The organism is Microcoleus sp. FACHB-68, assembly GCF_014695715.1.
In the GTDB taxonomy this organism is placed as follows: domain Bacteria; phylum Cyanobacteriota; class Cyanobacteriia; order Cyanobacteriales; family Oscillatoriaceae; genus FACHB-68.
The window spans coordinates 230,686-288,356 of the sequence record NZ_JACJOT010000003.1 but is presented as its reverse complement, the minus strand read 5'-3'; the positions used below and the strand labels follow the sequence as shown (position 1 = coordinate 288,356).

The window sequence follows — 57,671 nt, the reverse complement described above, 5'->3', positions numbered from 1 at the left end:
GTGAGTGGAATGATTGAGTGAGCGATAACCGGCTGGGGTGGCGTTGGAAGTTAAAGTGCTTTTGCCAGTCGGGCCGGCAGATCAGGTAGGCAGGGTCTTGATTCAACACCCTGCAAAACTTATCATCATGGCCGGTAAAGGCGCAGTCGCTTCTGTGGTTTAACCCTCAACGAAGAGGGTGAGCAACGCATCTCAATCTTGGTCAAAACAGACCCGCAGGATATCCGTCTTGAAACGTTAACCCTAATGACTGTTTGGTTCTGGCGCGGAGGTTTCTGCACAAGTCAAGGGTGGCAAGCCTTTACAATTGGAAGTTCCAAAGGCCATATTAAAAACAGTCTTAAAAGTAGTAAGAATCAATGTGAAGTGTTAGGGTGCAGGCAGGTTTTAGCAGAAATCTTTGATTGTTTTGTTGCCCCCCGCTTTCTCTGTTGCCCTCTTGAAAACGTGTGTGAGACTCCTGTTTGCATATTTGATTGGCCCCCTCTGTCTCTGCATGGTGCCTCAATTAGCCTAATTTTTTGGGCTAACGCTTCGGGTTTAACTCTGGCAGTTTCCCATTGTGACGATGATGACCTCTCCCGCTGATTTTCAGTCCCCGCTTGCGGACTCTCCAGCCCTTGCATCTGCGGCAGAAGAGAATTCTACCTGGTTGCAAGGGCTGGGTGCAGAGTTGGCATTCACTCAAGACGCAGCAGGCGTCTATCTTTCTTTCCACTGGCACAGTGCTGGGCGTTACGGTCTTTCACCGGCACAAGTTGCAGGGCAATTGATGAGCGATACATTTGGGCCAGTGGCACTCACGCCTTATCTAGAACGGGTGGGGCGGGTTTTGGAGAATTTGATTCCAGAACGCTTTAGCTATCCGTTTCGTTTCGGGGAGCAATATTTTCTCTTCGATTTGGTCGTTAGCCCCGTTATGGCGGTGGATTCTGAGGTCAAGACGGTTTTGGTGATGGGCCGGCTATTGCCCAATGAACGTAGCCAGAATTTGGAGAAACACGCGCCGGCGCAAGAGGATTCTACCGTTTTGGCGTCGAGTCTGGATCTACACCAAAAGTTGCTCAGCAAAATAGTGGGGATTATTCGCCGCACGCTGCCACCAAGCTCGGAATTGTACCAAAAGTTGCTGAGCAAAATCGCACGAAATATTCGCCGCACTTTAGATTTAACGACAATTTGCCAGCAAACGGTGAACGGTTTGGGACAGGCGCTGAATGTAAGTCGCTGTATTATCTGCCTGTATAAAAGTTCAACTTCTGCGCTGCCGGTGGTGGCTGAATTCTGCCAAGAACCTTTTTGTGAGATGCTGGGTCTGGAACTGTCTGTGGTGGACGACGCTCACCTGCAACAAGCGCTGACCACTTTAGAACCCGTTGCGGTTGAGAAGATGCCGGTGAATGCCTTTGGGCAACAGTCGGTGATTGTGGCGGCGACTTTCTACCAAGACCGGCCTAATGGCGTAATCTGCCTGCATCAGTGTGATCGAACTCGCCCCTGGAGTGCGGCAGAAATGGAGTTCGTGCAGGAGTTGGCGGATCAAGTTGGCACAGCCATCGCCCATGCGACACTCTATCAAGAATTGGGAGAAGCCCGCGAGCAAGCCGAGGAAGCTTCCCGCCTGAAAAGCGAGTTTTTAGCGAATACTTCCCATGAATTGCGGACTCCCCTGAATGGGATGATTGGGTTTCTGAAGCTGATCATGGATGGGATGGCAGACGATCCTGAAGAACAGGAAGAGTTTCTTAAGGAAGCCTATCGCTCGGCGATACACCTGCTGAATGTGATTAATGATGTTTTGGATATTGCCAAAATAGAAGCCGGCAAAATGCAGCTCGATCTTGGCCCGGTCAAGTTGGATGAGCTTCTAAGTGCGGTTGAGGACTTGACTGGGGCACAGGTGCAGGAAAAAAATTTATACTTCCAAGTTCAAAGACCGGCAACCTGCGATGAAATTCTTCTGTTTGGCAACTACCAACGGCTATTGCAGGTGCTGCTAAATCTGGTCGGCAATGCGATCAAATTTACCCATGAGGGTGGGGTCACGGTTAGCGCCGAAGTAATTGTGCAGAAGGCAATCATTCACGACCAAGAACTCCCCGGTATGGTACTTGTGCGCGTGGCAGACACCGGCATCGGAGTTTCTCTGGATAAACAAGACAGATTATTTCAATCGTTCTCTCAAGTAGACAGTTCTCGCACTCGCCAGTATGGGGGCACCGGCTTGGGATTGGCTATCTCTCAACGGCTGGTGGAAGCAATGGGAGGTGTGGTGAATTTTTACAGCATGGGGGAGGGACTTGGTTCAACGGTTACGTTTACAGTGCCGCTGTTTCAAGAGCCGGTGATGATTTCGACGCCATCACTAGAGGCTATTGACATTTTTGATGATATGTGAACTAAGAAATTTTGTTGGGGTGGCTATCAAGCAGTCGCCGGCAGTCTTTTGCTCAAGGTAGCAGTTTGGACGGGCCGGTTAAAACAGCTTGATCTCAGGGTATAGAGACTGGGGGTTAGCTGTGGCATTAAACTGAGGATCGTACTTCCACCTTTACCCAACTGGTAAATTTCACTCATTGCACTCAGGAGGAATAATTTTGCGAGCAATTCTTATTAGCTTGGGGGTGATGCTGGCTTGTTGTGTCGTGCTAGTTGTGGCTCAAATTACCGGCAGCCGGCCAGAAGCGATTGCAGCAGAACTGCCATCGAGCCAACCTCAAACGGTTGTGGCCGCTCAAATTAACAATCCATTCGCTCAAAAGACAACTCCCACCCTGAGCGATACCAATACTGAAAACAACGAGACGGAGACAAATAAAAAGATGATTACGACCCCTTCCGGACTGCAGTATGTTGATGTGCAGGAGGGAACCGGCGCGAGTCCCCAACGCGGTCAAACCGTTGTGGTTCATTACACCGGCACCTTGGAGGATGGCACCAAGTTTGACAGTTCCCGCGATCGCGGCCAGCCTTTCCAATTTAAAATTGGTGTTGGCCAAGTGATTAAAGGCTGGGATGAAGGCGTTGGCACGATGAAAGTTGGCGGACGCCGTGAGTTAATTATCCCTGCAGAATTGGGTTACGGTGCACGGGGTGCCGGCGGCGTGATTCCTCCCAATGCCACGTTGAAATTTGATGTGGAATTGCTAAAAATTGGCGCTTAAGAAGCTAAAATTTCGCCTTTCCCTGCCGGTTTACATTAAGGCCGGTTGGGAGAGGCTAGATTACGAAAGCGAGTGAACTGCGGATCAAACAGTAATTTAACAGTGCCGGTGGGTCCGTTGCGGTGTTTTGTAATAATAATTTCTGCAATTCCCCTATCGGGTGTATCCGGGTTATAGTATTCATCCCGGTAAAGCATGATCACAATATCCGCATCTTGTTCAATGCTATTGTGAACTACTAGATTATTGGCGATAAAATTGTGAAAATCCGGAACAGTCAAATCGTAAACTTCAGTTTCGCCATCAGCCTCGATTGAGACAATTTCATCCCAATAAACATCGCTATTCGCTAAACAATCAATCTGATCAGATTTGACGACTTGAGCTAATCTTGCCGCCCTCTCCCGACTCACGTTTTGTTTATAAAGAGTGGTTCCACAGTGAGCCATACCTAGCTCAGCCTGCATTTGACGAACAGTTAAACTTATTTGTTGCATCGCTGGCGTTGCATACATTCTCCAAATATCATGGGGTATGATATCTCTGTTGGTGTTGGCAGCACGTACTGAAATGTTGCTAGCTACATCCATCAGACTTTGCTGTTTATAGCTTCCCACTGCACCAATCAGCTCAATGAATTTTTCTAAATCGGGTTTGCCAGATACCCAAACCTGATATTGATCTCGTCCTTTAGACGGTTGTGGGATTAGAGATAATCGAGCGTTTATACCAACTCTTAGCAATAGTGACTGTACATCTCCAGCTAATTGCTTGCTACTCGAAGCATAGTAAACATTAGGGTAGTGTTGTTTTCCTTTGCTTAGATTGATGCAACCGTCGGTACTCCAGAGATGACGCAAGAAAAGGGCTATAGCCTTTTGAGGTTGCTCAAAAATTTTGCTTGGGACAAATTTTTTATAGGATCTCAGCCCAAAGACTCCCATAGAGTCTAGCCATTTAGCAACAGGAGTGCGGACGTTGTGCGTTAAAGGATCAGTTGTAGGGAGATAAACTTGATACCAGTTACGCTCTTTATTAATGCGAGGACTCACCCTATCCATAAAGGTTTCAACGACAAGAGATACAACCGTATTGGCTAAATCTTCCTCCCTCGTTGTGTACTGAATAGCGTGCCGAGGCAGAGTACATCCGTCGCCGATGAGATGACCAAGCAATGCAATTTCAGCATTACTCATAGACGAAACGGAGGAACTAGGTAAAGAACGGGGAATTGCAAGACGATCACCGGCTTTTAACTCATCCAGCCGCTTCCAGCCGTGAATTGTCAGGAATTTATGATTGCCGGTGGCTCTAATTGTACGGCCCAAGCGAGTTTTTAACTGAAAAACCGGCTTGACACCCGTTGCAAAGGCATTGCTAACAACCGCCTTTTCTAACTTCATCGTGGCTTCATTCAGTGCTAAGACTGCAAAACCAGATTTTCCGACTAATTCACGAATCGGCACCGAGACGCCACTATCGGCTAATGTCACTAAACTATCGCCGGCTAAGCAGCCAGATTCCCGTAAATCTGACATCATTGGACGCTTATTTGTGCGAGCTTCAACGCCCCGACTTAGCTGGGACAAAGCAATAATGGGTACATTTAATTCGCGGGCTAACCCTTTAAGAGAGCGCGTAATTTTTGACAGTTCTTGCACTCGGTTATCCGGGGTACTTCCTTCCATTAACTGCAAGTAATCTATCAAAATTAATCCCAGTGCGCCGCCACTTTCAGCTTGAAGACGACGCGCTTGGGAGCGCATTTCAGTCACCGTTACGTTAGCAGTATCGTCAATAAAAATAGGCAATTCAGAGAGGGTTCCAATGGCGTGACTGAGCGGTTCCCACTCATTTTGACTAATCCGCCCTGCCCGCAGCCGGTTGCTTTCAATTTGCGCTTCACTCGCCAGCAGCCGTTGCACGAGCTGTTCTTTCGACATTTCTAAGCTAAAAATGGCAACCGGCAACTTATGATAAGCCGCAATATTGCGAGCAATTGACACAGAGATTGCAGTTTTTCCCATTGACGGACGACCGGCAACGATCACTAAATCGGAACGCTGAAAACCGCCGGTCATTGCATCTAAATCATAAAACCCACAGGGTAACCCAGGCAGTGCAATTCCCTGATTGCGCGTTTCAATATCTTGGAAGGTATGAATGAGGGTGTCGGAGACGGGAATTAGACCTTGCTGGGGGCGAGATTGGGTGATATTGAAAACTTTTTGCTCTGCGCGATCAAGAATAATTGCCAGATCAGTTGCCGTATCAAATCCTAATTGAGCAACTTCATTGCCGGTTTTAATTAACTGCCGGCGCACATATTTATCGACCACCAATCCTGCTAAAGCGTCAATATTCACGGCTGACACCGTGCGCTCTACTAACTGCGCTAGCTTACTTTGTCCCCCAACTTTCTCTAGCAAATTGTGATCAGAAAGCCAAGCATGAACTGCGAGCAAATCCGTCGGCTTTCCCTTACTGTGGAGTGTAAGCGCTGCTTTATAAATTTCTTGGTGCGCTAAGAGTGAAAAGATATCTGGACGGAGAAGTTCAGCAACTCGATTAATTGCATCTGGATCGAGGAGAATGCCGCCTAGAATACTTTCTTCAGCCTCAATATTTTGAGGAGGGAGGCGTGAAGCGTAGCTATCGTTAAAGCTTTGAGGATTCACTTCATTAATCATAACAGCTAGCACCCGCCCTAGTATGCGTTTAGCTATCAACGTGTCAATTCTGAATTTTGAATTCTGAATTCCTTAAAAATTCAAAATCCAAAATTCAAAATTATTTATTAAAGAGGCAGGACTTGAATTTCAACAACTGCCGTTACATCTGGATGCAATTTGACTTCTGCTTTGTAGGAGCCAATTTTGCGAATGTCGGGAAGGGTAATTCCGCGCCGATCAACTTCTTGATTGGTGGTTGCTGTAATCACATCTGCCACTTCTTGCGCGGTGACGCTGCCGAAGATGGCATCGCCTTCACCGGCTTGCTTTTGAATGGTAAAGCGGCCCACCGATTCCACGGCGCTCTTGCGAACTTCGGCTTGTTGCTTCTCTTCCAGAAGCCGCTGCCGCTCTTGCTCTCTGCGTCTTTCGACTTGCTTGAGAATGCCTGGGGTCGTGCGAACGGCCATTTTTTGAGGAATCAAAAAGTTGCGGGCGTAACCGGGGGCGACTTCAACCAGATCGCCATTTCTCCCTAGCTTTTTCACATCTTGTGTCAAAACTAATTGAACACGTTTGCTCATAGTGTTTACCTGTTGTCAACTGCGCGGATTTTGTCAGGGATGAGGCGCTTAATTATAAGCCAGAACATCCTATGGTAGCGAAATCTGCTGATCGATTGCAACAGATTGAGCTTAGAATAGTTGGGAATTTAGGGGAGAGGGGAGTGCTGAGTGCTGAGTGCTGAGTGCTGAGTGGGAGAGGGGGAGAGTGGAAGAAGGGGAGAAGGGGAGAAGGGGAGAAGTTTTGCTGTCCGCTGAAATGGGACTGTTAAAGGCTGATTCGCTTAAAATCGATCCTTCATACCTCGCAGACGCCCAAAGGTTTCTTCAGGATGGGAGCTTTTCACTGCAGCTTGCAGAGCCGGCTCATCCCAGCGTAAAAAGGGATTGGTGCGCTTCTCAACACCCAGCACAGAGGGGATCGTCGCCTCTAACCGGCTTCTTGCTTCCTTGACTTCCTGAAAGCGATTTTGCAAGTCGTCATTGTCGCCATCCACCGTTAGGGCAAATTCCAGATTTTTCAGCGTGTACTCATGGGCACACCAAATCTTGGTACTGTCGGGTAACTTTCGCAACTTACTCAGGGAGGACAGCATTTGCGCCGACGTCCCTTCAAACAATCTGCCACAGCCGCCGGCAAATAAAGTATCGCCGCAGAATAAATCGCCCGTCTCTTCACCGGCAGCCGGGGGAAAATAGTAGGCAATATGGGCGTAAGTATGACCCGGTACAAAGAAAACTTCCCCAGTGCGATCTGCAAATTCCACCTGATCGCCTTCTCGCAAAAATACTTGCTGTCCCGGAATTCTCCCCTGATCCTCCGCACCGGCATAAACCGGGATATTCGGAAAGCGTTCTAGCAGTTGCCGGTTGCCACCCACATGATCTCTGTGATGATGGGTATTAAAAATAGTAACCAACTCCGCCCCCAATGCTTGCAGTTGTTGCAACACAGGTTCCGCATCAGCCGGATCTACCACAGCGGCAATATTTCGAGCGGGGTCATGCAATAAAAAAATGTAATTGTTCTCTAATACTGGAAGCCGGTAAACCTGCATAAAAAACTATCTCCCTAACGGCATAATTTATGTGTGATTTGGAAAAGTCAGACGACAGAAAAACAGCAGGATGTGATGAGTTCCTTACAATGTTGTTAGTGGCAACTATGCCAAAACCTCAATCCACTGCTTTAAGCGTGACTATTTACTTATGGTAAAGACAGGTCAGGGTAAATCAACCGTAACACTTCATCAACTAATCGAGCGCATTCTTGCTGCCGAGCAAATTACGCCGCAGGAGCATTTGCAATTAACCTCTGCAATGCTTGCCGATCAACAGTTGACGGATGAAGATCGCCGTCAGATTAATCGCATTTTTGACCAAATCCAAATCGGACGCCTGAAAATTGGTAATTAAGTTCTGAGTTTTGATGAGGCCGGTTTTAGAAGATTTCAGGGTGAGGAAGCTGACAATTAAATTTTATTGATCAATAGAAAAATGCGATTAATTCACACCCTTAGCTGGTATTTTCCCGATACTTCTGGCGGCTGTGAGGTTTATGTGGATGGACTGGTACAGGGGTTGGGCGCTTATGGCATCACCGGCACGGTTGCGGCTTCTCGCCACGGAACACAGGAAGCAGTTTACCGGCACAACGGGGTAGAAGTCTATCGCTATCCCCTCTATCCTCACCCAACGAAAGCCCAGCAGCGTCAGCAGTTACCCCCTGGCGGGTTTGAGTATTTTTCGCGGTGGCTAGAGGCGCACCCCGCAGATATTTATCACCAACATTCTTGGCGTTTTGGTTGCGGGTTACATCATCTGCGTTTAGCGCGGCAGTTGGGGATGCCGGCTATCGTGACGGTTCATCTGCCGGAGGCGGTGTGTCTACGCGGTACGATGATGTTGCACGGGCAAACGGCTTGCGATGGCTGGATCGATCCGGCACGCTGTGGGCATTGTATTGGGGTTCCAGAACGGGTGTCACCGGCACTGGCGCAGGCGTTGAGTTATGTTCCTCTCAGGGTGGGAACGGCGGCGGAAAGCGAACTATTAAATTCAGATTCAATTCGCCTGCGGCAGTTAGCAAGAACGCTTGGCATTCCGCCTTGGGTGCGCCGGCATCGGCATCTACTATTAGAAATGGCGAATTTGGCTGATCGAATTGTGGCAGTGTGCCAGTGGCTTTATGATGCGTTGTTAATTAATGGGGTGCCGCAAGAAAAATTAGTGCTGTGCCGGCAGGGCGTTGGGGGGGCCGGCAGCCGGACAATCGCGCAGCGCAATCGGCATCCCGATGATCCGCTCAGGATAGGCTTTTTAGGCCGTTGGCAAGACACAAAGGGTGCACAAGTGTTGGCGGGGGCGATTGAGCGGTTGCCGGCACATATCCCTGTGGAATTGGTGATTCATGGCATGGTGCATGGGGAGGCGGACAAAGTGAATCGGGATCTGGTGTTGGCGATGGCGCAAAAAGATCGTCGGATTCAAGTGGCCGAGAAGCTTTCACGAGAGGAAGTGCCGGCAGCCGTCGCCGGTTTCGATTTGCTAGCTGTCCCCTCCCAAGGCTTTGAAACCGGGCCATTAGTGGTTCTGGAAGCTCATGCGGTTGGGACGCCGGTGATTGGTTCGGATGTGGGAGGCGTGAATGAGTTAGTCCATCACGGTGTCGATGGTTGGCTAGTACCGGCGGCTGATGTGAATGCGTGGAGTGAAGCGATCGCTCAGTTGGCGACGGATGCCGATCTTTTGGCTAAACTGCGCCAGGGGATAAAGCCGGTGCGGACAATGGAGGATGCTGCGGCAGATATGGCAAAAGTTTATGAAGATGTGATTGGGCATGGGGCATAGGGGATTGGGCATGGGGCATAGGGCATTGGGCATGGGGCAAGGCTTCGCCAACCCAAAGGTAGGGGCATTTCTCTCCCACTCCCCCACTCAGGACTCAGCACTCAGCACTCAGGTAGGGGCATGGGAAGAGGGAAGAGGGAAGGGAGGTTTGGTTAGGCGGAGACGTTGGAAAGTTAAAGGGTCGTTAGCTTACCATGACTAAAAAGTTAAAGGTTTCCATTCTCTCGCCTACTTTATCTAAAGGCGGCGTTGACCGAGCTTATTTGCTGGGTCAAGTGTTGCGAGAATTAAATTATGAAGTGGCAATTCTGGGGTTTTTATTTGGAGAATGTATCTATCCGCTTCCCCCTGCCGAGTTGCCGGTTGACTCGGTTCCCGGCGGGATTTATCCGCAACTGTTCACTTCAGCCAAGCAACTTCTCAATAAAATTGATGGAGATATTATTTATGCGGTAAAACCCAAGCCGACAAGTTTTGGAATCGCTTTGCTCAAGAAGCTTAGCACTCGCCGGCCTGTCATTCTCGATATTGACGACTGGGAACTTAGTTGGTGTGGGGGAGATGAGTGGCGCTATCGCCCCTCCTTGAAACAGCTAGCGAGAGACATCCTGAAGCGAGACGGTGCCCTCAGAGACGCTTCTCATCCAGTTTATCTGCAGTGGATGGAGAAGTTGGTCAAGGGTGCCGATGCCGTAACGGTAGACACTCACTTCCTACAACAGCGCTTTGGTGGTATTTATCTACCCAATGGGAAAGACACTTCATTGTTTGACCCTGCTAAATTTAATTCAGAAGCAAGCCGAGTCCGCTATGGGTTGGCGGAGTATCGAGTGCTGATGTTTCCAGGTGCACCACGCCCTCATAAGGGGCTTGAGGATATTTTGATGGCACTCGACCGGCTGAATCAATCTGATTTAAGACTGGTGATTGTTGGCGGCAATCCCTATGATGACTACGATGATAAGCTGATTGCACGGTGGGGGCGCTGGATTGTTAAGCTGCCGCCTGCGCCGGTGGATCGGATGCCCGAAATCGTGGCAGCGGCACACGTTGTCGTTGTTCCCCAGCGGGATACGGTTACAGCTCGCGCTCAATTTCCGATTAAACTAACGGAGGGTATGGCAATGGCAAAGCCGGTTTTGGCAACACGTGTGGGTGATATTCCTGAAATTTTATCGGAAACCGGCTATCTCGCGGCTCCAAGCTGTCCAGAGGAACTAGCTGATCAAATTCAATTGATATTTCAGGATTATAAAACAGCAAATATTCAAGGCATGAAAGCTAGGAACCGCTGCCTAGAATGCTACAGTGTGCCGGCGATGGCCTCTATTTTATCTAAAGTTTTGGCATCTTTGTAATTAACTCTATACAGTTTTGGATGGGATAATGGGATAAATACACACAAATTGATTGAGGCAAGCCTCCTCTAAAACGGCACAGTTGTTGATCATGAAAACTCACCCGATAGGTCGGTTAAAACAAAGTTTTAACTTTTATAAAAACAATCATTTAGAACCTGAGCGGCTTAGGAATCACTTCATGGTAGCCAATAATTTAATCCTAAAATTTACCAGAAACTATCCTAAGGAAATAATCTTAACGATAATTCTTGGCTTCTCAGGGGCTTTTTTTAATGGGGTGAGTACAACCTTAATTGTGCCGGTTATATTTAGCCTTTTGAATCAGGCGATTGATTTAAAAGGAGCGCCGCCGATTATCCAAACTTTGATGTATCCCTTTGCCGGGGTTCCTGAAAGTTATCGTTTGATCGTGATGGCTAGCACAATTGTATTTGCCATTGCTTTAAAAAACGCGGCTTCCTATGCCAGTATTTTAGTCTCAACATCACTAACCCGGAGTCTGACGGCGGATTTGCGGGAAGCCGGTTTAAAGTTATTACTAGATGTAGATATAGATTTTTACTCCAAAATGAAAGTGGGGGATCTGATCAACCGTTTGGGGGCAGAAGTCAACCGAACGGCTAATGCGATCAGCATCACTATCCAAATTTTAATTACATCCATCACCGTTTTAGTTTTCGTTTTATTGCTACTAGCAATTTCCTGGGAACTAACCCTCGCTTCTACGGTGTTATTGTCTTTAGTTATTTTGGTAAATCAGTACGCAATTGCCCGTTCCCGATATTTTGGCCGGCTGCTGTCAGAAGCATCAAAATCTTATTCTGTGAGAGTGTTGGAAACTCTCAGTGGAATTCGGCTGGTGAAAGCAACGAGCAATGAAGAAACAGAATACGAACAAATTAAGCATTTAATTCGGGAACGGGAAAAAGCAGATTTTCAATCGGAAGCGAATTATGCAGCCATTGCCCCGCTGACTGAAGTTACCAGTATTATTGCCTTATTATTAATTGTCTTTTTAGGTCGGACTTTTTTTGCGGATGAGTTGAGGTCAATTTCTACCGTTCTCCTCACTTATTTATTAGTGCTGTTTCGACTACTGCCGCTGATTTCCCAACTCAATAGTTCTCGCAGTCAACTCGCTAATAATTCGGCGAGTGTCGATGTAGTGGATGACTTTCTGCGGCGTGATAATAAGCATTTTATGGTGAATGGCACGCTGCCCTACAAAAAGTTACGCGAAGGCATTCATTTCAAACAACTCTCGTTTGCTTACCCCGATCATCATGATTTGGTTCTCAAAGATGTCGATCTATTTCTTCGCCAGGGAACAACCTTAGCTTTAGTGGGCGGAACGGGTGCCGGTAAGTCAACTTTAGCAGAACTTTTACCCAGGTTTTACGATCCCACAGAAGGCCGCATTTTGATAGATGGCGTTGATTTGCGGCAGTTCGATCTCAAAGCATTAAGACCGGCAATGGGTATTGTTAGTCAAGATACATTTTTGTTTAATGACTCCGTTCGCAATAATATTGCCTATGCTAAGCCTAATGCTAGCGAAGAAGAAATTATTGAAGCGGCAAATCGAGCAAATGCTTATGAGTTTATTGTGGATCTGCCAGAAGGTTTCAATACCATTATTGGTGATCGCGGGGTACTCTTATCTGGAGGGCAGCGTCAGCGAATTGCGATCGCTCGCGCTTTACTGCAAAACCCGGAAATATTAATCTTAGATGAAGCGACAAGTGCTTTAGATACAGTGACTGAACGCCTTGTCCAATTAGCCCTTGAAGAACTGTCTCGAAATCGCACAACTCTGGTGATTGCCCACCGGCTTTCAACCGTGCAAAAAGCCGATCAAATTGCTGTTATCGATCAAGGGCGGGTTGTTGAGGTGGGTTCTCATGATGAACTGGTTCGCAAAGGTGGTTATTACACGCGTTTATATTCTCTGCAATTTCTGGAACAAGTAACGCGTGATGAAGCTTTAATTCGAGCTTCCTATGAAGTCCGGACTCGTCTTAATCCGATGATTGGTTTTCTGAAGTTGTTAGTTGATGATATGGTTGATTCTCAAGAAGAACGAGATGAGTTACTGAAAGAATCTTACCATTCTGCTACGTGCATTTTGAAAATTATTGAGTTAATAGAAGATCATGTGAGGATGCGGATTCGTTCGTAATTTTAGATTTGTTGCAAGTAGCGGTTTTTGATTTTTTAATTGCATATAAATGTAGGTTGGGTTTATCAACCAACATCTCAAATATTTTTCAACGTATCAAATGTTGATAGCTATTATTTAACTATTATGAAACTCTACCAACAAAATTTGACAGCCAATTGAGTAAATTTAATTCGTTTAAAATAACTTGTCGCGCTTCTGCAATGGCACCTCTCGCTGCATACCAGTAATCTGGGGTAGCGGTAATTTCTTTAATAAATTCCAATCCTTTTTCATCAAGGCTGGGTAGGCGGATAAAACTCCCTGGTGGTAGCAGTTTATCAGCAGCCGGCCCTCCATAATAAATCGGCAAGCACCAAGCTAGCAGCGCATCCCAAAGTTTTTCAGTGACATACCAATCGTTGTCAGCATAGTTTTCAATAGCTAAATTGTAGTAGTAGGGAGCCATCGCGTGCCATTTATTGCTCAATGCCCCATAATTCTTTGCCCAATCTGGCAAATTACGTCCGTAAAGATCGAAATCTAAACCTTGTTCTTGCAACATTTTTAAGAAATCCAGACGCCGCAGATGATTAGCGCTGCGATCAATTCCTGAAGTAACCCAAGAGCAAGGTTTTACTTTTTCTGGGGAACCCATTTCACTGAGTTCTCGAAAAGAGTTACCGATATACCAAATTGCCGGCATATAATCGGGTGTCGGCGCTAAATCATCCGGGGAAGAAACATAACCGCAATGTTTTTTTGATTCTTCGTAATTTTCTTGATAAACTGCTGCGTATTCTTCTAAAGGTGGTTCCCTCAGTAAAGAAATGATGCGGTGTTTGGGAACTCCTCGAAATTGAGCAATAACATCTTGTTCTGGATCGGAAGCCGGCTGCCACAAGCGCGTTACCTGAGACTTTAAATGTCCCTTCCAAGTTTTCTTTCTCGGACGCGGAAATTCAAACTGATAGAGCAGTAAAAAATCGGGTTCTGGGGCATTTGCTGACATTTGAATGTTGCCCCACTTGCCAAAGCTGTGGGGAGTTTGATGCCACAACCAATCACTCTGGCTAGCTGCTAGTGGCTTGTTGGTAAACATCGCTGGATAGCTTGTTACCATACCAACAACTTTTGGGTTCATATTGATTTTAAGTTTTAAATTTTACTGTAATAAAGTTAAAATACTATATCTTTTGCCAAAGTGGATATTTTTACTGCCCCTATAGAAAAATCAGTTTTATCTAAATTTCAGGCAGGCGAGTTGAGCGGTTTAAATAAGTGAGCTATTCTGAGCCAAATCTTGTATTTTTGAAATTATACTTGACAAGTTGGCTCAGAATCACATTAGCGCGGTCAATGAGCAGTGTTCAAAAACCAATAATATTAGGCACTGACTTCGTTTTTAGTTAATAGAATCTAAGTCCAACGCTTGTGAACCACCCCGATCAAGCTGAACCAAAAGTTTGCCAAGCTGATACCAAATTAGCCAGCTACTGAGGACGGTGAGGGGCAAAGAGATGACATAGGAGACGGGAAAGGGAAAGCCAAAAATTTCTAAGCCGGCAGCGAGGAAAACACAGACACCGGCACCAATTCCTAGAAAAGGAACCAAAAGTTGAGTTCCTTGCAAATTCATTAAAGTGCGGGTGGAGCGGTTCTTTGCCCACTCGCGCACCAATTGTTTGAGGGTTGTGTCAAATGCTGAGCCACAAGCTATGCCGACCAGTAAACCTGCCACAAGTAAAAAATATGGGGGTTCGGAATAGTAATACACAAAAAACTCCTTGGGTGGGGAATTAAAGATTGGGCTGGAATTGGGGGATTTGGGGTTTGTCCCGCTTCCCCGCTCCAACTGCCTTTAATTAGAATAGGGGCTTTTGGGATCGCCAGCTTTGAAATGCGGGAATCTTGGAAGCAGCACCCTCTGTAGAGAATTCTGCTAAAGCCCCCAGCGCTGCGTTTAAGAGGCGATTGGGTTGCAAATCCTCTTTAACAAGGTTCCAAATGCGTTGCACTTCTTCGGTGTGGAGGCGGTTATCTTCTGTGAGGGCAAGCAGCAGTTGCCGGCGCAAAAAATTACCTTCATCGGAGAGAAGATACTGCAATCCCAACTGAGCGGTGGGTAGCAGATCAAAGCTTTTATCTCCTCGTGCAATTTCAATTAAGTTTTCTAGCCGCTCCCACTGGAGTTTGCCATCTTTAAACAGCACTTCAATTAACCGGCGGCGAAGTTCAGGAGATTCGCCGGTAAGCAGACGCCGCGCCACGTAGGGATAGGCAACTTCTACAATTTTGAAATCGGGATTGAGGGTGAGTGCTAACCCTTCTTGTGTCACAAGGGAGCGAATAATTAGGGCAAATTTTGCCGGCACTCGGAAGGGATAATCAAACATCAACTCCGAGAAGCGATCAGTGATGGTTTTGAAGTTGAAATTCCCCACACTTTCGCCAATAATATCGCCCAAAACTGATTCTAAAGCCGGCACGATTGGCATAATATCAGTGTCGGGCGTTAAAAAGCCTAACTTGACAAAATCTTCAGCTAATGAAACGTAGTTTTGGTCAATAAGATGCACCACTGAATCCACAAGGGTTTCTTTGGTGCCTTCCTCTAGCTGATCCATCATGCCGAAGTCAATGTAAGCCATTCGGCCATCTGCCAAGGCAAACAAGTTACCTGGATGGGGGTCAGCGTGGAAAAATCCGTGTTCTAATAGCTGTTGCAAGCCGGCTTCCACACCTGTGCGAATTAAAGCATCGGTGTTAAGACCGGCTTCTTGAATTCGTTGAGTGTCCGTCAGTTTAAAGCCGTTAATCCACTCAAGTGTTAGGACGTGCTGGGTGCTGTAGCGCCAGTAAATCGCTGGAACTTTGACACTTGGGTTATTGTAAAAATTACTCGCAAATTGTTCGGCGTTGCGCCCTTCGTTAAGATAATCAATCTCTTCAAAAAGCTTGATGCCAAATTCGTCAACAATTAAGGTGAGGTCGTGCCCTAAGTTGAGAGGCAGCCAAGGAGCAAGCCAGCCGGCAGCCCAACGCATTAAATAAAGGTCAAGACTCAGTGTTGGTTTTAAATTTGGGCGCTGCACCTTCACCGCAACTTCTTCGCCGGTGTGGAGGCGTCCGCGATAAACTTGACCCAAGCTAGCCGCAGCGACTGGATTATCGGACAATTGGCTAAAGCATTCTGCGACTGAACGATCAAGTTCTGTCTCAAGAATGCGTAAAGCAATTTCATTAGGAAATGGCGGCAACTGATCCTGTAGCTTGATCAGTTCTTCTAAAAAGTCTTTGTGGATGAGGTCGGGTCGGGTAGAAAGGGCTTGACCGACCTTAATGAATGTAGGACCGAGATCAGTCAGTATATGTCGCAGCTGTTCTGCTCTTTGCGACTTGTTTTCTGCGCTTTGGTTCTGCCATCGATCCCACTGCAAACCTAGGACAAAGCCGGCAAAGAACCAGATGATTTTAATAGCACGCCAGATGACTAGCCAGGGACGGAAGCGATAATAGTTTTCAATCGCTTTCGGATCGTAGCGCCGCAGCGGCGCAAGACCTCGCGCCACCTCGATTTTGTGCTGACCCACGCTTTTATTTGCCTCTTCAACTCAGAAACTAACAATGTGAAAGTTGACGATATTAAACCCTATTTGGGTGATCGCCACTTAGGCTCGCTTCTTGGCCTTAGAGATTGACCGACGAGCCGACTCTAAGGGCTGTTTATAGATTGGTCATTTAGCTGACCGATCTAACGATTGAGCTAAATTTTTATCTTTTTCTTAACTATAGTATATAAAAGTACAAATAAGTCCTTTTAGGGGCTAGAAGCTAGAGAGGGTAGGGACGCACTGCATTGCGCCCGGAAAGAGATGCCCCAATCAGGAGAGGCATTCGTGCAAAGCTGACAGCATCAAGGGGTGTGGATGAGGGGAAAGACCTCATGCCGGCTGCGGATAGGAGTTGGCCTGGTTTGGATGAGCTTGGGTTTATTAGAGATTCAGCGCCGGCTAGCGGAATCGGTTGATCGCCTCAAAAGCGCTAGGTTGCGGTTCTCAATTGGATGAAAGACTGGGAAAGTCAGAAAGACCTTGTGAAGGCAAACTCTGATGCCGGTAAATACTGCCGGTGCCATCTAAAGGTAACTCATACCAGTATTATAAAGTTGCAGAAATAAAATTTAAAATATCAAAGCGTATCACGTAAATAGAGATGCTCTAATTGCAGAACTACAAGCAGCCGGTGTTAGGCACAATCCTGATGAGATCCTGCAAATTGCTAGAAAGCTGGATGGTGGTATCGTCTTTTTGGAAACGGGTAATAATAGATCGGGTTGGCAACACATTTTACGAGAACACACAGAAGATTTTGCCAACAGAGGAATTTATGAAGATCAAATTCAAGATGTGATTATGGAGGCTGTAACTAGAGGAAGAATCATAGGCACTCAAGGTGTTAGTCGAACCTTTTATGAAGTTAAATTTAATGGTTTGATTCAATACATTTCTGTGAGTGTGAGTAGCAATGGCTATATTGTTGGTGCGAATCCAACTCGCAGGCGATTAATCCGTCGTTTCACTCAGGAGATATAAAAATGTTTAAAAGGATTAAGCTAATGACTGATTATGATTGTTATCCACTCTGGGATATAGATGACCCTGGTGATATCGATCCATCAGAGTTACCACTGAGTGAAGAGACGGTTAAACGGTTACTGCAGTGGCAACAAACTTATGAGGGAATTATGAATTGGGACGATCCTCATTCTGCGGGCTTTGCTAGTGAAGCAGATCGGGTTGCTTTTGAAGAAGAGGGAATTAGTTTGTGGCAACAACTTCAACAAGAACTTGGGAATGATTGGGAAGTTTCCTATTTCAGTGAGTTGCAAGGAAAGTTGTTAAAAACTCCTACAGAATTATTAAGCCGGCAGTAAGGATAAAATCGGCTTTTATTGTCTTCTACTAATAACTTTAGTTCAAATTTTCCGATTAAGAACGCAGACGCACTATGTTCGGAGAACGATTTCAGGTAAACCGGGGACACAGCTAAACTTTTCAGGAAGTGCTGACTACCCGTTTTACCTTTAATAAAATCTCACTTTAAATTAGCAAGCTGCCGGTGTTCAAAAGTATAACCGCTTCCTGTAACAGGATAATTTGCTTCCTTGCGGCGTTCACCGGCAGGCTCGTTTAAAACTGCTTAACTCGCACTCGCTCTTTGGGCACTTGCCATCAGTTTTGGTGGCAAATCTAGCGTTTGCATAATAATAGCGATGTAAGGTTCGATCAACTGATATGCCTGCGCCGGCAAATATTCGTTCAGTGTTTCTTGAAGGCAGCGATAAGCCACTACACAAGCCCCGTTTTGACGATAAGCTGTGAGAATATTTGCCTGCCAAAACAGCAAACTTTCTTTAAAAAAGCGCTCGTCATCTCGCAGCACAGCAAGGGCGACATAGCGCATCACTTCGCTCATATCATATTGGCACCGGCTCCCATGCTTCCGCATCACTTCTGGCTGAAGAGACATGAATTTTTTCAGCGCCACATTAACTAATTTATCTGCTCGCTCTCTTATAATGTCATAGGTTTTTAACCGCACCGAGAAAGTTTTTAGATAGCGCTGCACCGGCTGAAGTTCTGCCCCCGTTAGATAGCGCCCTTCACTTTCATTCGCTAACTCTTCAAGCGTGGAGTTAATTGTACGCATTTTATTAAAATTTCAGGAATTCTCATTCATAGTTTGGGCTAAACCTGAAACGCTGGCAAGTCATTGATGTAATTTGTAACATAAAACGCAACACAAATATGAAGTTTTATCAATATTTATATTAATAAGTTGAGCAAAAATATGCTTTGAATTGAGACAACCTTCGCTATCGGGGTTCTCATCGGCAGCATCTGCAATAAAATCAGGAAACAAAGGTTCCACAAACCCAACTCCCTGTGATATCAGCCTAATCGTGCTCCTTCAACCTCTAAGCAGTATAAATAGCCTTGGTCATTAACACGCGTGGCAATCGCTAACCCGTTTGCGCCCCAACCGGCAATTGCTAAGGCTGCCTTCGTTCCCTTCAATGTTCCCACGCGCCGCCCCTGGAGATCGAGAAACAAAATTTCACCTTGAGCATTTGCTATAACGCACCCGCCTTGAACCGCCGCCCAGCACACCGGCACAGTTTCTAAGGGAATGCGCGTCACTTGCAAAGGGTGCAGTCGAATTCGCAACACGGTCGGGTTTGGTGTTTGCTCAATCCCAAACAGGGTGTAAGGTTCGTCGGTGAGCGTCCAAAGGCGACCGTAAGAATTTTCTTGGCAAACCACCGGCAGCGAGAGCGAACCCAACTGCGTGCCGCGACGCGTGTAAACTCTAAACAGCGTTTGATTTTTTTTCAGGTCTTGCCAAACGGCTAGCAGATGCCGCCGGTCGAGAAACATGATTTCTGGCAAAGTTTCCTCACCCAAAGCCAGCATCCTCACCGGCAACGGTGGCGGTTCGTCGGGTTTGGCGCTTTGCAACGCTGGTAGGGAGTAAAATCGCAACTGCGCCCCCGTTGCGACTGCCAACCACCGGCTATCGGGATCAATCGCAGTTTTGTAAGCAGATGAGGCACCGGCATTCTTCTCTAGGCTTTCCCGATCCGGCATTCCCAAATTTAAGAGAGATTGCGGCTGCCACTCATCGGCACCCAACCAGTAAAGTTGTTGGGGAGTATGAACTAAGCAGCCTTGGGATTGGGGCTGCAATTGGGTTACAGGAGCCGGTAAGCTGACTTTAATCAGCGGTTGGCGGTTTGCCGGCCAGATCCGCACTTCTGCCGCCAGCGCCCCGTAAACAAAGGTTTCTGATGAAGCTAACGAGGTTAAAGGTGCCGGTAAAACCGCTCGATTCACTCCGGGCAATGGCTTGATAATGGCCGATTCGCCCACAGTGTCTAAAGGCAGCCGGCGATCTTTAAATTCTTTAACGAGGGGATCTGCCATCGCCTGCCGCAAGGCTTTAGCCATTTCAGCCGCCGTGGTAAAGCGACGGGCGGGCAGTTTTTCCAAGGACTGTTTCACAATTGCCTGTAGCGGTTGGGGAATGGTTGCCGGCAACTCTAAGCGCTGATTCATGTGCGCCCACATCAGCTTGCCTGGATAGCCGGTAAATGGACGCCGCCCGATTAAAAGTTCAAATAGTAAAATTCCCACAGCATAGACATCTGATGCCGGCGAATAAAGGCCGTAAAATCGTTCGGGTGCCATGTATGCCGGTGAACCCATCGAGGCATCTGGGGAAGGCACACCGCGCGGTGCACTTTTCGCCTCGCGCACTCGCTGGGCAATGCCAAAGTCAGACAGTCGCGGCAACCAGCCGGCATTCCCCAAGTTTAAAAGTATATTTTCCGGTTTAATATCGCAGTGAATAATCCCTCGCTGATGGCTGTAATCTAATCCAGCTAAAATGCCAATTGCCAGACGCAAACCTTCTGCTAAGTTTAGGGCGCTGTCTTGTTCTAGTAAGCTGCGGAGTGTTCCTCCCTCGCAGTAGTCCATTACCAAATACCGGCCTGTTGCCGTGTGTTCTAAGGCTTGGCAAGCAACAATATTGGGATGTCTCAGGGTGAGCAGCGATCCAAGTTCTTGTAAAAATTTATGGGTGGGTGAGCGTTGGTGGCTGAGTTCTTTGAGGGCAACTAACTGGCCGGTTGTGCGATCAATTCCGCAAAAAACTCGGCCAAATTGACCTTGACCGATGAGTCCGATAATGGCGTACTTAGAGTGTTGCGGTACGATTTTGTGGGCCGGCGTTCGATGCAGAGTCAAGTCCTTCACCTTCATCATCCTTTCCCACTTTGGGTCGGTAGGTAGACATCAATAAACGCCACAGGGTTCGGTTTAATGCCCCATGCCCTTTCCCTCGTCTGCGGTGAATTATTATATCCCTTTTCCTCCGCCCGGTGGATGCGTCCCTCACAGAGTGGGCTTTTTTCTTTGAGGTTATTCAACTTCACAGAATTCAAGCGGGATGCGGTTTCAAATCATCGTCTTTAAACAGGCGTGGAAATTACACTTTTGGCACTTATCCCTTAACCCCATTTGCCACAATTCCTAAGATTGAAGCCCCAGAAGTTTTTAATCCATCTAAGGCTTTGGTCAGCATCGAACGGTCTGTTTTGTCAAGCCCTACAACCATTACGATTCCATCAGTATGAGCCGCTAAAATATTGCCGTCTGCTAAGCCAATGAGGGGGGGAGTGTCATAAATAACTAAGTCGAAAAAGGCTTGAAATTGCTCCATTAAATAGAGCATTTTTTTCGATGAAAGCAGTTTGATTGGGTCAGGTGCCAAGGAGCCGGCACTCAGCACAAATAGGTTATCCTCCCACCAGGATGCTTCATCGCTGCCGGTGTTTTGAGATCGCTGGATCACATCATTTAGCCCAATATCTGTTGCAATTGCATCGCTAAGACCTCGCTCGTTCGGCAAGCCTAATTTTGTATGAATTTTTGGAGAGCGTAGATCCGCATCCACCAACAAGACGCGCTGCCCGATTGCGGCTGCTGCTTGTGCCAGATGAATCGCTACCGTAGACTTTCCATCCCCTGATGCCGCTGATCCGATGGCAAAAGAGCGAATCGGTGTATGAGGACTCAGCAACCGAATATTGGTATATAAAGTTCGGAAAGCTTCCAAAACAGGAGAAGCCGTGTATTGGTGTTGAGCAGTAGCTGGACTTCCCAGCATCAAACTCAGTCCACCGGCTCCTTTTCCTAAACCGGCAGTTGTAGGAACCGCAGCGCTTTTCTGGAGGCTTTTTGCAAATGGAATGACTCCCAATAAAGGTAGTTTCGTTGCGGCTTTTGCTTCTTCTGGTGTGTGGAATACTGTGTTCAGTACCTCTACTAGAAATCCCACGACAATGCCTAATAAGCTGCACAAAATGATCGCTAATATTAACTGTTTCTTTGTTTCTTTGATGGTGGCCGGTATCAGCCATCCCCTAGCATCTTTCGGGATTTTAGGGGGATCGATTAATACCCAAGGCTCTTGTTTCTGAGCCGCATCGATTCGCAAGGCTTCTAGTTTGGATAAAAGTTGTTGTAAACTCTTGGTAACAACTTCTAACTCACTTTGCAGTGCAACATACTGACGCGTATTGGCCGCATAATTCGTAATTTTTTGATCTAACCTTTGTTCAGAGTCAGCAAGCGATTGATCACGAGCCTCCAAGTCGCGGATGCTCATCTCAACTTTGGCCATGATGACATTTTTAGCTTCTTGATTCACAATCGACATCAATTGTTGCTGTTTATCGCGCAAAGCACGAACGGGGGCGCTATCCTCCTTATATCTGGCTCGCTTCATTGCTAGCTCAGTATTGACTTTCTGGAGCTGACCAAGCAAAGTTTCATAGGCTTTAGGCTCAGTCATAATAATTGCTAGACCATCGCTTTCATCTAGCTGTCTTTGCAAATTTTCGTAGCTGGCTCGCTGTGAATCTAGTTGAGTTCGGATATCTACGCGATCATTCTGAATGGATTGCCCTTGCTCTGTCAGGGATCTTCCCTCTAAGGCCGGATCTAGCAGGTTAGAATCCGCTCGCAGTTGTTGCATTTGAGCTTGAAGCCGGTCAACTCGCTCCTGCTGGGAAGGCAACTTGCTCTCAATAAATTGAATTCCTTGATTGATGCTGATGAGGCGTTGCTGAAGACTATAGTCTAAATATTCTTTGGCAAGGTTTTCCAATACATACAGAACTTTTTTCGGATCTGGATCGGTATATTCAACGGATAAAATTTTGGTGCCCTGCTGTTTGCCATCTTTTAAAAAAGTGCTGCGGGTAATTACCAGGGTTTCTATGAGGGAACTATAAGTTAATTGTGGATACTGTTTTTGTAGCTTTTCAATCACCGGCATCATGATTTTTGGACTTCTTAAAACTCGAATTTGAGTTTCATAATCCAAAAAACTACTTTCTTCTGTTCTTTTATCTAAACTTTCTGAGTTACCATTTTGAGCAAGCAGAAATTGCTTGGCTAAGCGATCTTCAGCCGTAGGAGCTTCAACTAAAAGTTTAAATGATCCTTCATATTCGAGTATAATCTGGCGCGAACTTGATAATATTAAACTCCCGGCAGCCGCACTCAAGGCGATGGCAACACCGGCCATTACAAAAAATCTTCGCCGAACGACGCCGAACACCCAAAATAAATCTAACTTCTCGGCTGCCCCTCCCTCAGACACCTCGGCGTCAAACTGAGGCGGAAATTGATGCGGCTTGCCTTTAGATTTAGCTGAAAATGCTTTAAATTCGTGTTCAGTATCCATTTTAGTTTGGCGATTTTTGCTAGAAGTTAGCGCCCCGAACAAATCCTAAACGGAAGTCTTTCTATTTTTCCCCAAATCTCAAATTGTGATACATAATTTAACATTCAAACTGGGATAGAGCGTGCTATTACATCGAAATAATCAATACAGGGTTTGTGCCTTAATTCAGTGCGGCACAGAGAAGAAAGTCGTTTTCTGCCCTCACTTCTGTTGCTAAACCGGCACATCACATACACCTGTTAAAGTAGCTGAGCATCACTCACCTACTGACCTTTGGTAGGTCGGCGGCCCCCTGATAGCTTTGTTGGGGGGAGATTTGGGGATTATCGGAGCTAGAACGTTTGACCCGTGACCGACAAATTAACAGTCTGAAAATTGTATCGTAGACCCAGCAGTAATCGTGCTGCCTACTTTTAATAGTATGCCCATGTTTGTGAAGTTTTGCACACCACACAAGGGACATTTCCTCACCGTCGAGAATCAGATTGAGCGCCGGCAGATCAATCGGGTTCTTCTATTTTACTATTTTAAAGTTCTCCGCTCTACTCCTAAATTTTTACCTATGCCGTCATTTTTTCTGACCCGCTTCACTTGAGCCGGCATCAGAGAGCAAAAGAAATCGCGTTCCAGTCGGCTTGCCCAAAGTCTGGGATAAGGTGATTTGAAAGTTTTCCCCCGGACTTTTATGGCATTGTCGCTCAGGCAGGGGATAACTTGACAGTTTTAAGACGCTTGTTTAACAACCGATCAATTGTTTGAGGAACCCTTTAAATCTGCGCTCAGGTTAACTGCCGGCAACCTCTACTATAGCCGCACTCTTAGAGATATTTAGGGACTTTTACGCTTATTGAAGCGTGCTTTGCTGAGGTTGATAAATATGGCTAAAATTTAGAGGCTATGTTTAGCAGAGTTTGGAGTGACTCAATTTTATATTTAAAATCAACGGGTCGGCAATTAACAGAATTTTGAGAGTTCGCGGGCGCTGTTGCTTGAGAGTATTGACACAGAGAAGAAAATGGGCGCAGCGCCTATAAATAATCGTTGAGGCACGAAGTAACGTATGGTTTATGTTAATTTTTTCAAACAAATCACTCTGCCGATGGTCAGTCTGACCCTGTTGGCGGTGACATTCATGGCCTCTCCATTTCCTAGTATGGCTCAAGTGTCGGGAGGGGAAGACGCTGCCGGTTTTTCATCAGGAAGCGCTTACAAATTAGGCGGCGGGGATCGCATTCTGATTGAGATTGTGGAAGTTCCCGAATTAAGCGGGGAGTACGAAATTTTGTCAGATGGCACCGTTGTTTTGCGGCTTGCCGGCAGTGTGGATGTCAGGGGGATGACCATAGAACAAGCGGCAGCAGCCATTACCGCTCAATACGAAAGCGTTCTCAACGATCCGGTGATTTCAGTAACTCTTTCGGCCATTCGTCCTCTTAACGTTGGCGTCACTGGCGAAGTCACCCGTCCGGGAATTTACTCATTAAATCTAATTCCTGGCGTCGGTGTCAGACCTGGCGTTCAGTATCCAACGGTGACTCAGGCAATAGAAAAAGCTGGAGGAATTACACAAGCGGCGAATCTTCGCGAGGTTCAGGTGCGCCGACCTCAAAGATCCGGGCCAGATCGAATTATTAATATTAATTTGTGGGAAATGTTGCAGGGTGGCGATTACAGTCGCGATATGATTTTGCAGGATGGAGACGCGATTTTTATTCCCTCTGCAGCCAGCACCAACTTAGCAGAAGCCCGTCAAATTGCAACCGCTAGCTTTTCACAACAGCCTGATCAACCCCGCACTGTGACGGTGGTGGGCGAAGTTTATACTCCCGGAAGTTATGTGGTAATTGGCGGAAACACCACCATAGATTTGAGAAACCAAGGTTTACCCACCGTCACCCGTGCAATTCAATTGGCAGGAGGAATTAAACCTTTAGCAGATATCCGCCAAGTACAGGTGCGCCGGCCTACAAAAGCGGGAGGGGAACAAGTTATTAATGTCAATCTTTGGCAACTCTTGCAGGCAGGTGACACGACTCAAGACACAATTGTGCAAGACGGAGATACGATTGTTATTCCTACGGCAACTGAAGTTAACCCAGCCGAAGCCGCTGACTTGGCAACGGCTAATTTTTCTCCCACTGCAATTAGAGTTTATGTCGTAGGAGAAGTGAGAGTGGGTGGTGCCGGCTCAGTTTTACAAGTGCCGGCGAATACTACTTTAAATCAAGCTTTGCTAGCGGGAGGATTTGGTTACGATAATCCGAGAGCGCGTAGAGATGCTGTTAAACTGATTCGCCTCAACCCTGATGGCACTGTTGCCGAACGTGAAGTAAATGTTGATTTAACGCAAGGAATTAATGACCAAACAAATCCTTTGCTTCGCAATAACGATATCATCGTCGTAGAGCGAAGTCGCATGACAGCATTTTCAGACCGGCTCGGTTCTGCAATTGATCCGATTGTTAAAGTTTACCCGCTGTTTAATTTTTTAGGAGTGTTGCGCTCACTCTTCAGATTTTAGTTAGAGGGGAGTGATTCAAGCTCAATAGATAACTAACTAAAAGTTAGCGAAAAGAATTGCTCAACATTTTCTAGCTACTAAAGTAAAGGCTGTCATTCTCCAACCCAAAATCGCCGGGTTTGTTAACGGTGAAGTTGAAAAAAGACTTGGCAGCTTTGGCCAGGTTTTATTAGCCATCAATCATAAGAACCAGTATGAAAGCCATTCAAATTATAATTTTTAGCAGTCCCTTGCTGAGTTCAATTTTGGCTGTATCTTTAATCATTTTAATTGCGTTGTTTTTTCATTCCTCTAGTTATAAGAAAATTTCTTATTATTACCAAAAAGGATTTGCCATTTTCTTTTTATTCCTCTCGCCGGCTTTAGAGGGAAGACCCCCATTAAATTACTTGCACCCAACCAAGCTGGCCGAAACAAACAAAACAAATATGCATTACCTCTGGATTCCTTTCATGGCCTTTTGTTTTATTATTTTATTTTCCAGAATCCAGCACTTCTTGAAATATTCAATTAGTATATTTTCCTTACTTTTATCAAAAAATCCATGTTTTTGGATTTACGCCACGCTTCCCTTTTTCTCAATCTTTTGGTCAGAAACTCCTGATATTGCATTCGCTCACTTTCTAGCTTATATATTAATTACGCCGGTTGCGGTTTACTTGGCTGTGCAATATGATTGGCAAGACTTGGCCCGGTTTGTGCGGTGGAGCCATATCATGATAGGGGTGGGAAGTTACATCCACCAACGACCTGGGAGCGTGGTTGACTGGTCGGGTTTAACAAAATCCAAAAATAAGCTGGGTGGTATTATGTGTTTATCCACTGCCTTTTGGTATGTGAATTACTCCCAGGCTGTGCAGAGCAAGGCAGGACGCTGGTTGTCTCTTTTGATGACTTTAGTTTCATTTTATTTAATGAGAACTGGCAAATCTGGCGGAGCACTGGTTGCCGTCATTTTATTAATCGGAATGGTCTTATCTTTGGGTTTTATCAAGCAGTTGAGTTTTCAATGGGCTTTTGCTTGTATCGCTTCGTTTATTATCGTTAGTATTGCCGCAACTATTATAATTACCGATAACTTAGAAGCAATTATTGTTGAAGGTCTGGGAAAAGATATGACCTTAACCGGACGCACAGAATTTTGGCCGCAAATCTTCGCCCGTGTTGTCGAAAAACGCCTATTAACAGGTTTTGGATACTATAGTTTTTGGCAGCCAGAGCTAGGAATTAACAATCCTGCTAAAGGAATATTTACCACAACCGGCTTTATCCCACCCCATTCACATAATGGCTATTTAGAAATTCTAGTTTATTTCGGATTGCTGGGTCTAGCTTTGTTTACAATTTCTTTCGTAATTAATCTTGTGATGGCAGTTCAGTATTTAATCAAGGAAAGACTGGAGCTTTCAGCAATTCCGATGATATTTTTAATGTATTTAACGCTAAATAATATCACAGAAACCACAATCATTGAACCAACAAATGTTTGGGTGTATTATGTAATGCTGACAGTACGTTTGAGCCTAGACACTTCCTTCAATAATACAACGGCGACCTCTAAACCCAAGAGAACGGAACGACTCAAGCAATCTTTTTCGTAATTAAGACTCAATTTTTTGGTAAGGGATATAACAAGTGCAAGGTTTTCACCTTGGTTGGGTTAACCGGCAGAGAGTGGTTAAGTTGAGCTTTTAAGATTTTTGTTAAAGTCCAGTGCTTAAACAAAGCTCGATGAGAGTTATTATTAAGGTGCGTGCGATTTTGTCAAATGAATGAAAAATAAAATTGCCAAGAGCATCGGAATATTTTTCTTAACTCTTTCTATTTTTTGGGCGATTGGGAGCCACGTTCAAGAAGGAAATTCTGCCAATTGCCCTGTCTTGCAAATTTCTAGAAATACAGCCGGTGAATCCGTTGAAATTTCCAACAGTAAACGAAGCGAAATTTATCTGAACGGCGTTTGGCAATTTATGCCGGCACTCGGCGGATCGCAGCAATTGCCACCGCAAGAGGGGTGGGGTTCTATCTGGGTTCCGGGAGATTGGCAGCGCGAAAACCACCCCTCAGTACCCGGACTTATTTCACGGGGAACCGGCACCGCATGGCAAAACTTCAACGGCAAACAACTCTCAAAAGCCTGGTATCAAAGCACCATCAGCATCCCCGCCCAATGGCAAGGACGAACGATCCTGCTTGACCTCACGCGCCTCAGCACCGATGCCGAAGTTTATGTGAATAATATCCAGTGCGGTCAAATTCAGTGGCCCTATGGCGTAGCAGACATCACCACAGCAGTTAAACCGGGTAGCAGTGCGGTTTTGAGCCTATTAGTAACCGCTGCCGCCGATGAAAAAGAAAAAGCCGTAATTATGGGGCCAAATGAAATTTATACAACTGAAAGCAAGCTAGAATCACGGGGATTAATTGGCGAAGTGCGGTTACTAAGCCGGCCTGCAAAATCCCATATTAGTGACGTATTTGTGCAACCTTCCACGCGAACTAATCAAGTTAAATTAGACATAGAACTTACCGATATTAAGGAAGCCGGCAAAACTGAAATTATCGCCCAAATGCTCGATGAAAAAGGCAAGATTGAGCGAGAATTCACCGGCAGCACAAACGTCACAGCTAAACCCACCCAAACCGTGCAAATCGCCTGGGACTGGCCCGATCCGCGACTCTGGGACGTTGGCCGGCCTAACCTTTACACCTTGCGGCTGCAAGTTCGCGGCAGTGGCATTGAGGATGAATATGATCAGGAATTTGGCTTCCGCGAATTTTGGATAGAAGGGCGGAAATTTTACTTAAACGGCACAGAATTACGCCTGCGACCGATTCTTTACAGCGACGAATGGGCCACCAGCATCCCCGAAGTTGCAGATCGAATGATCGACAGCTACCTCTGGGCCGGCTTCAATATCGCTGAACTATGGCCTTGGAACCATAATGAACGCGGCAGATGGCACTTTCGAGAACTGGTTGCCGGTCGCGCTGATCAAAAAGGGTTTCCCCTGATCGGGCCGGCATTAGATATGACAAACCTTACTTGGTCTGGTAAGTGGAAAAACCCAGAAAATAGGGAACGCTGGGAACAGCAAATGCTGGCAGAATTGCGCCGGTATCGCAACCATCCCTCAATTTTATTGTGGGGAAGCAACCCTAACTTTTTCGGATATAACGATGATCAAAACCCACGCCGTATTGGTAAAAAAAAGGTAGAAGGAACCCTCGGAAAAGAAGCAGATCGGCGTTTTCAGGAAATCTTTCCTGTTGGCGAAGCAGTGGTTGCCACGATTAAAAAGCACGATCCCACCCGTCCCGTCCTCGTTCACCAAGGGGCAGCCGTTGGCGATGTTTACGCTTTAAACTGCTACTTAAATATGATTCCCCTGCAAGAACGGGAAGAGTGGCTTTCTCACTGGACACAGCAGGGAGATATGCCTTACATGGCTGTGGAATTTGGCACACCCCTGCACACAACAATGATGCGAGGTCGCAAGGGTTTTGGCAATGCAATTCTCAGCGAACCCCTGATGACCGAGTTCAGCGCGATTTACTTGGGTAAAGAAGCTTACGAATTAGAAACTCCCGCTTATCAGGCGAAAATTCGTGAGTTATTTGTGGGGGATGGCGAGTATAAAAGTTGGCATTTTAATCCGCAACTTGATTTCGCACCGGCATTCCAAAAGTTGCAGCAGTTATTCATTACAAATACCTGGCGCAGTTGGCGCACCTTTGGCATGACAGGCGGGATGATTCCCTGGAACAATGGCCACGGGTGGCAGGTTTCAGATGCCGGCAAACAAAAAATGGATATTGGCCCTTTTAAACCCGGACGGCGTGGCCCTTACTTGCAGCAGGTGCCAAAGTCGTTATGGCACGCTTTCCAGATGGAAGCGAATACAATTCACCCAGCCGGCATTGCGCTATTAGAAAACAATGGCCCAACCTTGGCTTGGATCGCCGGTTCTGAGCCGGCTTTTACGGCAAAAGACCATAGTTTTAAGGTGGGGGAAACCTTGCAAAAGCAAGTGGTGTTGATTAACGATCTTCGGGAAAAGCAAACGTTTTCCTTTGAGTGGCAGGTGACGGTTAAGGGGCAAAAGGTGGGAAGTGGCCAAAATCAGGGCAGTATTGAGCCGGCACAAACGCTATTTTTTCCCCTAATAGTGGATTTGCCAAAAACCCTGGCTACAGAAAAAGTGGATGGAGAAATTCGCCTCATTGCTCGGATTGGCAGCCGGCAGCATCAAGACCGTTTTGATTTCCGGGTTTTCACTTCGTCTTTAGCCACCGGCAAAGGAGAAATTGCGGTATTCGATCCTGCCGGCAAAACCACTCAAATGCTGCAACAGATGGGTTACACCGTTGTGCCGTGGGCCGGTTCTGACACTCCCCAGCTTTTAGTAATCGGTCGTGAAGCATTATCCAGTGAGGAAAAGCGGCCAGGAAACTTAGAAGCCTTTGTCCGCAATGGTGGCAGAGCAATTATTTTTGCTCAAAACCCGGAATGGTTGCAGCGTACAGGACTGCGCGTTTCTCCCCATCTCAGCCGGCGCGTCTTCCCGGTTGATGAAACGCATCCGGTGGTAGCGGGATTAGATAAGTTCGATCTGCGGGACTGGCGGGGCGAAAGTTCCCTCGTTGAAGCGTATCCTGACACCACTCAAGGAGGCATGAGGCTGAGTCCCAGCGGGTTGCCGTGGTATGGTTGGCACTGGGGAAATCGGGGCGCAGTGAGTTCTGTGCCGGTGGAAAAGCCACATCACAGTTCTTGGCGTCCGATTTTGGAGTCGGAGTTTGATCTGGCTTATACGCCAATGATGGAACTTGATTATGGCAAAGGCCGGCTAATTTGGAATGGGTTAGACCTCGAAGATCATTATGCTGTAGATGCGCCGGCGGCGAAACTCGCTCAGCAAATTATCGAATACGCCCAGACAGCGCCGTTGTCTCCCAAGGCAAACAAAGTAATTTTAATTGGCAGCGAAGCGGATGCGGCTAAACTGGATGCGCTGGGTGCGATTTACCGGCAAGCAGATTCACTAGATACTAAGGCGAATTTAGTGATTATTGGTTCGGAGGCGAAGGTTAAAGATGAGGATTTGCAAACTTATTTAAATGCCGGTGGCAAAGTATTTTTCTTGCCGGCAGCCAAACCCGCTAATACTTTGGGGGTGCAAGTGCAGGAGGTGAAAAACTTCGGCGGTTCCCTTGAGGTTCCCAATTGGCCAGAAGTTCGCGGCATCAGTGCTTCTGATTTGCGCTGGCGTTCTTTCCACGACGCTTGGTTAATAGAATCTGGCGGTGAAGTGGCAGCCAATGGTTTATTAAGTCGCGTGGTTGCCGGCAAAGGAGTGGCGATTTTCTCGCAAATCAACCCCGACGCGTTAGAGGCAGATACAAATACTTATTTTCGGTATAGTCGGTGGCGGCAAACGCGGGCAATCTCCCAGATCCTTGCCAATATGGGAACCAGTTTTAAAGCAGACAGGCAAATTTTCAAGCCGGTGAATAACCTCAATCGCTTCTATCACCCCGATTATCGAACAGATTTCGAGCAAGGCGATGATCCCTATCGTTATTACCGTTGGTAAAGCCGGTGATTTAATCACGCCAAGCCGGTAATGGCTGAGTTTAATGCTGTTTTGACAACCTGTGAACAATCATCAGCCGGTTGTCAATGACATAAAGAACGTTAAGAGTACCTTTTATTGCCACAATAACAAATTGGTGAGGCGCTTTTTTCCCTTTTTGGTTGATTTAACTGCGCCAAAGCTAGTTTTGCTTTTTCTAATCGGGACAACGGAATTGACAAAAGTGGCGACATCATTGTTATTTTTGCTATATTAAGCTTTTAGCTTTCGCAGCAAATTTGAGAATCATCAAAAAAAGACACTCTATATATTTATACGAACGAGCAAATAGATATTATGCAGATGGAATATGAAATTTCTAAAATATTTCTTTCCTGGTTAAAAGCGATCGCATCGTGTTGCTGTGAGGCGCTGTGGTGGGGCTGTAGGAATTTCCGATAACTGTGAGAGGTGTGATGTGGTCATATTGAAGTGGAGAATTATTGGCGGTGGCTGGTGCGGCGGCGTATGAACTGTAGTGGCGTGGACGTGTAGTGCGGTCGTGTTGCAGTGGAGAATTTTGGCGATGGCAGAGTGCGGCTATGTGTGGGGGTATGGTGCTAGCGTGGTGGCTGGAGCCGAGTCAGGAGGGAGAATTAACTTTTCCCACCTATAACAAAACCCCTCTCAAGGTATCCTGGAAGGGCTAATAAAAGTAATAGGGAGTAGGATACCCTATTTTTTTTGACTGCTAGTTTAAATTCCCTGCTTGTTCAACAACTTTCTTTAACTCTTCAAAGGTGATACTACCGTCTTTATCTCCGTACATACTTAGCAACTGTTGGGGGCTACTGATACCTGTTTCTGCTGAGATGATTGCACTTAAGCCTGGGCTTATAAAAAGCTCATTTATGGAAACTTTACCATCAAGATCAGTATCCAAGGTATTAAAAAGAGATTGAAGCTCTTGCTCGGTTGCCATGATTTTTCTATTTGAATTGATTTTTCAATATAATATCTCAAAATCTTGACAAAGACGCAAGAACAGTTAGGAAAAACTTAATCACTTATTCCTATATCGCATATTACGGAGAGACATCATGTAGGAATCCACCGTTTATCGTTCGATACCGAGAGAGGCTGAGGAAGAAAGAAATCGGGCGATCGCTATCAATCTCTTGCTTAGAGGAGTGGCGATCAATATTATTGCCCCTTCCACAGCCTTATCGATTGAGGAAGTTCAACAACTTCAGCAGCAACTGAATGAGTCTTCACAAAATTAGCCTGAACTTTGTGGCGATCTCGCCATAACAATGCAGATTAACGGACTGGAATGTGTGCAAACATCAACGTTCTCAATTCAAACGTGACTCGCGAGCGAGAGTTTAGGAGAATCGTGGCCGATAGAATTATGGCAGGAAAGACGTATCGGGTCTGTCTTGTGGCTGACAACACGCCAACGGGTGCAGGGCGTTGGGTCACTTGCCAAGATCTTAGAGCTTTGGTTCCATCGTCTGGGCAATTGATCCTCATCAACTTGCAACAGGCATCGCTACAATTCTTACGCTCTAATCCCTAATTGTAGCCAGTAGTAGGATGGGCATTAGCTCATCCTACCGACCTGTGGAATATCATAGAGAAGTCCACAGAAGCCGAATCGCGATCGGGAGTCAACCTATGCAAGCAATCCTGTTGAGCAGTGAAGAAGTTGCGAAACGCGCCTACCAAATCTACGAGGGTGGAATTCGTCAAAAGGTTGAGGCAGAGGAAAATATTGGCAAAATGGTCATCATCAACATTGAGACAGGTGACTATGAAGTTGATGAAACGGGGCTACAAGCAGCGCGAAACCTCTATGCAAAGCATCCGTATGCAAGGCTCTTTGGAATCCGCATCGGCTATAATGTGGCGGCTTCTTTCGGTGGTGTGATGGAGCGGGTGAGCAGTGATTTCCGGTATTGTGGTTGATAGGCACGCGATCGTCTCGTTGACATTTCTCTTGGTGAATGGCGCAACTTTCCCAATCGAGTTTGTTATAGATACAGGTTTTACGGATCACCTTTGCCTACCACCAGAAGCAGTAAACTTGCTGAGGCTTCCATTCCTATATAATCTGCCGGCAAACTTGGCAGATAACAGTTCAGTTTTTCTTCCCGTTCATCAAGCAACAATCCTTTGGGATAGAGTGGAACGAGATGTTCGTGTATTTGCTACTGGGCGACGACCTTTAATTGGTACTGCTCTGCTCAATGAACAAGAACTAATGATTCAGTTTACGGAAGGTGGGTTGGTGACGATCGACGAGTTGTAAACGCCTATCGAGCGTGACGCAGCGCAGGCTAACAACGCAGTGGAGCGGACGGTAATATGGGGCAACTTTTAAGGCTGACAGCCAAATTTTCAAGCCGGTGAATAACCTCAATCGCTTGTATCACCCTGATTATCGAACAGATTTCGAGCAAGGGGATGATCCCTATCGCTATTACCGTTGGTAAAAGCCGGTGATTTCAACCCCGCAGCCTAAACTCATCGACTGTTTACTCCTTCGCGGAATAAAATTACCTCACTTTCTCTGCCACTCTCCCTCTCAGCACTCCCCCACCTCCGGCCAGTCTGTGCCATCCTAGATTTTAGGACTCAAACGCTGAGTCTCGTTACCCTCACGACACAAACCAACATGGTCAAGACGATTCGCTTAGATCCCCTTGCCTACGAAGCCGCAGTTCAAACCAATACCAACATCCTCTCAGCATTGCTAGCGCACGAACTAAACGTGCTGAAAGAATGTGGGGGTCGGGGGATGTGTGCCACCTGCCATGTTTTCATCAAACAGGGGATGGACAGCCTCTCTCCCATGAACCGGCGGGAACAGCGAACCCTAGAAATTATTACCAGATCTCAAACAAACTCTCGCCTCGCCTGTCAGGCACGAGTCATGGATGAAGGGGTAGTTGTGGAAGTCCCCACGGGGATGTACATCAACGCAATTCAAGATGTTAACGCCCTCATTGGTCGCCGCGCCGAACAAGATTTGCTCCACCCGATTACCGGCCAGGTTGTTGTGGAAGCCGGCAAGTTAATTACTCGTTCCATCATTACCCAACTAGAAGAAACTCGCTTCCAAGTTGGGGAATATCTCGTTCACACGCGAGATGCTTAAAAACGGCTACAATCGCTGGGATTTTAGATTGTAATTTTCATCTAAAATCATTTAACGCTCTGGTGTTGCAGGAAGTGATTTATGTTAAGCAAACTGACCCGCTTGAGTGTGGCAGCGGATGGTCGTTATGCTACGGCTGCTGAATTGCAGTTTTTGAAAGATTATTTTAAGACGTTTAATTTGCGCTTAAATGCTTACAAAAAAATTCAAGCGGCTGAAGCAGAAATTCTTCGGAAAGTACAAGCAAAAGTTCTGTCAATTGACCCAAATTTATTTCGCAGTGGTTCCGAGGATGCGACGGCTAAATGGCGACTCGACACGGTGCGGGTTTTGCGATACACGTCTGCTGCTTTGTTAACCAATGATATCGACCGGCTGCGGAACGGCTTTATTCTTTGGTTCCACTCTATTCTGCGTGCGCTGGAGGCGGATCGCAGTGCGAATATTACTTATCAAGTGATGCTTGAGGTGATTAAGCAGTATTTAACGCCTGAAGAAGCGGCGATTTTTTCTCCTATTTGGGAATTACACCGGCTCAAAAAATAATCTTGCAAAACTAAATGCATTTATTCTATGTTGTTAGCTCTGAAGATGAGCTTCAGAGATTATTAATACTTTGCAAAGATTATTTTTAACCGCAGATTCCGCAGGTGAAACCCGAATGTGCTACGCTCGTCATAGGAGTTCCACCTGCGTCCGCAGATAAACGCAGATGGAGAGCATTTTACTGAAATTAACTAAGTGTAGATAACCTCAGTAAAATATTTCTGTTTTTAATAAACTGCTCTTTTCAGTCGCACAAAAGAGCCAGGATTTTGTCGTGATTGTGCCCTTCTGCAACCCAAGCTTCTGCCGGCTTGAGACGTTCTGTTAAGCCAATAATAAATCGATTGGTTTCTGCACCCATTGATTCGCAGGTTGTTTGTAAGGCGTGGATATCTCGACTTGTGAGCTGACTGAAAAAGGCACTTAAGATGCCGGCTTCTAAAAAACACGCGGGACGATCGGTTTTGGGTGCGCTTTCCGCAAAAGGAGAGTTACTAATTCTCACTTCTAGAAATCCCTGCTGATAATAGGTTTGGTCAAATTCAAACGTTCCCCAACCCAGGGTTTTCCAGCACTGTTGGAAGCATTGAAGAAATTCAACCATTTCCATTTCAGCTAAAGGCTTGCCGTAGTATTCACTGACTTCTTCACAAAAACGAACGTAGAAGTTTTTGCCCCACCAGCGACCACAGTTAAACAGCACCAAGCGTGCGGCTTGGCCGGTTTCTTGTTCAAGACCTTGGTAAATTGCCTTTATTAAAGTATCTGGTAAAGCTAGGAAACGATCGCCTCGACGATTTTCTAACAAACCCAGCTCAAGATCGCCGCGAATATAGGTAGCGGGGGCAAAGTAATTTCCAGGGAGGCGTTTGGACTCAAGTAAATCAGCGATCGCAATCATGTTAATAATTAATTGTTAGCTAGAATTTTCAATTTTTCAAAATTCAAAATCGTAAATTCTGAATTTTTCAGGACGAAATCAAGACTCTGTACCCTGTAAAAGGGCGGTCTGAGCTTGGGTTAAATACGGCTGCAACAAAGCTAGTGCCTGGGGAGATAGCAATCCCGTCAAACGCTCTTGTAGCAGTTGATAGAGCTTTGTTTCAACGGCCATCCTTTGGTGAGTTTGCACTAAGCCTTTGAGCCAGTCAAGCAGATTTTGTTGTAAAAAATCTCGGTCATTCAAAAGCATTGCCATCGCACAGTGACGCAAGATTAGCAGCCAATTCTTTAAGGATCGCTCTAAGATTTCTTGGTTAGTATCGGGAAATGCTTTGATTAGTTGATCGGCAACGGGTTGGAAAATGGCGACTTCTTGCTCTCGCAGGAGTTCATAAGTTTTTAAGCTTTGAGCGAGGGAAATTGCATAATGCTTAAAGCTGTCAAGTTCTTCTGGCTTTAAGTATCGGCTTTCTGCCTGGTCAAGTAAAGCTTCAATCTTGGGATGCATCGGTTTACACTGATTAGAAAAGGTTAAAAAATGAAGGATGAAAGGAAAATTGGGCGCGTTGATGAAAACTTTTTTCCGTTTTCCTTCCGGTTACAAATGTTCGTTAAAACAAATCCACGAGATCCGCTAATGTGGTTTCTGCCGGCTCAGAAGGTGTTTTCACCGGCACGCTGACAGATGGCTTTGGCAGCGAACCGACTGCCGGCTTTCCATCCCAAGGTAATGCCCGGAAAAATTCTGCCACCGGCACAGTTAAAGGCAGGGGCTGGCCGTCTTGTTGCGCGTCTTGAAACGCTAGGGGTTGACCTTGCCAATTACAATTGCTAAAAAATTCTTGAACTGACTGTTGCAACCAATCAGAATGAACGGTAAAAAATGAAGTGTCAGTCGGAGAATCTTTAGGTTGTTTTTTCTTGCCGGTCGCCTTTCCTTGCCCGGAAGTTTTAGCGGTCATTTTAGTCTCTCTCCATCCAGCAAACGCTTCTGAATATCGCGGGCAGTAGCTCCTTCATTCAGCCAGAAAGATGCGGCATCAATTCGATCTTTATTTCCTAGCAAAAACTTACAGTAGGTTTCTCCCATTGAATAACACTGAATTTCAATGCAGTTGAGAGGTTTTTTTACCAGACTGCTAAAGAAACCGGCAAACAGGCCGGCATAAAGATAACAAACGGGTTTACCGACATCTCCTAATGTGCGAGCCACCGCTGAATCAAAAAGATTAATAAAGATAAATCCCTGCTTGCGATCACTCATGTCTACCTCCCACCGACCCCATCCCTGAGCCGTGAAAGGCCACCACCAAGTTTCTAACAAAAACATTAAATTAGAACTGTGGATATCTCGTTCAAATTCCTTTTCAAACCACTCTCGAAAAACGACGGCATCCTTGGCTCCCCATTCGCAACCAATGGTGTACATGATGACGCCAGAAGCGTTGCCCACTTCTTCTTCTAAACCTTCTTGCAAGCCGATAATAAAGTCTTCACTGGTGAAAATATTTCGGCTGTCATTCCAGTCAGTAATGATGCCAGATTGGGGCTGCATCTGAAAAAAATCCTGAAACCCATAATGGTTATGTTTTTTAGGATACTTGCCTTTCTGGGAGTGTTTTTGGCCAGATGTCTGGGGCGCGGATGAGGCGGGTGTGAGCGCAAACTCCCTGTTAGCGGGGGTGGCCATGTATGGACTCCTTGTTGGGTAACGGTTCCAGTGGGTTGAGCGTTAAATTTGGTGGCCGGAAAAGTGACTGCTCCAACTTCAGTTTATTCTCCCACAATGTCTTGTACAAGGCAGACTTGGGAAGGGGCGAAGCGTCGCACAGTCGGCATCTTTTCGGGGCAACGCGCTGCCGGTACCAGGCGGGTGAGCAGTTATACCGGCACCTTGATGCAGTCGAGACGTTGCAGCCAACATCTCTAGACTAACTAATAAAAAGTTGCCGGTTAACTGTGCAAAATTTAAGTTTTTTGACGGAAACTGATACCCTATCTGTGCTATGTTTTGGGCACGCAATCTAGTACGGATTTCAAGCATCTGTGGTGAAAAATCAGGCTTGCATCGCAATTGGTATTAACCAATATCAGTTCTTCCAGCCTTTAAGCTACGCCCAGCAGGATGCACAGGCGTTAGGAAATTTCTTGGTGGGTGAAGCTCGTTTGCCGGCAGAGCGGTGTGTGTTGCTCACAGACACTTCGCCACCGGCAGATGAACACTCAACCTATCCGAGTAAAGAAAATATTCTGGCATGGCTGGATCGGCAGTGTCGGGAGCAAGTGCAACCGGGTGATTTATTGTGGTGCTTTTTCAGCGGCTATGGGATGAGCTGGGAAGGTCAAGATTTCTTGATGCCAGCAGAAGGCGACCCCACGGATATCCCCACCACTGGCATCCCCATGCGAGAGCTGTTCGCCACGCTAAAGGCAGCGCCGGCAGAGATGGTATTGGTGGTGCTGGATATGAACCGCGCTTCCAGTATGCGAAGCAATGATGCCATCGGCACTGAGACGGTGGAATTGGCCAAACGCTTGGAAATTCCGACGCTGCTTTCTTGCCGGCCTGGTCAATTTTCCCGCGAAGTGAGTGCGCTGCATCACGGCTTGTTTACCGCAGCGCTTCTAGAAGGTTTGCGCTATAACCGCTGCGTCGATCTCGACAGTTTGGAACGCTATCTCAACCACCGCTTGCCAGAATTGAGTGAACACCACTGGCTGCCGGTGCAGGAACCGCTGATGGTGGTCAACCCGCGTGAAAAAATCCACCAGGTAATTTGGCCGCAAAATGACGCTGTCACCGCCAGTAAGGCCGCCGCCAGCGGGTTTTCATCTTCCAGCGAACCCCACCTCGGCAATGGCTTTGTGACGCCTTCGGTGGAGTATTCCCCACTTAGCGGCAATGGGTTTAATGGGAGTCGTCACGAACCGGGTAATTTTGCGCTGCCGCCGGATGTTCCCTTAAAATCTGCTGGTGCGGGTTCGGAGATGGGAAAACCGGCTGCTGAGCCGGCTGATACTGCACCCGTACTATCGGACAATTCCTCGGAAACTCCCAAATCTCAAGAGCCGGTGTCGTCCCAAAAATGGTTGCTGTGGGGAGGTGCGGCGGCGTTTGTGTTGCTGTTGGGTGTGGCGGTGAGTCGGGTGGCAATTGTGAACCTATCAACACCGGAGACTAGCTCAATGGTGGCCGGCAGCGATCAAGCAAACCAGCCGGCAGCCGCGCCGAAAGAGACCTCTTCCGCTGCTCAAAAGCCGCAGGCGGCAGCGCCACCCGCTCAGCCGGTGCCAAGTCAAACGCTTCTCGATAAGGCAATTCTGACCATTCAGCCGGTTCAAGCCTCGCATTTTAGTTCGGCGATCGTCACTGCCGGCCAGATACCCCCCAGTGATCCACTCTACGCGGAAGCGCAGCAGAATATTGAGCGCTGGGGTGGGGTGATTTTGGATATTGCCCTCGGACGCGCTAAGCAGGGAAACTTTCAGGGAGCGATCGCAGCAGCTAAGCTTGTGCCGCAAGATCGGCCAGAATTAAACGCTCAAGCGCAAAAGCTGATCGGTCAATGGCAACAGCTATTTAAAATGCAGCAGGCAAATCAGAAGTTGCTGACTACGGCTGCCGGCTCGATCCGTCGGGGACAGCTTGATTCTTACACCCTGGCGATCGCCACTGCCGGTCAAATTCCTGCCGGCCAACCGAAATACGGGGAAGCTCAGAAATTAATCGCGCGGTGGAGTGCAGCGATCTTTAATGAAATTGCCCTGTATCGAGCGGCACGGGGTCGATTCAGCGCGGCGATTGAAGCTGCCAATTTAGTGCCGGCTTCTACCCCAACTTATGCGAAAGCTCAGAAAGCGATCACCCAGTGGAAACAAAAAGTGAAGCGATAAAAGATCAGGCATGGGGGATGAGTCAGAAGTTATCTTCAATTCTCATCCCTTGAGGTTGGCGCAGCCTTGCCTCATGCCGGCTATTTTATTTCAGGGGAATTTCAATCCAAAATTCTGTTCCCTTGTTGGGTTGGGAAACACATTTAAAATTCCCGCCGTGTTTTTCCACAACAATTTGATAGCTAATTGCTAAGCCAATTCCCGTGCCTTTACCAACTGCTTTTGTGGTGAAGAAAGGATCGAACACTTGATGCTGTAATTCTTCAGGAACACCAGGGCCATTGTCGGCAATTCGGATCGCCACAAATTTGGACTTTTCCTCACTTCCCTTTCTGGGATTTGCAGTTAGTAGAGAAGTGCTAATTGTAATTTGACTTGGATTTGCTCGCATCTGCGCCAGTGAGCGATGTTTATCATACTCTTCTAAGGCGTCAATTGCATTGGCTAAAACATTCATAAATACTTGGTTTAGCTGGCCGGCATAACAGTCTATCAGTGGCAGTTCGCCATATTCTTTAATGATCTGAATGTTAGGCCGGTCTGGTTTCGGTTTGAGCCGGTTGCTCAAAATTAGCAGCGTACTATCTAACCCATCGTGAATATTCACCGGCTTCATTTCGGCTTCATCAACGCGGGAAAATGTTCTCAGGGACTGCACAATCGAGCGGATGCGTTCAGCCCCCACTTTCATCGATTTTAACAGTTTGGGTAGGTCTTCAATCACAAACTTTAAATCCCGGAGTTCACTTTCCTCCTGAATTTCAGGCACCGATTGGGGATAGTGTTTTGTATAAAGATTTAAAAGCTCGACCAAGTCTTGGGTGTATTTATCTGCATGAGTCAGATTTCCGTAGATAAAGTTAACCGGGTTATTGATTTCATGCGCCACACCGGCTACCAGTTGGCCGAGAGAAGACATTTTTTCAGTTTGAACCAGTTGAGTTTGAGTACGTTTCAGTTCATCTAAAGTAATTTCTAACTGGTTCGCTTTTTCTCGCTCTTTTGATTCTGATTCTTGCAAAGCTTCATTTAATTTTGCAAGTTCATCGGCTTTGCGTAGCACAATTTTAATCATGCCGTTTCTAAGTTCTAGTGCCGCCTCAATTTCACACTTTTTCCACGGTAAAGATTTGAATTTAACCGTTTCTTGCCACAGCTTAAACGATCCCCTAGGCGAGAGGCGCAATGTTCCATCATTTGCCACTTCAACTGCTTTGCTGGGATTGCCGGCCCAATTTACAGTTTGAATTTCTTCCGGTCGAAACCAGAGGACGTAATTATTTTGTGTCTGAGAAATAGAAATCGCCAGTAACCCACTCGCTGTGTCTTTAAACGCTTCTGCTTCTGGATAAACTTGGGCTAAAGAATCTGTATAAATAATTTCTTCAGTAAAGTTTTTTGGCAGCCAAGCGAGCAAGCGATTGAGCTCCTCTGCTGCCGGCGTTTCACCCATGAGCCTGCATTCACCCCCCAAACATACAGCAGCGCCTTGAGCGCTCACTAAGTCCAGCAAATTTGGAGATTCTTCGTTACACAATCCCTCAACAAACTTACTTTCAAGGGACATCCTCTCAATCAGCTTCGCAGTGATCGATTTTAAGGCTATTTTATAATCGTAATCTTCATTTTCTTCTTTAGCTGATAAATCTAAAGACATCACTTGTCCTAGAAACTCACAAGCTTTCCGCACCTCATAACAAACGTACTTAGGTGATTGATGATGACACGCAATCAGTCCCCAGAGTTTCTGCCCTTTCATTAAGGATATAGACATGGAAGCGCTAACGCCCATATTGTTCAAATACTCTATATGAATGGGCGAAACGCTTCTGAGAACAGAATAGCTTAAATCAAGGGGGTTTTTAGTAATCGGATTATTTTTGGGAATAATTTCCGCCGGCGAATAATTTACATTTGCGATTAATCTTAGCCAGTTGGAACAATAGAGAAGTCTGGCTTGTTTGGGAATATCAGATACCGGGTAGTGCAACCCTAAAAAAGGAGGCAAGCTCTCTTGTTTATCTTCAGCAATGATTTCGCCATTTCCTTCTTCATCGAATTTATAGACCATGACTCGGTCAAACCCGCTAATTTCTCGCACTTCTCTGACAATGATTTGGCACAGGTTATGCAGATTTGACGCGCTTTGAATTTTAGTTGATGAGTCTCTGACCAAATTATAAAAACTAAAAAAACTATTTTCTGGTTTATAGGAAATTGGCTCCAATTCAAGAATTACACAACCATCTACCCGATGAGCGATGCCATCAAAATACAGAGTTTTATAGGGAAGAATAGCTGATACTTTAAAGGGATTGACTGTTTTTAATTCGGGCTGAGATAAGATTTTTTTTAAATCTTCTACTTGAGATTTACCTAATAAAAAGCTTAAATTTTGATTAATTAATTGCTGACTGGGAACGTTGAAAAATTGTAAAGTATTATTGCTAACTTGTAAGATTTCTAAATTGGGTTCTTGTAAGACAAAAAGAACCCCATGAGGCTGAATAGCTCCCGGAATTTGAATGGGTTCTCTATCACAATTCGTTAAATCAACTTTTTGTGAGGTTTCAAGTTGGCGGCCACTCATATTCTTAACTGCTCCTCGTATAACTTGTGTAAAAGTGTGCTACAATCACCGGCATCACCCCAATTGTTGCAAACCGGCAGCGTTCATAGAAATAACGGGACTGACGCTACAAATCAACAGACAATCTCCAGTAATTTTAAATCCCGGCACTACCAGCAACTCATTTGGCGTCGCCCATTTTCCTGCTTCTTTACCTGATGTAGCTAAACTCCCCCCACCGACACCCGTCATTCCCTGATTTGATAAAACTTATAAGTCTATTGTGTTCTTCTGAAATCAGAAGTGACCTCTGTAAGAATAAGTATAAAAGATTTAAGAAAAATTTGCCTGTGTGGGATTCAATGAGCACAATCTCAGAGGTTGCCTCAGCAGGGAATCTTAAACTCCTTTAGTTCAGCAAATATACTGAAATAATGCTTTGAGCGTTGATGCCGGCGCAACCACAAGCTGTTTCTTCCTTAATTTTAACCCGAATTATTTAGGGTCGATAGGAATTTCAATCCAAAATTCTGTCCCTTCGCCGGCATCAGAGACACATTTGAGGGTGCCGCCGTGGTTCTCAACAACGATTTGATAGCTGATAGATAACCCCATCCCCGTTGCTCCCTTGGCTTGTTTTGTGGTAAAAAAGGGATCAAAAATACGCTGACGCAAGGCTGCCGGCATTCCAGGGCGATTATCGCAAATGCGAATCACAACCGAGCGAGTCTGGTGAGCATTTCCCCCATCCCCTAGCGACGTGTGAATTGAGATCCTGCGCTGGGAAGAGACTGTTTCCAATGAGTCAATGGCATTGCTGAGAATATTCATAAATACCTGATTCATTTGGGCGGCAAAGCACTTCACCGGCGGCAAATCGCCCTATTCTTTAACCACCTCAATCCCCGCCCGCTGAGTCTTCGCCTTCAGCCGGTGTTGCAAGAGCAATAGGGCAATGTCAATGCCTTCATGAATATTCACCGGCTTCTTCTGATCTTGATCTACGTTAGAAAATTTCAGCAGCGACAACACCAGCGCTAGACGTTCTGCCCCCACTTCATAGAAACAATGGCTTCCTAATCTCGTGCGCTACACCGGCAACCAACTGCCCCCGATTTGCTAATTTTTCCGTTGGCATCATCCGTTGAGTTTGCTGCAAATACTGCAACCTCTGAGCGAGTTTTTCTGCTTGATGCCTGGTTTGCGCGAGTAATCGGGTTTGTTAACAGTCATTTCAATTAAATTCATGGCAGAAACAGTCTGATGTGCTCTCAACCTCTGGGATCTCCTGACTCAAAGTTACTACCTACTTAGACATATTTATGAAGATAGTTGCCATTTAAATTTGTTTGATTTATTTTTGCAATTCACCTGTTTTCATCAAAGGTTGTATCCCTTTAAACAGTGAAATAAATGTAAAATTTATTTATATAAATAAATTTTAAAAAACAGACAAATCCAAGACAAGTGAAGGGCGGGCACACAAGGTTCCCTTTTTTAGTCAAAGCCATTTTGTCAGACATTTGCAGAGTTCACGAACCACACCCCTAGTTAGGAATATTTTTCAGCGCAGTTTCACGTTTTGTTATTATTGAATTTCCGGTTTTTAGGACATCAATTAAAGTCGCGAATTTTATAAGCAGTAATTAGAGAAAAACTGGCATTTGTAGAGAGACTTGAAAGTCCCTTCAAAATACCAGTTAGACAAATAATAACTACATTTACCCCAAACTTGTTAAAAAACGGATTCAACTTTTTGTTGAGAAAGCATTGGCGTGTGTAGCACCGGAATTTCTATCCAGAACTGGGTGCCTTGCCCCGATTGGGATGTACACCTGAACACGCCGCCATGTTTCTCCACAACAATTTGCCGGCTAATTGATAATCCAATCCCCGTACCTTTACCGGCATCCTTCGTAGTAAAGAACGGGTCAAAGATTCGATCTCTTACGGATTCTGGCATTCCCGGCCCATTGTCAGCAATGCAGATTGCCACAAATTGAGAATTAGAGGCTGATCCTTGCGTTTCTCCACCTCCTTCTCCCATGTCCCCACTCTTGAGAAAAGTAGAAATCGTAATTTGATTAGGAGTCGCTTCCATTTCCGCTTGAGATCGAAGCTTGTCATACTCATCTAAAGCGTCAATCGCATTGCTAAGGACGTTCATAAATACTTGATTTAACTGGCCGGCATAGCACTCTACAAGCGGCAATGGCGCATACTCCTTGATGATTTGAATCGCTGGCCGGTCTGAACGAGCTTTGACACGGTGGTGCAGAATTAACAGAGTGCTGTCAATGCCTTCATGAATATCCACCGGCTTCATTTCTGACTGATCGATTCGGGAAAAATTGCGTAAAGACAAGACAATCTGGCGGATGCGATCGGCCCCCAGTTGCATTGAGGACAACATTTTAGGCAGATCCTCAAGGATAAAATCTAGTTCCACCTGTTCCATCAAATCGAGAATTTCTACATTTGGGTTTGGGTAATGTTGCTGATAAGTCTCTAACAACTCCAGCAAATCTCGCGTGTATTGTGTGGTGTGAAGCAGGTTGCCGGTGATGAAGTTAACCGGATTGTTAATTTCGTGCGCCACGCCGGCAACTAACTGACCCAAAGAAGACATTTTCTCACTTTGAACGAGTTGGGTTTGCATTTGCTGAACTTCTTCAAGCGCCACAGCCAACTGTTGAGCTTGAGCATTTGCAGAAATGGCTGATAGCAGACTTTGTTGGTACAGTTCCGCTTGCTGAATTGCCAATGCCGCTTGAATTGCTAAATGTTGCAGCAACTCCACTTCTGCCGGCTGCCAATTACGCGGTTCCTGACACTGGTGAGCAATCAGTAATCCCCACAACTTTGAATCTATATGAATCGGGACAATCAAATTCGCTTGAATTTGAAGACTCTCTAAAAACTCCCGGTGACAGGAACTAATCTCTTCTAACTCGACATTATTAATTGCCCGCGTCTTTCCCTTCAGGTAGAGTCTGGCACAATCATCGGGAATGCACTCACTCGCAGCTTGGATGCCTAAAACCGAACGCCAATTGCCCCTGACTTCTTCAACAGTCACTTCCCCACTGCCATTGGAATTTAGCTGGTAAATTACCACCCGATCTGCATTTAATAGATTTCGCACTTCTCGCACAATGGTTTGGAGAATAGTTTCTAAATCCAGTGTGCTGCGGATTTGCTCGGTCACTTGTTGGACAACTTTCGTATAGTCTAAAGACTGCTGGAGTTGGGCCGTACGCTCTAAAACTTGACGCTCCAGGTTAGCATTTAAAGCCCGCACTTCTTGGTATAAAAGATACTGCTGAATTGCCATTGCAAAATGAACACCTAACCCTTGAGCCAGTTCAATTTCTTCAGCCGTCCACTCTTGAGACTGACCTTTTTTCAACTCTCGCCAGACTTCAAAAGAGTGTCTGGGAAGCATTTGTTTCTGGTTAGTATCAAAGCATCCCGCCCACAACCGTTCTGTATCAATTTCATTGCGAAAAATACTCAAAATTCCCAAAAACTGCTGTCGGTAATATAGGGGGACGACTAGCAACCCCCGAATTGCAGTGGGCTGAAATGCCGGCGTTAAAACACGGAACTGTGATTCTTTATAGAGATCCGAAAGTGCCCAAATGTTGGGATTACTTTGCCCAGATGCTTGTGGATGAGTGGGTTTAAAACCGGCTCTAATCCATTGCTGCCACAGGGGATGTTCTTCAAGCAGCCCATTGTTTCCTAGCTTTGAAAGCGCCGGTTGCTCGCCGCAGGTAAACAGTTTAGCCGTACAAGCAAAAGATGTATTACTTTGTGATGCGTACTCTGGCGTGATGTAAATCCTGCCACCGGCTCCTTGAAAGGCAGCGACGGCTGCTTCTAACGCGGCTTCTAGTTGAATGCTCGGCTGAGCGTGGAGAAGGGCGGAAATTTGGTTAATCGTCGCTTCTCGTGCTTGCTTTTCGCGAGCTTGACTGAGCAGAATTGAATGCGTGATGGCGATTGAGACTTGATCGGCAATTTGCTGAAGCACCTGTAACTGTTGCTCAGAAATCTCTAAAGTTTCCGAGTGATGGGAGACGAGCAATCCCCAAAGCCTATCACCATCCACGATCGGCACCACAACAGACGACTGCACGCCCATTGCCGTTAGATAGGCGGCATGACAAGGATCGAGCGATTGATAACGGATATTTTCAGCTTCCAAGAATTTGCCGGTTTCGATGCAATCCAACGGGCTTAAACCGATCTGCTGCTGCCCGACATTCACAATTGAGCGCACACGCGCCGTGCGAAACAACTCGCGAGCGTTAGGGGGAATGTCATCGGCTGGAAAATTCAGCCCTAATAGGGATGGCAAGCGATTGTTATAAATTGATTCGGCAATAACTTCTCCACTCTCATCTCTATGAAAGCGATAGATTTTCACCCGATCTGTATTTAAAAATGCTCGCACTTCGGCGACGGTTGCCGTTAAAACTTCTTGTAAATCTAAAGACTCGCGTATTCGGTGGGTGATTCGGTAAAGTAAAATTTCCCGATCTAGACGCTCTTGAAGTAATTCTGTATTATCTGTGAAATTCATCTTTTTTATCCGCGAAGCTTCATTGATTCGGTAATTACCAGATTGTGTATTTTTTACCAACTCAGGCATGAGTAAGATTCTGGGAACAGTGTTTTAAAAATAGACAAAAAGTGAGTCAAGTTAACTATTTATTAAGATAAGTTAACAAAGACAGAAGTTCGCCTGAAGAAGTCGGGGGGATCGTCAAAGGTGGATCTTACCTCGATGGTTCTAAAAGATGCTTAGCTGGAAGTCTGCTCTCTCATCAGGCCAACATTTAAGTTTTCGGGGTGAAGTTCAAGCAACCGGATATTCTGGACTTTACAATTGAGTTTCAAAGTATGGGCCACTTCGACTGAAGGGCAAATCGCGCTGTGAATTTTTGAACCGGCTTTGGGAAAGATAGATTTGGCACAAGCGTGAAAAGTGTAAGTTTTTCTTTTATTTTATAATTTTTCCTCCTGCCTTGTAAAAAGTTAGAGCCGGTGAATATGCAAATTATTATAATCTCAGTTTAACTGGCTGCCAAATGCTGCCGAATTTGCTGGCGCACACTCATCAAAATTTTGCCTAAATGATTTTGGCCGGTTTTATCAGCGCCACAACCCCAGTAGCAATCCGTCGGCGAATCTTCTACAATCTCTGCGTCGCCGGTGGCTAGCAACAAGGCTTGGATATCGGCATGAGTGAGAAATTTGGTTAATACGGCTTCTCGCATAATCATATATTTGGTAGATTCCCAGTCGGGGCGAAGTTTGCGATTTTTATTGCGCCCGATTGCAGCGGCTTCTTCTGGTGTCGCAGCGCTATGAATTAAGGGGATAATAAATTCATCTTCGCTGCCGGCAAATTTTTGCGCTTGATAGTAATGCTCTACAGTTCGCCAGTCTTTGCCGGCTAAGTGAATTCCGTGGGGAGAAAAGTTTGAAAAGCACCCGTAAGCATCGCCAGCTTTGTAAAAATAAATGATCATACTAATTTTAGATTTTAGATTTTAGATGCGCCTGTCAAATTGAAAGCAGGGGTGAGCGCTGAAATTAGAAAAAGATATTCGGAAGGTTTTGATTTTGACCGCCGAGGGTAAAAGCTGGTAAAATTCATAAGTTGATTGAGTTTGAGCTTATGGTAAATTCATTCAGACTTGAGAAGAATCAACCGGATAGGATGTTGCCGAGTCGTTTGCCACAACTCCAATTTATATGATGCCTTTAAATGGCGGCAGAGAGTTTGCCGATTTAAATTCAATCGCAATGGGCAAACATGAGCGAGCTTTGATGATGTCTGCTGGGACTTTTGAAAAAACAAACCTTGGCTGGCAAATTCAGCAATTCCAACAACAGGTGGGAGAGTGGCTGGCATTGCAATTTTCTAAATTATTCTCCAATCTCCCGGAGGTAAATTGGCCATCTACGGCGCTTGAGTGGGGCTGGCTATATTGGTTATTTAACGGGTTATTCTGGATATTAGTGGGTTTGCTGGTGAGCTGGCTGGTTTTGCAACTGTTAGGGCAATGGCCGGCACTCCTCGATACATTCCACTTACGACGCAGAAATGGAAACATCGAGCCGGCAGCCAAAGCTGATCGCCCCTTAACGGCGGATCTGTGGCTGGTGCAAGCGCAAGAATTTCAGCGGCAAGGGAACTACCGGCAAGCTTGTCGAGCACTTTATATGGCAATGTTGCAGCGCTTAAACGACACGGGTGTGGTTCCGGGCGAACCCAGCCGCACCGATGGGGAATACCGGCAATTATTGCAGCAGCAGTCGGGACAAGTCCAGCCCTATCAAGTTCTGATCGCAACTCACGAGGATCAGTGTTTTGGTGATGCAGATGCAACACTTGATGACTTTAACCGATGCCAGCAAGCTTATCGAGAGATAAAGCCGTGAGACAACTTTCAAAGCGTCGGTTGTGGATGCTGGGGGCGATCGCCATTGCGGTAATAGCGCTGCTCACCTTATTTTTAGCACCGAGTACCAGCCAGCAAAGCGCCGGTTCTACTTACAGCCGATCTCCAGATGGCTACGGCGCTTGGTACGCTTTTATGGAAAAACGGGGAACGCCGGTTCAGCGTTGGAAAAAACCCTTAGCAGATTTACCGGAATTTTCCACTCAAGCTTCAGAATTGATTATTGAAGAACAGGGGGAAAAATCTCAATTTCAAAATTCTATCACCCTGTTGCAAGTTAACAGCCAAATGAGTGGGGAAAAGATTAGCAAAAAAGAGAAACAATGGATTGAAAAAGGCAATACGCTGGTAATTTTGGGAGTTCCCAGTGGAATAACAGAAGCCGCTTTTACAACACTGCAAAAATCTGCGGTTGGCCCAGTTAAGATTGAAACGCGACGCCGAAAACTCAGAGAGCCAAAAAATCAGCCCTATCTGCCGGCACAACAAGAAGGAAACATCGCTGAACCTCTTCTGGGCGATGGCTTCGGGGCAGTCGTTTGGCAACAAAAAGTAGGCAAAGGCCGGCTAATTTTGGCGGCGACGCCCCATCTAGCAGCTAATGCCTATCAAGATGAGCCAGGAAATTATCAATTTCTGGCACAGTTGCTGACTCAAGAGAATAATAAAATATGGGTAGATGAATATATCCACGGCTACCAAGAATTATCAGGGGATGAAGGTAAAAAAGCCCAGCAAAGCCTGTTGAGTTATTTGGCAAACACACCTTTGTTTCCTGTCATCCTGCAAACGGTAATTGTGCTGGTGATCGCGATTTGGGCTGCAAACCGGCGATTTGGAGTGCCTCGATCTTTAGAGGTGCCGGTGGTTGACAACAGCGAGGCGTACATTAAAGCCACTGCCGGCATTTTGGAAAAAGCAAACAGCAGTGAATTTGTCCTCGATATTGTAGGCAAAGAAGAACAGATTCAGTTGCAAAAAGCTTTAGGATTAGGGCCGGCATTGCTTGAACCCGATTCTCTGATCACTGCTTGGGTGCAGCAAACGGGACAACCGCCGGTTGAACTTGAAAAACTTCTCCATCTGCATTCTCAAAAGCGGCGAATTCGTGAGAAAGAGTTGCTAATTTGGTTGAGCAAATGGCAAACAATCCGTCGAAATTTGGGCTAAAATAAGCCGCGATTAGGAAATAAAATTTCCGGATTACCCAATTTCCTGATCCTTCTTCTTTCCAATTTATTTAATAACTAATCACTGTTAGAGATTTAATGAGCGACACAAACACGGTATTTACACGCCTAAGCCAAACCCTCAACCAGATCGTTGTCGGTCAATCAACACTGGTGCAGCAGTTGCTAGTAGCAATGCTTGCCGGAGGTCATGTAATTTTAGAAGGGGTGCCAGGAACCGGCAAAACGCTTTTAGCTCAAGTCCTTGCCAGATTGGTGCAAGCAGATTTCCGGCGAATTCAGCTAACGCCAGATATTTTGCCGGCAGATATTTTAGGGACAAATATTTTTGATCTCAACACCCGAAATTTTACTTTAAAAAAAGGGCCGGTTTTCACTCAAGTATTATTGGCTGATGAAATTAACCGAACACCCCCAAAAACCCAAGCAGCACTCTTAGAAGCAATGGAGGAACAGCAGGTCACTTTGGATGGGGAAAGTATGCCGTTACCGGAGCTATTTTGGGTGATGGCCACGCAAAATTCTTTAGAATTTGAAGGGACTTATCCCCTGCCAGAAGCGCAGTTAGATCGGTTTTTATTTAAGCTGATTGTCGGTTATCCAGAGGCGGCAGCAGAAAAGCAAATGTTGCTCAATTCTCAAGCCGGTTCGCCGTCGAGACGTTTTGATTTAGGACGTTTAAAACCTTTGGCAACGGTGGAACAAGTTTTGCAAGCGCGTCAAGCAGTGAGAGCGATTAAAGTTGCAGATAATGTGATGGATTATCTATTAAATTTGGTACAGCGTTCGCGACAGCATCCTGATTTAGCGTTGGGTGCATCTCCCCGTTCTGCTGTGGCTTGGTTACAGGCAAGTAAAGCTCATGCTTGGCTAAATGATCGCGATTTTGTAACTCCAGATAATATTAAGGCAATTGCTGCACCTTTGTTGCGTCACCGGCTGATTTTAAAGCCTGAAGCGCAGTTAGATGGGTTGCAGGTTGATGCGGTTGTCAGCACCCTGTTAAATCAGGTGCCGGTGCCTAGATGAGTGCTTTTTTAGTCCTGAGTGCTGAGTTCTGAGTTCTGAGTTGGGAGTGAGAAGTGGGAGTAGGGAGTGAGAAGTGGGAGTTGGAAGTAGAGAGTTTTGAGTGAGAAGTGGGAGTAGGGAGTGAGAAGTGGGAGTAGGGAGTTCTGATTTTCTGTTTTGATTTGGGATGGAAAGCGAAAATAAGATAGTCTTTTGAGGAAGATTTGCGAATGAGTAAAATAGAACGATTTGAGGATTTGATTGCTTGGCAAAAAGCGAGAGTGCTAACTCGAATGATTTATCAAATCACTCAACAAGGTGCCTTCGCTAAAGATTTTGGACTTTCGGGACAAATACAACGAGCGGCTGTTTCGATTATGTCTAATATTGCTGAGGGTTTTGAACGTAGTTCTTTAGGAGAGTTTCATCAGTTTCTTTCCATCGCAAAAGCTTCTTGCGCTGAACTGCGTTCTCAACTCTACGTGGCTTTTGATGCCGGCTATCTTACCCAAGATGAGTTTGACCAATTCTTTACCTTGGCAAGGGAAGTTTCTCTAATCGTTGGTGGTCTTCGAGCTTCGGTTGAAAAGCAAAGAAAACAATCGCAGATTAAAAATAGCTCGGAACGCCAAACTCCCAACTCAAAGTTTCAAACTAGGAGTTAAACCCTGACTCCCTACTCCCACTTCTCACTCAAAAGTAAAACTCTCAACTTTTTACTTAAACTTTACTTCCAACTGAAAACAGAAACTCTCTACTTTTAACTCCCTACTCAGCACTCAGGACTCAGCACTCAGCACTTAAAAAATGATTCCTTCTCAAAGAGTTTATTTACTGTTACTTCTAGGCATTGTAATCGCACCGGCACTCGCCATAGCCTTTAACAATCAGGTCAGCATCATCAGCACTTTGCTATATGATGCCGGCATCTTGTTATTGATGTTTTTAGATAACTTACGGCTGAAAAGTCACCGTGTAGAAATCACGCGCACTCCCCTCGGACGCCTCTCGATTGGGCGGGATAATCCAGTTATTCTGTCAGTACAATCAGGTAAGCAGCCGGCAAATATTCAAATTCGTGACGGCTACCCCGTTGAGTTTGAAGTTTCGATGCCGGCACTACAGGCTTCCTTGCCGGCAAACACCACTCAAGAACTCACTTACACCGTTAAGCCGGCGCATCGAGGTGAGTATCCGTGGGGAGACATTCAAGTGCGTCAGTTGGGTGCTTGGGGTTTGGCTTGGCATAATTGGAAAATTCCAGCAACTCAAAAGGTGGCTGTTTATCCGGATTTGTTGGCATTGCGGGCACTTTCCATTCGCCTGACACTGCTATCAACCGGCAATATGCAGCAAGCGCGTAAATTTGGCATGGGGACAGAATTTGCAGAATTGCGGGAATACAGCAGTGGCGACGATCCCCGCATGATCGATTGGAAAGCCTCTGCACGCCGGTTTAGCGTACCCAGCCGGATGCCTCTGCAAGTCAGGGTTTTAGAGCCAGAACATGAGCAAACCTTGATGATTTTACTGGATCGGGGACGCCTGATGACGGCACAGGTGCAAGGATTGAAGCGGTTTGATTGGGGTTTGAATGCGACGCTGGCGCTGGCTTTGGCTGGGTTAAATCGGGGTGATCGGGTGGGGGTTGGCGTGTTTGATCGCGAAGTAACCACCTGGATTCCTCCAGAACGGGGTCAGCATCATCTCAGCCGGCTGATTGAGAGACTCACACCGATTCAGCCGGTGTTATTAGAACCCGATTATATAGGTGCGGTAACAAATCTCGTGAAGCAGCAAACTCGGCGAGCACTGGTGGTGTTAATTACAGATATTGTTGATGTGACTGCCTCAGCCGAACTTCTTGCCGGTTTGGCACGCCTAACGCCGCGCTATTTGCCATTTTGTGTGACTCTGCGCGATCCTCAAGTTGACTTTCTCGCCCACACTTTCACCGAGGATGTGTCTGCAACTTATGCACGTGCGGTTGCTTTAGATTTACTCTCTCAGCGACAAGTTGCGTTTGCGAATTTAAAGCAGAAAGGCGTGCTGGTTTTAGATGCGCCGGCTCATCAGATTAGCGATCAATTAGTCGAACGTTATTTACAATTAAAGGCGAGAAATCAACTTTAATATTCCAAGAGTAATGACTGACTATTTTAGCGTAAGTTATCATTTATCATCCAAAATGCTTAACAAAAAATGATTTTTATTAGGGAGTGTTAAGCAGAAGTCTAAGGATAGCTTGTTAATAACTAATTAGTAAATGATTGGCTTGCAGGCTTGCGGCTACAATACTTGATCAATAAGGCAAACAAACCTATTCCGACAATGTATTTAAGTGGATCGGGAATTATTGGATTGGGTGAGAAAAACCCTTCAATGATGCCGGCAATGATCAGCATGGGCACAACACCGAATACTAACTGCGCTGCCTGAGACCCATAAAACTTTAAAGCATCGGCGCGGCGGTATTTACCGGGGAAAACAATCGCTCTGCCAATCATAAGACCGGCACCTCCTGCAAGAAAGATTGCCGGCAATTCTAGGGAACCATGAGGAAATACAAACGCCCAAAAAGGATACGCTAAATTATTTTGACCAACCAGAGTGGCGAGTGCGCCGATGCTAAGTCCGTTGTAGGCGAGAATAAAAACTGTTAATAACCCGGCAGTAATGCCACCGGCAACGGCTGTAAATGATACTTTTAAGTTGTTAACCATAATTCCACTGGATGCCAAAGGTTCAACGCCAACTATTGAACCCATCCATAACTCATGCCGATCTCGTACCTTTTCAATTAACTCTTCCGGCACTATCAGCGACAGGAACAAGGGATCTTGCCATGCAAACCACCAAGCAATTAAAATGCCGGCCATAAAGATAGCCGTGGCAATGGCAATATAAGCCCAATTCTGTTGGATGGCTGCCGGTAAACCCCAACGATAAAATTCCACCACCGCTTGCCATTCCTGCCGGCGCGAACCTTGATAAATTTGGTTATAGCTGCGGGAAGTCAAAATTTGCAAGTCTCGCACCAAACTTTCTCCCACTTGGTGGGTTCGCGCCCGCGCTAAATCCGCAGAGACAGAACGATACAAACTAGCCATTTGCCGGATTTCATCTGCGTTTAAAGATTTCAAACCTTTTTGTTCAATTTGCATTAAAAGTGCATCCAACTGCTTCCAGTTCGGTTCTCGTCTCGCAATCCAGCGCTGAATATTCATAAAGTTTTCTTAAAGGTTTGCCGGTGACTATGCCTAGGGTAGCTTAAGATAGCGTCAAGCAAGCACGTCCTCATCAACGAGAGGATTTTACTTATGTCTAAAAATCTTAGTCCCCAAAGTCCAATCCAACCGCTGAGTATCGGTAACGTGGTGAGTGCGGGAGTGCGAATCTACCGCTCTCATCTTAAGTCCTATTTGGGATTAGCTCTCCAAGGGTCTTTGTGGGTGATGCTTCCCTTGGTGCTGCTCGCTCTTGTGAGTGTATTTCCTGCTTATTTTCAAGCTAACCCTTTAGCTACGTTAGTTCTTGTTGCAATTGGGTTAGTGCTTCTAATTTATGGCCTTGCAAAATATTATGCTTTTTCTGCTCTCATCTCGCGTTTAGCTTTTGGAGAATTGGTTAACCAACCAGAAAGCGTGACAACAGCCAAAAGTAAAATTAATTCGCGTCTTGGATCTTTTTTATCGTTAAACATTCAAATTGGATTACTGTTGTCTTTGGTATACCTTGGCTTAGCCATTACTGCAGGAATTGTTATTGGTATTGTTGCGTCAATCCTGGGATCGGTAATCGGTAGAATTGGCATTGCTTTAGTTGTTTTCCTAATGGTATTCATAATCCTATTCGGATTGACCTGGTTTTTCGCTCGATGGCTGATTGCTGAAGTTCCACTGGCCGTTGAGGAAGGAACTAATACCCGCCAGAGTATTGACAGAAGTTGGGAATTAAGTAAAAATTCAGCTTTTAGAATTCAAGGTATTGTGCTGATTGGTTTTTTAGTAACCGTTCCTCTTGTTTTGGTTACTAATTATTTACCCTTGCTCTTTCTCGTAGGAGTTGAGCCAAATTCTCCCCGCTATTGGATTGTGTATTTCATTTCTTTAATTACGGGTTTATTAGGAAGTGCTTTGGTATTGCCGTTCTGGCAAGCCATCAAAGCTGTTTTATATTATGATCTTCGTAGCCGGCGAGAAGGTTTAGGTTTAAAACTGCGGGATCGGGAAGTTTAATAATCTGTACTAGATGCCATGCGTTTTTTTAATCGGGTCACACTTCAGACACCAGAAAGTGTAGAACTGGAATTCACACTAGCCGGCATTGGGAATCGAGCTTTGGCGCTGCTAATAGACTATTTAGTCTGGGGGTTAATTCTATTTTTGTTTGTGAGTGTCTGGTTTATCTTTGGAGTTCAGCTAATTGATTTGTTGGACACACTGATCGATAGCAACAATCTGGAACTGTGGCTAATCTCGATTTGGATTCTGATTACATTCTTTATCTATGTGGGGTATTTTGTTTTCTTTGAAACCTTATGGCAAGGGCAAACACCCGGTAAACGCTTTGCTGGGATTCGCGTAATTCGGGACGATGGGCGCACAGTTGGATTGCAACAAGCGACGTTGCGGGCGCTGCTGCGGCCTGTTGATGATACTTTGTTTATCGGAGCAGTTTTGATTATGCTGACTCGCCGGGAGAAACGCTTAGGAGATATGGCAGCCGGCACGGTGGTGATTCAAGCAGATCGAGCAGTTGCACCGGCACGCTTTCCCATATCTGAGCCGGCACAACAGCTAGCAGAACAGTTGCCATATTTGGCCAATTTACCCGCCTTGCTACCAGACGACTTTGCCGTTATTCGAGAGTATTTGCAGCGGCGTAGCGCGATGGAACCCAAAGCCAAATCTGAATTAAGCCGGCAGCTAGCCAGTCAGGTTAAAAATGTAATTGCCTTAGAAGAATTGCCAGAAAAAGTCAGCGCTGACGTGTTTCTAGAAGCTGTGTATCTGGCTTATCAATCGAATAGAGCTTAGGGAAAGAATGAGGGGAGAAATACATCATCACCCTCATCTATTCATTGCTCAGAAATACTAAGCATTGGGCAAGGCTTCGCCAACCTAAAGGTATGGGCACTGGGCACTGAAAAACACTCAGCACTCAGCACTTAGATTCTAATCACCGGCCACCCGTTAAGAAACTCTTACTCAGGCGTTTAATCGCACGATCTGCTATATCAGAGTAACGCAAGTCTCCGCACAACACTCTACCTAGCGTCTGGGTGGCTGCAGGGCGCTTGACACCGACTTTGTAAGCAACACCGGGGAATTGGAAGAAGACGCCCGATAAGCGCTGCGCCCAAACCATATCACTGCCCCATTCTTCATTGATCGTCTGGGTGTATTTTTCCAAAGCATCACCGGCACCAGAAAGTGCCCGATCAATTGCTTCTGAGGCTTTTAAACCACTAAACATTGAGGGGCGAATTCCTTCTGCCGTAAACGGATCAACCACACAAGCTGCTTCGCCGGCTAAAACTGCATTTTGGGTATGAAGCTTTTGGTTGCCATCCCACAAAGAAAGTGGGTGGGTGTATTGCTTGCTGGTGCCGGCATTCAAACCCAACCCAGCCGCATATTCAGCTAAAACGCTGTTGAAATCTTTCGGATCACCGCCTCGGAAAGTGCTAATCCCGATGGAATAGCCCTCTGCTTTGGGGAAGTTCCAAATAAAGCCATTTTTCTGCAAGCCAAATTCAAAATTGACCAGGGGATTGCTTGCTGCTTGCGCTGAGTCAATTTCCATTGCGCCGGCTAACCGCTTTTTCGGTTCCTTAAAGCGCAACCACTTGGCCATTGGCCCTTTAGCTCCATCCGCCGCAATCAAATAACGACCTTCAACCGGCCCATTTGCCGTATTTACTTGCCAATGGTCATTTTTGAACTCAATGCCGGTGACTTCCGTATTGTCTCGCAGTTCCGCTCCCTGGCTTTGCGCTTGCTGGATCAGGAAGTGGTCAAATACATCCCGCCGCACCATCCAAATTGGCTCTTTGACTTGCAGATCCACTTCAACTGGATCTTCCATCTTCCAAGTGCAACGCACCCGGTTAACTTTTAGAGAAATCGCTGGGGAAAAATCAAAATCGAACCACTCAGCGATCGCGGGAGACACCCCACCGCTACAGGGTTTATATCGTGGCAGAGATTCTTTTTCCAGCACAAGAACAGAGCGTCCCCGCTTGGCCAAGTGATACGCAGCAGTTCCACCGGCAGGGCCGGCACCGACAATGATGCAATCAAACATCTTTAGGTAATTGTTAATTGTTAATTACTAATCGCCAGCTCTCAGGTGTAAGTTACCGGATAAAATCTTCCTCAACTTCACACATTTGAGCGCTGCGCCTTAATTTTAGACCGTCGTGATATCTTTTTCTTTTTCCGCTAGCAATTCCTCAACCCTCGCGATGTACTTATCCGTCAGCTTTTGAATTTTATCCTGCAAATCCCGCGACTCATCTTCTGTAATGTCTCCATTCTTCTCCTGCTTGCGAGTAGAATCGACGCCATCACGCCGGATATTGCGAATCGACACTTTCCCCTCTTCCGCATATTTTGCAGCAATCTTAACCAATTCCTTGCGGCGATCACTGGTCAGAGGCGGAATGTTCAATCGAATCACTGAGCCATCGTTATTAGGCG

General features: G+C 46.0%; 49 protein-coding genes (2 of these 49 only partly in view). 26 read left to right on the top strand and 23 right to left on the bottom strand.

Features of this window, described 5'->3' with window-relative positions; genetic code table 11:
• The 3 genes from H6F73_RS03635 to H6F73_RS03625 all read left to right on the top strand — a co-directional run.
• Positions 1–17, top strand: partial view of a type II toxin-antitoxin system CcdA family antitoxin gene (locus H6F73_RS03635; protein WP_190757505.1) — the final stretch only. Its footprint begins 214 nt before the window's first position; 17 of the gene's 231 nt are visible here — the last part of the coding sequence; its start codon lies beyond the left edge, outside the window; it ends in the stop codon at positions 15–17.
• 554 nt (positions 18–571) lie between these two features.
• Entirely contained in the window at positions 572–2,398 is a 1,827-nt protein-coding gene (locus H6F73_RS03630; RefSeq protein WP_190757504.1) for an ATP-binding protein, read from the top strand.
• 199 nt (positions 2,399–2,597) lie between these two features.
• Positions 2,598–3,164: an FKBP-type peptidyl-prolyl cis-trans isomerase gene (locus H6F73_RS03625; protein WP_190757443.1), complete on the top strand. Its 567-nt coding sequence runs from the start codon at positions 2,598–2,600 to the stop codon at positions 3,162–3,164.
• A gap of 35 nt (positions 3,165–3,199) precedes the next feature.
• On the opposite strand, the gene H6F73_RS03620 is transcribed toward H6F73_RS03625, so the two are convergent.
• The 3 genes from H6F73_RS03620 to gloB all read right to left on the bottom strand — a co-directional run bounded on the left by H6F73_RS03620 (position 3,200) and on the right by gloB (position 7,457).
• Complete coding sequence (locus H6F73_RS03620; RefSeq protein WP_190757442.1) at positions 3,200–5,854, bottom strand: replicative DNA helicase; 2,655 nt, start codon at positions 5,852–5,854, stop codon at positions 3,200–3,202.
• Positions 5,855–5,961: 107 nt separating this feature from the next.
• Positions 5,962–6,420 carry a 50S ribosomal protein L9 gene (gene rplI, locus H6F73_RS03615; RefSeq protein WP_190757441.1) on the bottom strand — a complete coding sequence of 153 codons (459 nt, stop codon included), beginning with the start codon at positions 6,418–6,420 and terminating at the stop codon, positions 5,962–5,964.
• A gap of 263 nt (positions 6,421–6,683) precedes the next feature.
• Positions 6,684–7,457 carry a hydroxyacylglutathione hydrolase gene (gloB, locus tag H6F73_RS03610; RefSeq protein ID WP_190757440.1) on the bottom strand — a complete coding sequence of 258 codons (774 nt, stop codon included), beginning with the start codon at positions 7,455–7,457 and terminating at the stop codon, positions 6,684–6,686.
• A 151-nt stretch (positions 7,458–7,608) separates the two neighbouring features.
• On the opposite strand from gloB, the gene H6F73_RS03605 reads away from it, so the two are divergent.
• The 5 genes from H6F73_RS03605 (at position 7,609) to H6F73_RS03585 (ending at position 12,789) form a co-directional block, all read left to right on the top strand.
• Positions 7,609–7,815: a hypothetical protein gene (locus tag H6F73_RS03605; RefSeq protein WP_190757439.1), complete on the top strand. Its 207-nt coding sequence runs from the start codon at positions 7,609–7,611 to the stop codon at positions 7,813–7,815.
• An 81-nt stretch (positions 7,816–7,896) separates the two neighbouring features.
• Positions 7,897–9,249, top strand: a complete 1,353-nt coding sequence (locus H6F73_RS03600; protein WP_190757438.1) for a glycosyltransferase — start codon at positions 7,897–7,899, stop codon at positions 9,247–9,249.
• Positions 9,250–9,259: 10 nt separating this feature from the next.
• Positions 9,260–9,451, top strand: a complete 192-nt coding sequence (locus H6F73_RS03595) for a hypothetical protein (protein WP_190757437.1) — start codon at positions 9,260–9,262, stop codon at positions 9,449–9,451.
• Complete coding sequence (locus tag H6F73_RS03590; protein ID WP_190757436.1) at positions 9,444–10,607, top strand: glycosyltransferase; 1,164 nt, start codon at positions 9,444–9,446, stop codon at positions 10,605–10,607. The genes H6F73_RS03595 and H6F73_RS03590 overlap by 8 nt, the downstream gene beginning before the upstream one ends.
• A 181-nt stretch (positions 10,608–10,788) precedes the next feature.
• Complete coding sequence (locus H6F73_RS03585) at positions 10,789–12,789, top strand: ABC transporter ATP-binding protein (protein ID WP_190757435.1); 2,001 nt, start codon at positions 10,789–10,791, stop codon at positions 12,787–12,789.
• A 124-nt stretch (positions 12,790–12,913) separates the two neighbouring features.
• Here H6F73_RS03585 and H6F73_RS03580 read toward each other — a convergent pair whose 3' ends face one another.
• From H6F73_RS03580 to H6F73_RS03570, 3 genes are all read right to left on the bottom strand, one after another.
• Positions 12,914–13,912 carry a glycosyltransferase family 10 gene (locus H6F73_RS03580; protein WP_190757434.1) on the bottom strand — a complete coding sequence of 333 codons (999 nt, stop codon included), beginning with the start codon at positions 13,910–13,912 and terminating at the stop codon, positions 12,914–12,916.
• A 261-nt stretch (positions 13,913–14,173) separates the two neighbouring features.
• Positions 14,174–14,545 carry a hypothetical protein gene (locus H6F73_RS03575; RefSeq protein WP_190757433.1) on the bottom strand — a complete coding sequence of 124 codons (372 nt, stop codon included), beginning with the start codon at positions 14,543–14,545 and terminating at the stop codon, positions 14,174–14,176.
• Between the two features lie 88 nt (positions 14,546–14,633).
• The gene (locus H6F73_RS03570; RefSeq protein WP_347239469.1) at positions 14,634–16,361 is read right to left on the bottom strand and encodes an AarF/ABC1/UbiB kinase family protein; all 1,728 of its coding nucleotides are present in this window, start codon (positions 16,359–16,361) and stop codon (positions 14,634–14,636) included.
• Positions 16,362–17,078: 717 nt separating this feature from the next.
• On the opposite strand from H6F73_RS03570, the gene H6F73_RS03565 reads away from it, so the two are divergent.
• Entirely contained in the window at positions 17,079–17,363 is a 285-nt protein-coding gene (locus tag H6F73_RS03565; protein WP_242072318.1) for a hypothetical protein, read from the top strand.
• Between the two features lie 23 nt (positions 17,364–17,386).
• Positions 17,387–17,704: a hypothetical protein gene (locus H6F73_RS03560; protein ID WP_242072317.1), complete on the top strand. Its 318-nt coding sequence runs from the start codon at positions 17,387–17,389 to the stop codon at positions 17,702–17,704.
• A gap of 266 nt (positions 17,705–17,970) precedes the next feature.
• On the opposite strand, the gene H6F73_RS03555 is transcribed toward H6F73_RS03560, so the two are convergent.
• From H6F73_RS03555 to H6F73_RS03545, 3 genes are all read right to left on the bottom strand, one after another.
• Positions 17,971–18,480, bottom strand: a complete 510-nt coding sequence (locus tag H6F73_RS03555; RefSeq protein WP_190757431.1) for a phycobilisome protein — start codon at positions 18,478–18,480, stop codon at positions 17,971–17,973.
• Between the two features lie 242 nt (positions 18,481–18,722).
• Positions 18,723–20,588 (bottom strand): serine/threonine-protein kinase, encoded by a 1,866-nt coding sequence (locus H6F73_RS03550; RefSeq protein WP_347239468.1) that lies wholly within the window; start codon positions 20,586–20,588, stop codon positions 18,723–18,725.
• Between the two features lie 247 nt (positions 20,589–20,835).
• The gene (locus H6F73_RS03545) at positions 20,836–23,085 is read right to left on the bottom strand and encodes a polysaccharide biosynthesis tyrosine autokinase (protein WP_190757430.1); all 2,250 of its coding nucleotides are present in this window, start codon (positions 23,083–23,085) and stop codon (positions 20,836–20,838) included.
• 1,060 nt (positions 23,086–24,145) lie between these two features.
• Between H6F73_RS03545 and H6F73_RS03540 the strand changes: the two genes are divergently transcribed.
• The 3 genes from H6F73_RS03540 to H6F73_RS03530 all read left to right on the top strand — a co-directional run bounded on the left by H6F73_RS03540 (position 24,146) and on the right by H6F73_RS03530 (position 31,203).
• Entirely contained in the window at positions 24,146–25,606 is a 1,461-nt protein-coding gene (locus H6F73_RS03540; protein ID WP_190757429.1) for a polysaccharide biosynthesis/export family protein, read from the top strand.
• A 194-nt stretch (positions 25,607–25,800) separates the two neighbouring features.
• A complete protein-coding gene (locus tag H6F73_RS03535) occupies positions 25,801–27,207 on the top strand; it encodes an O-antigen ligase family protein (protein ID WP_190757428.1) in 1,407 nt (468 codons plus the stop codon).
• Between the two features lie 171 nt (positions 27,208–27,378).
• Complete coding sequence (locus H6F73_RS03530) at positions 27,379–31,203, top strand: glycoside hydrolase family 2 TIM barrel-domain containing protein (RefSeq protein WP_190757427.1); 3,825 nt, start codon at positions 27,379–27,381, stop codon at positions 31,201–31,203.
• A gap of 730 nt (positions 31,204–31,933) precedes the next feature.
• On the opposite strand, the gene H6F73_RS03525 is transcribed toward H6F73_RS03530, so the two are convergent.
• On the bottom strand, positions 31,934–32,164 hold the full coding sequence (locus tag H6F73_RS03525; RefSeq protein WP_190757426.1) for an EF-hand domain-containing protein: 231 nt from the start codon (positions 32,162–32,164) through the stop codon (positions 31,934–31,936).
• 695 nt (positions 32,165–32,859) lie between these two features.
• On the opposite strand from H6F73_RS03525, the gene H6F73_RS03520 reads away from it, so the two are divergent.
• The 4 genes from H6F73_RS03520 to H6F73_RS03505 all read left to right on the top strand — a co-directional run bounded on the left by H6F73_RS03520 (position 32,860) and on the right by H6F73_RS03505 (position 34,888).
• On the top strand, positions 32,860–33,150 hold the full coding sequence (locus H6F73_RS03520; RefSeq protein WP_190757425.1) for a hypothetical protein: 291 nt from the start codon (positions 32,860–32,862) through the stop codon (positions 33,148–33,150).
• The gene (locus tag H6F73_RS03515; RefSeq protein ID WP_347239467.1) at positions 33,143–33,493 is read left to right on the top strand and encodes a clan AA aspartic protease; all 351 of its coding nucleotides are present in this window, start codon (positions 33,143–33,145) and stop codon (positions 33,491–33,493) included. The genes H6F73_RS03520 and H6F73_RS03515 overlap by 8 nt, the downstream gene beginning before the upstream one ends.
• Positions 33,494–33,859: 366 nt before the next feature.
• On the top strand, positions 33,860–34,342 hold the full coding sequence (locus tag H6F73_RS03510; protein ID WP_190757423.1) for a 2Fe-2S iron-sulfur cluster-binding protein: 483 nt from the start codon (positions 33,860–33,862) through the stop codon (positions 34,340–34,342).
• Between the two features lie 81 nt (positions 34,343–34,423).
• Positions 34,424–34,888 carry a phycobilisome protein gene (locus H6F73_RS03505; protein WP_190757422.1) on the top strand — a complete coding sequence of 155 codons (465 nt, stop codon included), beginning with the start codon at positions 34,424–34,426 and terminating at the stop codon, positions 34,886–34,888.
• 244 nt (positions 34,889–35,132) lie between these two features.
• Here H6F73_RS03505 and H6F73_RS03500 read toward each other — a convergent pair whose 3' ends face one another.
• The 4 genes from H6F73_RS03500 to H6F73_RS03485 form a co-directional block, all read right to left on the bottom strand.
• Complete coding sequence (locus tag H6F73_RS03500) at positions 35,133–35,789, bottom strand: V4R domain-containing protein (RefSeq protein WP_190757421.1); 657 nt, start codon at positions 35,787–35,789, stop codon at positions 35,133–35,135.
• A 78-nt stretch (positions 35,790–35,867) separates the two neighbouring features.
• Entirely contained in the window at positions 35,868–36,338 is a 471-nt protein-coding gene (locus H6F73_RS03495; protein WP_190757420.1) for a phycobilisome protein, read from the bottom strand.
• Between the two features lie 103 nt (positions 36,339–36,441).
• The gene (locus H6F73_RS03490; protein WP_242072316.1) at positions 36,442–36,792 is read right to left on the bottom strand and encodes a hypothetical protein; all 351 of its coding nucleotides are present in this window, start codon (positions 36,790–36,792) and stop codon (positions 36,442–36,444) included.
• The gene (locus tag H6F73_RS03485; RefSeq protein WP_190757419.1) at positions 36,789–37,520 is read right to left on the bottom strand and encodes a V4R domain-containing protein; all 732 of its coding nucleotides are present in this window, start codon (positions 37,518–37,520) and stop codon (positions 36,789–36,791) included. The genes H6F73_RS03490 and H6F73_RS03485 overlap by 4 nt, the downstream gene beginning before the upstream one ends.
• 63 nt (positions 37,521–37,583) lie before the next feature.
• Between H6F73_RS03485 and H6F73_RS03480 the strand changes: the two genes are divergently transcribed.
• Positions 37,584–37,760 (top strand): hypothetical protein, encoded by a 177-nt coding sequence (locus H6F73_RS03480; protein WP_190757418.1) that lies wholly within the window; start codon positions 37,584–37,586, stop codon positions 37,758–37,760.
• Between the two features lie 116 nt (positions 37,761–37,876).
• Positions 37,877–39,724 (top strand): peptidase C14, encoded by a 1,848-nt coding sequence (locus tag H6F73_RS03475; RefSeq protein WP_347239466.1) that lies wholly within the window; start codon positions 37,877–37,879, stop codon positions 39,722–39,724.
• A gap of 85 nt (positions 39,725–39,809) precedes the next feature.
• On the opposite strand, the gene H6F73_RS03470 is transcribed toward H6F73_RS03475, so the two are convergent.
• The 6 genes from H6F73_RS03470 to H6F73_RS03450 form a co-directional block, all read right to left on the bottom strand.
• Positions 39,810–42,314, bottom strand: a complete 2,505-nt coding sequence (locus tag H6F73_RS03470; protein WP_190757417.1) for an ATP-binding protein — start codon at positions 42,312–42,314, stop codon at positions 39,810–39,812.
• Positions 42,315–42,368: 54 nt separating this feature from the next.
• Positions 42,369–42,545 (bottom strand): hypothetical protein, encoded by a 177-nt coding sequence (locus H6F73_RS03465; RefSeq protein ID WP_190757416.1) that lies wholly within the window; start codon positions 42,543–42,545, stop codon positions 42,369–42,371.
• A 243-nt stretch (positions 42,546–42,788) separates the two neighbouring features.
• Complete coding sequence (locus H6F73_RS26340; protein WP_242072315.1) at positions 42,789–43,139, bottom strand: ATP-binding protein; 351 nt, start codon at positions 43,137–43,139, stop codon at positions 42,789–42,791.
• Positions 43,140–43,175: 36 nt separating this feature from the next.
• Positions 43,176–43,349: a hypothetical protein gene (locus tag H6F73_RS26335; RefSeq protein WP_242072314.1), complete on the bottom strand. Its 174-nt coding sequence runs from the start codon at positions 43,347–43,349 to the stop codon at positions 43,176–43,178.
• Positions 43,350–44,028: 679 nt separating this feature from the next.
• A complete protein-coding gene (locus H6F73_RS03455) occupies positions 44,029–46,881 on the bottom strand; it encodes a GAF domain-containing protein (RefSeq protein WP_190757415.1) in 2,853 nt (950 codons plus the stop codon).
• A 493-nt stretch (positions 46,882–47,374) separates the two neighbouring features.
• Entirely contained in the window at positions 47,375–47,833 is a 459-nt protein-coding gene (locus tag H6F73_RS03450) for an NADAR family protein (protein ID WP_190757414.1), read from the bottom strand.
• A gap of 226 nt (positions 47,834–48,059) precedes the next feature.
• Between H6F73_RS03450 and H6F73_RS03445 the strand changes: the two genes are divergently transcribed.
• From H6F73_RS03445 to H6F73_RS03425, 5 genes are all read left to right on the top strand, one after another.
• On the top strand, positions 48,060–48,749 hold the full coding sequence (locus H6F73_RS03445; protein ID WP_190757413.1) for a DUF4129 domain-containing protein: 690 nt from the start codon (positions 48,060–48,062) through the stop codon (positions 48,747–48,749).
• Positions 48,746–49,939, top strand: coding sequence for a DUF4350 domain-containing protein (locus H6F73_RS03440; RefSeq protein WP_347239465.1), 1,194 nt, complete (start codon positions 48,746–48,748; stop codon positions 49,937–49,939). The genes H6F73_RS03445 and H6F73_RS03440 overlap by 4 nt, the downstream gene beginning before the upstream one ends.
• A gap of 98 nt (positions 49,940–50,037) precedes the next feature.
• Complete coding sequence (locus H6F73_RS03435) at positions 50,038–50,988, top strand: MoxR family ATPase (protein ID WP_190757411.1); 951 nt, start codon at positions 50,038–50,040, stop codon at positions 50,986–50,988.
• Positions 50,989–51,197: 209 nt separating this feature from the next.
• Positions 51,198–51,632, top strand: coding sequence for a four helix bundle protein (locus tag H6F73_RS03430; RefSeq protein WP_190757410.1), 435 nt, complete (start codon positions 51,198–51,200; stop codon positions 51,630–51,632).
• Between the two features lie 142 nt (positions 51,633–51,774).
• Complete coding sequence (locus tag H6F73_RS03425; RefSeq protein ID WP_190757409.1) at positions 51,775–53,100, top strand: DUF58 domain-containing protein; 1,326 nt, start codon at positions 51,775–51,777, stop codon at positions 53,098–53,100.
• A gap of 122 nt (positions 53,101–53,222) precedes the next feature.
• Here the strand turns inward: H6F73_RS03425 and H6F73_RS03420 are convergent, their stop codons facing one another.
• Entirely contained in the window at positions 53,223–54,194 is a 972-nt protein-coding gene (locus H6F73_RS03420) for a stage II sporulation protein M (protein WP_190757408.1), read from the bottom strand.
• A gap of 93 nt (positions 54,195–54,287) precedes the next feature.
• On the opposite strand from H6F73_RS03420, the gene H6F73_RS03415 reads away from it, so the two are divergent.
• Together H6F73_RS03415 and H6F73_RS03410 are read left to right on the top strand one after the other, a co-directional pair.
• On the top strand, positions 54,288–55,205 hold the full coding sequence (locus tag H6F73_RS03415; RefSeq protein WP_190757407.1) for a hypothetical protein: 918 nt from the start codon (positions 54,288–54,290) through the stop codon (positions 55,203–55,205).
• 18 nt (positions 55,206–55,223) lie between these two features.
• Positions 55,224–56,006 carry an RDD family protein gene (locus H6F73_RS03410; protein WP_190757406.1) on the top strand — a complete coding sequence of 261 codons (783 nt, stop codon included), beginning with the start codon at positions 55,224–55,226 and terminating at the stop codon, positions 56,004–56,006.
• A gap of 142 nt (positions 56,007–56,148) precedes the next feature.
• Here H6F73_RS03410 and H6F73_RS03405 read toward each other — a convergent pair whose 3' ends face one another.
• The gene (locus H6F73_RS03405) at positions 56,149–57,276 is read right to left on the bottom strand and encodes a geranylgeranyl reductase family protein (RefSeq protein WP_190757405.1); all 1,128 of its coding nucleotides are present in this window, start codon (positions 57,274–57,276) and stop codon (positions 56,149–56,151) included.
• 105 nt (positions 57,277–57,381) lie between these two features.
• Positions 57,382–57,671: the 3' portion of a ribosome recycling factor gene (gene frr, locus H6F73_RS03400; protein ID WP_190757404.1), read on the bottom strand. Its footprint extends 259 nt past the window's final position; only the last 290 of its 549 coding nucleotides appear in the window; its start codon lies beyond the right edge, outside the window; it ends in the stop codon at positions 57,382–57,384.

Excerpts from the sequence above, each read along its gene's own strand:
- H6F73_RS03510 (WP_190757423.1), top strand. The coding sequence starts at position 33,860 with ATGGTCAAGACGATTCGCTTAGATCCCCTTGCCTACGAAGCCGCAGTT.
- H6F73_RS03410 (WP_190757406.1), top strand. The coding sequence starts at position 55,224 with ATGCGTTTTTTTAATCGGGTCACACTTCAGACACCAGAAAGTGTAGAA.
- H6F73_RS03605 (WP_190757439.1), top strand. The coding sequence starts at position 7,609 with ATGGTAAAGACAGGTCAGGGTAAATCAACCGTAACACTTCATCAACTA.
- H6F73_RS03415 (WP_190757407.1), top strand. The coding sequence starts at position 54,288 with ATGTCTAAAAATCTTAGTCCCCAAAGTCCAATCCAACCGCTGAGTATC.
- H6F73_RS03405 (WP_190757405.1), bottom strand. The coding sequence starts at position 57,276 with ATGTTTGATTGCATCATTGTCGGTGCCGGCCCTGCCGGTGGAACTGCT.
- H6F73_RS03470 (WP_190757417.1), bottom strand. The coding sequence starts at position 42,314 with ATGAGTGGCCGCCAACTTGAAACCTCACAAAAAGTTGATTTAACGAAT.
- gloB (WP_190757440.1), bottom strand. The coding sequence starts at position 7,457 with ATGCAGGTTTACCGGCTTCCAGTATTAGAGAACAATTACATTTTTTTA.
- H6F73_RS03540 (WP_190757429.1), top strand. The coding sequence starts at position 24,146 with ATGGTTTATGTTAATTTTTTCAAACAAATCACTCTGCCGATGGTCAGT.
- H6F73_RS03430 (WP_190757410.1), top strand. The coding sequence starts at position 51,198 with ATGAGTAAAATAGAACGATTTGAGGATTTGATTGCTTGGCAAAAAGCG.
- H6F73_RS03590 (WP_190757436.1), top strand. The coding sequence starts at position 9,444 with ATGACTAAAAAGTTAAAGGTTTCCATTCTCTCGCCTACTTTATCTAAA.
- H6F73_RS03505 (WP_190757422.1), top strand. The coding sequence starts at position 34,424 with ATGTTAAGCAAACTGACCCGCTTGAGTGTGGCAGCGGATGGTCGTTAT.
- H6F73_RS03545 (WP_190757430.1), bottom strand. The coding sequence starts at position 23,085 with ATGGATACTGAACACGAATTTAAAGCATTTTCAGCTAAATCTAAAGGC.
- H6F73_RS03535 (WP_190757428.1), top strand. The coding sequence starts at position 25,801 with ATGAAAGCCATTCAAATTATAATTTTTAGCAGTCCCTTGCTGAGTTCA.
- rplI (WP_190757441.1), bottom strand. The coding sequence starts at position 6,420 with ATGAGCAAACGTGTTCAATTAGTTTTGACACAAGATGTGAAAAAGCTA.
- H6F73_RS03495 (WP_190757420.1), bottom strand. The coding sequence starts at position 36,338 with ATGCATCCCAAGATTGAAGCTTTACTTGACCAGGCAGAAAGCCGATAC.
- H6F73_RS03620 (WP_190757442.1), bottom strand. The coding sequence starts at position 5,854 with ATGATTAATGAAGTGAATCCTCAAAGCTTTAACGATAGCTACGCTTCA.
- H6F73_RS03630 (WP_190757504.1), top strand. The coding sequence starts at position 572 with ATGACCTCTCCCGCTGATTTTCAGTCCCCGCTTGCGGACTCTCCAGCC.
- H6F73_RS03435 (WP_190757411.1), top strand. The coding sequence starts at position 50,038 with ATGAGCGACACAAACACGGTATTTACACGCCTAAGCCAAACCCTCAAC.
- H6F73_RS03425 (WP_190757409.1), top strand. The coding sequence starts at position 51,775 with ATGATTCCTTCTCAAAGAGTTTATTTACTGTTACTTCTAGGCATTGTA.
- H6F73_RS03595 (WP_190757437.1), top strand. The coding sequence starts at position 9,260 with ATGGGGCATAGGGCATTGGGCATGGGGCAAGGCTTCGCCAACCCAAAG.
- H6F73_RS03450 (WP_190757414.1), bottom strand. The coding sequence starts at position 47,833 with ATGATCATTTATTTTTACAAAGCTGGCGATGCTTACGGGTGCTTTTCA.
- H6F73_RS03525 (WP_190757426.1), bottom strand. The coding sequence starts at position 32,164 with ATGGCAACCGAGCAAGAGCTTCAATCTCTTTTTAATACCTTGGATACT.
- H6F73_RS03580 (WP_190757434.1), bottom strand. The coding sequence starts at position 13,912 with ATGAACCCAAAAGTTGTTGGTATGGTAACAAGCTATCCAGCGATGTTT.
- H6F73_RS03555 (WP_190757431.1), bottom strand. The coding sequence starts at position 18,480 with ATGCGTACAATTAACTCCACGCTTGAAGAGTTAGCGAATGAAAGTGAA.
- H6F73_RS03530 (WP_190757427.1), top strand. The coding sequence starts at position 27,379 with ATGAAAAATAAAATTGCCAAGAGCATCGGAATATTTTTCTTAACTCTT.
- H6F73_RS03485 (WP_190757419.1), bottom strand. The coding sequence starts at position 37,520 with ATGGCCACCCCCGCTAACAGGGAGTTTGCGCTCACACCCGCCTCATCC.
- H6F73_RS03465 (WP_190757416.1), bottom strand. The coding sequence starts at position 42,545 with ATGACGGGTGTCGGTGGGGGGAGTTTAGCTACATCAGGTAAAGAAGCA.
- H6F73_RS03490 (WP_242072316.1), bottom strand. The coding sequence starts at position 36,792 with ATGACCGCTAAAACTTCCGGGCAAGGAAAGGCGACCGGCAAGAAAAAA.
- H6F73_RS03560 (WP_242072317.1), top strand. The coding sequence starts at position 17,387 with ATGACTGATTATGATTGTTATCCACTCTGGGATATAGATGACCCTGGT.
- H6F73_RS03455 (WP_190757415.1), bottom strand. The coding sequence starts at position 46,881 with ATGAATTTCACAGATAATACAGAATTACTTCAAGAGCGTCTAGATCGG.
- H6F73_RS03420 (WP_190757408.1), bottom strand. The coding sequence starts at position 54,194 with ATGAATATTCAGCGCTGGATTGCGAGACGAGAACCGAACTGGAAGCAG.
- H6F73_RS03520 (WP_190757425.1), top strand. The coding sequence starts at position 32,860 with ATGCAAGCAATCCTGTTGAGCAGTGAAGAAGTTGCGAAACGCGCCTAC.
- H6F73_RS03500 (WP_190757421.1), bottom strand. The coding sequence starts at position 35,789 with ATGATTGCGATCGCTGATTTACTTGAGTCCAAACGCCTCCCTGGAAAT.
- H6F73_RS03600 (WP_190757438.1), top strand. The coding sequence starts at position 7,897 with ATGCGATTAATTCACACCCTTAGCTGGTATTTTCCCGATACTTCTGGC.
- H6F73_RS03445 (WP_190757413.1), top strand. The coding sequence starts at position 48,060 with ATGATGCCTTTAAATGGCGGCAGAGAGTTTGCCGATTTAAATTCAATC.
- H6F73_RS26340 (WP_242072315.1), bottom strand. The coding sequence starts at position 43,139 with ATGAATCAGGTATTTATGAATATTCTCAGCAATGCCATTGACTCATTG.
- H6F73_RS03585 (WP_190757435.1), top strand. The coding sequence starts at position 10,789 with ATGGTAGCCAATAATTTAATCCTAAAATTTACCAGAAACTATCCTAAG.